The sequence below is a fragment of the Hymenobacter bucti genome, assembly GCF_042681145.1.
GTDB classification, from domain to species: Bacteria; Bacteroidota; Bacteroidia; order Cytophagales; family Hymenobacteraceae; genus Hymenobacter; species Hymenobacter bucti.
In genome coordinates this window covers 1413639-1460692 of the sequence record NZ_JBHUFD010000001.1, presented here as the reverse complement: position 1 = coordinate 1460692, position 47054 = coordinate 1413639, and the positions used below count along the sequence as shown (strand labels likewise).

At 59.5% G+C, this 47054-nt stretch carries 42 protein-coding genes and 1 tRNA gene; 14 read left to right on the top strand and 29 right to left on the bottom strand.

What is annotated here, in order from left to right:
• Positions 1 to 889 precede the first annotated feature (889 nt).
• From ACFSDX_RS06005 to rpmH, 9 genes are all read right to left on the bottom strand, one after another.
• Positions 890 to 2164 (bottom strand): serine hydrolase, encoded by a 1275-nt coding sequence (locus ACFSDX_RS06005; RefSeq protein ID WP_382312308.1) that lies wholly within the window; start codon positions 2162 to 2164, stop codon positions 890 to 892.
• 173 nt (positions 2165 to 2337) lie between these two features.
• Positions 2338 to 3582, bottom strand: a complete 1245-nt coding sequence (locus ACFSDX_RS06000) for a hypothetical protein (RefSeq protein ID WP_382312307.1) — start codon at positions 3580 to 3582, stop codon at positions 2338 to 2340.
• Positions 3583 to 3677: 95 nt separating this feature from the next.
• Positions 3678 to 5015, bottom strand: a complete 1338-nt coding sequence (locus ACFSDX_RS05995) for an APC family permease (RefSeq protein ID WP_382312306.1) — start codon at positions 5013 to 5015, stop codon at positions 3678 to 3680.
• Between the two features lie 135 nt (positions 5016 to 5150).
• The gene (locus ACFSDX_RS05990; protein WP_382312305.1) at positions 5151 to 5681 is read right to left on the bottom strand and encodes a DUF2480 family protein; all 531 of its coding nucleotides are present in this window, start codon (positions 5679 to 5681) and stop codon (positions 5151 to 5153) included.
• A gap of 264 nt (positions 5682 to 5945) precedes the next feature.
• Positions 5946 to 6647, bottom strand: coding sequence for a tRNA (adenosine(37)-N6)-threonylcarbamoyltransferase complex dimerization subunit type 1 TsaB (tsaB, locus tag ACFSDX_RS05985; protein WP_382312304.1), 702 nt, complete (start codon positions 6645 to 6647; stop codon positions 5946 to 5948).
• Positions 6648 to 6655: 8 nt separating this feature from the next.
• Complete coding sequence (locus tag ACFSDX_RS05980; protein ID WP_382312303.1) at positions 6656 to 6985, bottom strand: DUF6678 family protein; 330 nt, start codon at positions 6983 to 6985, stop codon at positions 6656 to 6658.
• 63 nt (positions 6986 to 7048) lie between these two features.
• Positions 7049 to 8743 (bottom strand): S41 family peptidase, encoded by a 1695-nt coding sequence (locus ACFSDX_RS05975; protein ID WP_382312302.1) that lies wholly within the window; start codon positions 8741 to 8743, stop codon positions 7049 to 7051.
• An 82-nt stretch (positions 8744 to 8825) separates the two neighbouring features.
• Entirely contained in the window at positions 8826 to 9242 is a 417-nt protein-coding gene (locus ACFSDX_RS05970) for a ribonuclease P protein component (RefSeq protein WP_382312301.1), read from the bottom strand.
• Positions 9243 to 9365: 123 nt separating this feature from the next.
• Positions 9366 to 9530, bottom strand: coding sequence for a 50S ribosomal protein L34 (gene rpmH / locus ACFSDX_RS05965; protein WP_382312300.1), 165 nt, complete (start codon positions 9528 to 9530; stop codon positions 9366 to 9368).
• A 255-nt stretch (positions 9531 to 9785) separates the two neighbouring features.
• Here rpmH and ACFSDX_RS05960 point away from each other — a divergent pair, with 255 nt between their 5' ends.
• The gene (locus tag ACFSDX_RS05960) at positions 9786 to 11543 is read left to right on the top strand and encodes a M61 family metallopeptidase (RefSeq protein WP_382312298.1); all 1758 of its coding nucleotides are present in this window, start codon (positions 9786 to 9788) and stop codon (positions 11541 to 11543) included.
• Between the two features lie 159 nt (positions 11544 to 11702).
• Here ACFSDX_RS05960 and ACFSDX_RS05955 read toward each other — a convergent pair whose 3' ends face one another.
• The 4 genes from ACFSDX_RS05955 to ACFSDX_RS05940 all read right to left on the bottom strand — a co-directional run bounded on the left by ACFSDX_RS05955 (position 11703) and on the right by ACFSDX_RS05940 (position 13920).
• Complete coding sequence (locus ACFSDX_RS05955) at positions 11703 to 11960, bottom strand: hypothetical protein (RefSeq protein WP_382312297.1); 258 nt, start codon at positions 11958 to 11960, stop codon at positions 11703 to 11705.
• Positions 11961 to 12060: 100 nt separating this feature from the next.
• The gene (locus tag ACFSDX_RS05950) at positions 12061 to 12663 is read right to left on the bottom strand and encodes a TlpA family protein disulfide reductase (protein ID WP_382312296.1); all 603 of its coding nucleotides are present in this window, start codon (positions 12661 to 12663) and stop codon (positions 12061 to 12063) included.
• A 147-nt stretch (positions 12664 to 12810) separates the two neighbouring features.
• Positions 12811 to 13749 (bottom strand): PfkB family carbohydrate kinase, encoded by a 939-nt coding sequence (locus ACFSDX_RS05945; protein WP_382312295.1) that lies wholly within the window; start codon positions 13747 to 13749, stop codon positions 12811 to 12813.
• A 97-nt stretch (positions 13750 to 13846) separates the two neighbouring features.
• Positions 13847 to 13920, bottom strand: a tRNA-His gene (locus tag ACFSDX_RS05940).
• 241 nt (positions 13921 to 14161) lie between these two features.
• Between ACFSDX_RS05940 and ACFSDX_RS05935 the strand changes: the two genes are divergently transcribed.
• A complete protein-coding gene (locus ACFSDX_RS05935; protein ID WP_382312293.1) occupies positions 14162 to 15583 on the top strand; it encodes a DEAD/DEAH box helicase in 1422 nt (473 codons plus the stop codon).
• Positions 15584 to 15665: 82 nt separating this feature from the next.
• On the opposite strand, the gene ACFSDX_RS05930 is transcribed toward ACFSDX_RS05935, so the two are convergent.
• A complete protein-coding gene (locus ACFSDX_RS05930; protein WP_382312292.1) occupies positions 15666 to 16544 on the bottom strand; it encodes a carbohydrate kinase family protein in 879 nt (292 codons plus the stop codon).
• Positions 16545 to 16634: 90 nt separating this feature from the next.
• On the bottom strand, positions 16635 to 17489 hold the full coding sequence (aqpZ, locus tag ACFSDX_RS05925; protein WP_382312290.1) for an aquaporin Z: 855 nt from the start codon (positions 17487 to 17489) through the stop codon (positions 16635 to 16637).
• 344 nt (positions 17490 to 17833) lie between these two features.
• Between aqpZ and ACFSDX_RS05920 the strand changes: the two genes are divergently transcribed.
• Entirely contained in the window at positions 17834 to 18364 is a 531-nt protein-coding gene (locus ACFSDX_RS05920; RefSeq protein WP_382312288.1) for a GNAT family N-acetyltransferase, read from the top strand.
• Between the two features lie 84 nt (positions 18365 to 18448).
• Here ACFSDX_RS05920 and ACFSDX_RS05915 read toward each other — a convergent pair whose 3' ends face one another.
• The 3 genes from ACFSDX_RS05915 to ACFSDX_RS05905 form a co-directional block, all read right to left on the bottom strand.
• Positions 18449 to 18895 carry a hypothetical protein gene (locus ACFSDX_RS05915; RefSeq protein ID WP_382312287.1) on the bottom strand — a complete coding sequence of 149 codons (447 nt, stop codon included), beginning with the start codon at positions 18893 to 18895 and terminating at the stop codon, positions 18449 to 18451.
• A 132-nt stretch (positions 18896 to 19027) separates the two neighbouring features.
• Positions 19028 to 19717, bottom strand: a complete 690-nt coding sequence (upp, locus tag ACFSDX_RS05910; RefSeq protein ID WP_382312286.1) for a uracil phosphoribosyltransferase — start codon at positions 19715 to 19717, stop codon at positions 19028 to 19030.
• Entirely contained in the window at positions 19702 to 20643 is a 942-nt protein-coding gene (locus ACFSDX_RS05905; RefSeq protein ID WP_382312284.1) for a GNAT family N-acetyltransferase, read from the bottom strand. The genes upp and ACFSDX_RS05905 overlap by 16 nt, the downstream gene beginning before the upstream one ends.
• A gap of 119 nt (positions 20644 to 20762) precedes the next feature.
• On the opposite strand from ACFSDX_RS05905, the gene ACFSDX_RS05900 reads away from it, so the two are divergent.
• The 7 genes from ACFSDX_RS05900 to ACFSDX_RS05870 all read left to right on the top strand — a co-directional run bounded on the left by ACFSDX_RS05900 (position 20763) and on the right by ACFSDX_RS05870 (position 28890).
• The gene (locus tag ACFSDX_RS05900; protein ID WP_382312283.1) at positions 20763 to 22682 is read left to right on the top strand and encodes a capsule assembly Wzi family protein; all 1920 of its coding nucleotides are present in this window, start codon (positions 20763 to 20765) and stop codon (positions 22680 to 22682) included.
• Positions 22683 to 22772: 90 nt separating this feature from the next.
• Entirely contained in the window at positions 22773 to 23120 is a 348-nt protein-coding gene (locus tag ACFSDX_RS05895; RefSeq protein ID WP_382312282.1) for a hypothetical protein, read from the top strand.
• A 100-nt stretch (positions 23121 to 23220) separates the two neighbouring features.
• The gene (locus tag ACFSDX_RS05890; RefSeq protein WP_382312281.1) at positions 23221 to 25065 is read left to right on the top strand and encodes an ABC transporter ATP-binding protein; all 1845 of its coding nucleotides are present in this window, start codon (positions 23221 to 23223) and stop codon (positions 25063 to 25065) included.
• A gap of 89 nt (positions 25066 to 25154) precedes the next feature.
• Positions 25155 to 25562 carry a hypothetical protein gene (locus ACFSDX_RS05885; RefSeq protein ID WP_382312280.1) on the top strand — a complete coding sequence of 136 codons (408 nt, stop codon included), beginning with the start codon at positions 25155 to 25157 and terminating at the stop codon, positions 25560 to 25562.
• Positions 25563 to 25571: 9 nt separating this feature from the next.
• A complete protein-coding gene (gene lpcA / locus ACFSDX_RS05880) occupies positions 25572 to 26174 on the top strand; it encodes a D-sedoheptulose 7-phosphate isomerase (protein ID WP_382312278.1) in 603 nt (200 codons plus the stop codon).
• Between the two features lie 131 nt (positions 26175 to 26305).
• Entirely contained in the window at positions 26306 to 27844 is a 1539-nt protein-coding gene (locus ACFSDX_RS05875; RefSeq protein WP_382312276.1) for a YifB family Mg chelatase-like AAA ATPase, read from the top strand.
• Positions 27845 to 27855: 11 nt separating this feature from the next.
• Positions 27856 to 28890 (top strand): quinone-dependent dihydroorotate dehydrogenase, encoded by a 1035-nt coding sequence (locus ACFSDX_RS05870; protein WP_382312275.1) that lies wholly within the window; start codon positions 27856 to 27858, stop codon positions 28888 to 28890.
• Here ACFSDX_RS05870 and ACFSDX_RS05865 read toward each other — a convergent pair.
• Together ACFSDX_RS05865 and ACFSDX_RS05860 are read right to left on the bottom strand one after the other, a co-directional pair.
• Entirely contained in the window at positions 28835 to 29506 is a 672-nt protein-coding gene (locus ACFSDX_RS05865) for a DUF2306 domain-containing protein (protein WP_382312274.1), read from the bottom strand. The two genes, ACFSDX_RS05870 and ACFSDX_RS05865, sit on opposite strands and share 56 nt — an antisense overlap.
• Before the next feature lie 162 nt (positions 29507 to 29668).
• Positions 29669 to 30775 (bottom strand): acyloxyacyl hydrolase, encoded by a 1107-nt coding sequence (locus tag ACFSDX_RS05860; RefSeq protein ID WP_382312273.1) that lies wholly within the window; start codon positions 30773 to 30775, stop codon positions 29669 to 29671.
• 275 nt (positions 30776 to 31050) lie between these two features.
• On the opposite strand from ACFSDX_RS05860, the gene ACFSDX_RS05855 reads away from it, so the two are divergent.
• The 3 genes from ACFSDX_RS05855 to ACFSDX_RS05845 all read left to right on the top strand — a co-directional run bounded on the left by ACFSDX_RS05855 (position 31051) and on the right by ACFSDX_RS05845 (position 33179).
• Positions 31051 to 31686, top strand: a complete 636-nt coding sequence (locus ACFSDX_RS05855) for a porin family protein (protein ID WP_382312272.1) — start codon at positions 31051 to 31053, stop codon at positions 31684 to 31686.
• Positions 31687 to 31822: 136 nt separating this feature from the next.
• Positions 31823 to 32434: a porin family protein gene (locus ACFSDX_RS05850; RefSeq protein ID WP_382312270.1), complete on the top strand. Its 612-nt coding sequence runs from the start codon at positions 31823 to 31825 to the stop codon at positions 32432 to 32434.
• A gap of 121 nt (positions 32435 to 32555) precedes the next feature.
• Entirely contained in the window at positions 32556 to 33179 is a 624-nt protein-coding gene (locus ACFSDX_RS05845) for a porin family protein (RefSeq protein ID WP_382312269.1), read from the top strand.
• 74 nt (positions 33180 to 33253) lie between these two features.
• Here the strand turns inward: ACFSDX_RS05845 and ACFSDX_RS05840 are convergent, their stop codons facing one another.
• The 9 genes from ACFSDX_RS05840 to ACFSDX_RS05800 all read right to left on the bottom strand — a co-directional run bounded on the left by ACFSDX_RS05840 (position 33254) and on the right by ACFSDX_RS05800 (position 46478).
• On the bottom strand, positions 33254 to 34627 hold the full coding sequence (locus ACFSDX_RS05840; RefSeq protein WP_382312268.1) for a dipeptidase: 1374 nt from the start codon (positions 34625 to 34627) through the stop codon (positions 33254 to 33256).
• A gap of 246 nt (positions 34628 to 34873) precedes the next feature.
• Positions 34874 to 35512 carry a glycerol-3-phosphate 1-O-acyltransferase PlsY gene (gene plsY, locus ACFSDX_RS05835; RefSeq protein WP_382312266.1) on the bottom strand — a complete coding sequence of 213 codons (639 nt, stop codon included), beginning with the start codon at positions 35510 to 35512 and terminating at the stop codon, positions 34874 to 34876.
• Between the two features lie 55 nt (positions 35513 to 35567).
• The gene (locus ACFSDX_RS05830) at positions 35568 to 41366 is read right to left on the bottom strand and encodes a hypothetical protein (RefSeq protein WP_382312265.1); all 5799 of its coding nucleotides are present in this window, start codon (positions 41364 to 41366) and stop codon (positions 35568 to 35570) included.
• A gap of 58 nt (positions 41367 to 41424) precedes the next feature.
• Complete coding sequence (prmA, locus tag ACFSDX_RS05825) at positions 41425 to 42255, bottom strand: 50S ribosomal protein L11 methyltransferase (protein WP_382312264.1); 831 nt, start codon at positions 42253 to 42255, stop codon at positions 41425 to 41427.
• Positions 42256 to 42344: 89 nt separating this feature from the next.
• The gene (locus ACFSDX_RS05820) at positions 42345 to 42698 is read right to left on the bottom strand and encodes a 7(1) septoil knot domain-containing protein (protein ID WP_382312263.1); all 354 of its coding nucleotides are present in this window, start codon (positions 42696 to 42698) and stop codon (positions 42345 to 42347) included.
• Positions 42699 to 42844: 146 nt separating this feature from the next.
• Complete coding sequence (gene tpiA, locus ACFSDX_RS05815) at positions 42845 to 43612, bottom strand: triose-phosphate isomerase (protein WP_382312262.1); 768 nt, start codon at positions 43610 to 43612, stop codon at positions 42845 to 42847.
• A gap of 63 nt (positions 43613 to 43675) precedes the next feature.
• Positions 43676 to 44467 carry a hypothetical protein gene (locus ACFSDX_RS05810; RefSeq protein WP_382312261.1) on the bottom strand — a complete coding sequence of 264 codons (792 nt, stop codon included), beginning with the start codon at positions 44465 to 44467 and terminating at the stop codon, positions 43676 to 43678.
• 135 nt (positions 44468 to 44602) lie between these two features.
• Positions 44603 to 45529 carry a cysteine synthase A gene (gene cysK, locus ACFSDX_RS05805; RefSeq protein ID WP_382312260.1) on the bottom strand — a complete coding sequence of 309 codons (927 nt, stop codon included), beginning with the start codon at positions 45527 to 45529 and terminating at the stop codon, positions 44603 to 44605.
• A gap of 106 nt (positions 45530 to 45635) precedes the next feature.
• Positions 45636 to 46478: a serine O-acetyltransferase gene (locus ACFSDX_RS05800; protein ID WP_382312259.1), complete on the bottom strand. Its 843-nt coding sequence runs from the start codon at positions 46476 to 46478 to the stop codon at positions 45636 to 45638.
• Between the two features lie 218 nt (positions 46479 to 46696).
• Between ACFSDX_RS05800 and ACFSDX_RS05795 the strand changes: the two genes are divergently transcribed.
• Entirely contained in the window at positions 46697 to 47008 is a 312-nt protein-coding gene (locus ACFSDX_RS05795) for a cupin domain-containing protein (RefSeq protein ID WP_382312258.1), read from the top strand.
• Positions 47009 to 47054 lie beyond the last annotated feature (46 nt).

Sequence of the window (47054 nt, the reverse complement as noted above, 5' to 3'; positions counted from 1 at the left end):
GGCCTGCCGCTAGCGTTCATCCTGAGCCAGGATCAAACTCTCCATTGTAAAATATTCCTACACCACGGCGAACCGTGGCTGATGTCGAGTGCTAATCCGACTCGTATTAACGAGTTTAATTTAATGTTACATTTCTGCCTGCTTACGTAGGCATACTTACCATTTGTCTTTTCCAGTCATTCAAAGAACGTTTGTTGCTTCCAATTGAAACAACATGGCGGGCTGCGTAAGCGGCCCGATTTCGCTATTTACAGCGCCCTGTTTTAATTGGGAGTGCAAAGATACGAAAGACTTTTTATTTTGCAAGTTTTAGGCGAAAAATTTTTAGTGTTCTCGTTTTGACTTGCTTTGCGATTGCTTCCTGTTGGAGCGCTTTGTAAAGGTAAGAAGTTTTTTTGACTTTCAAAACTAAAAGGAGAATTTTTTAAATTTTCTCAGTCTGTTTTGTTGGTCGCATCGACTTCGATTAAGTCGACCTTTGATTTGTAACAGCTTGTGAATCACGTTGCTGTTATTCGCTATTTGCTTCCCTCATTTTCTTTGGGAGTGCAAAGGTAGCTATTTTTTCTGATTCTCCAAATTTGAGGCGAAAAAAATTTCATTTTTAAACCTCTTCTTCGGCGATTCCGATGAACCGTTGCTGGAACGGGGTGCAAAGGTACGCTGAGTATTTTGGAATTCGCAAAGATTATGGAGGATTATTTTTTGCCTCAATTCTCTTTGCTGCCCTCGTCCGTTCGATTTGGGAGTGCAAAAGTACTAGAGAAAACGGGCTGCTGATAACGGGTGTGTGATTATTTTCGTAGACTTTTGGCTTTGCCAGCGGGGGCCGTGGAGTGCCAGTGGTAGCAGTCAGCCGGTTAGCAAACTGGGCGGGGGCGAGAAAAATTCAGGGTTGGGGGTCTTTTTCGAAGAAAATGGTCAGGTTAGGGTGGTATGGGCGGGGGCGACGGGCCTCGTACTGGTAGAAAAGCTGGCCTAGCTGGACTAGAAAGGGCTCGCCGATGGTGTCGTATTCATAGTTGGCGTCGTTGATGATGCCGTCTTGGTTGACGTAGAGGACGGCGCTGAGCAGGAATTCGGACTGGTGGAGGGAATCGGCGAAGTAGGCGACGTCGGCCAGGTAGCCGTGCGACATGCCCACGATGTTGAAAATGCGGAGGCCGGGCTGGAGTTGGGCCTCGATGCGGCGGCCGTAGTAGAGGTATTTTTTGTAGGCGTCGAAGTACTTGGGGGCAGCGTAGGGGGTGAAGTGGCTGGCGTGGGGCGTGAGGTGAAGGTATTGGCGGAGGAAGGCGTGGTCGGCGGGCGTGAGGTGGGGGCGCTGGGCGGCGGGGACGGACTCGGGGAAGAGGGCGGTTTGGAGCAGGGCAGTGATGTCGGGCAGGGGGAGGTTGTTGGCGGTGGTGAACTCGTAGGGGCGGTGGATGACGCGGCTGCCGACCTGATAGGCGCGGCCGGCGAAAACGGGCCCTAGGGGTGGCGCGGGCGTGCGGGGGTTGGTTTGGGCGGGCTGCTTATATAATGTATCGCCCGTTGGGGTGTGGAAGGCGATGGGGTTGGTGTGGCGATTGGCGGCGGTATCGCAGGGGGCGAAGCGGCGCACGATGCGGCTGCCGGGGTAGCCGAGCTGCTGGAGGCGGTCGTTGAGGGGTTTTTGGCCGAGGAACTCGTAGAGGCGGTTGTAGGCGAGGTTGTCGCTGACGAGCAGCATCCGCTTGATGTAGTTGCCGACGGTGGCTTGGCGGTCGGAATCGGCAGGGGCGGCGAAGGGGACGGGCGTTTGGCAGCGCCAGGCGGTGCCGGTGGATAGTATCGTGCTCCTATTAATAGGAGTGGGCAGGGTGTGGAGCTTTTCTAACGCTAGTAACGCGACGGGCAGTTTGACTAGGCTGGCGGGGTTGAAGTACTGGCTGGGGTTGAGGTGGTAGGTGTGCTGAATGAAGTGCGGGACGTTTTGGGCGTCGCGGTTTATCTGGGTGTAGATGATTTGGAGCTGGTAGGTGGCGGAATGGCTGAGGACTTTAGCCAGGGCGGGGTTAGTGCGGAGGAGGCTGTCGAGGAGGGGAGAATCGGGGTACTGTGGCGCCTGGGCTTGAGCGCGAGTAGTTACTAGTATCGTTAGGAGGACTAGGATAGACTTTAGAAAGGCGGATGTTTTCATACTGTATATAATAAGGAAGGCCGTGATAGTTTGTATCACGGCCTTCTTCGTTCTGGGGTGGGTTGGTGACTCTGGCCCCTACCCTACTCTTTATGCCTTGACTGGTGGGTGGCGGGCCAACGCCGAATGCGAGTTGCGCTCGCGCTTGGACTCGCAGAGTCCAAGCTGCTCCCTTACTTAATAGGAGTACGGCGCTTCGCCAGCAATAGGTTGCTATCAGTTTGGCGCCAGTTATAGCCGGTGCCGAAGGGGAGCGGGCGGGCGCGGCGCAGGCTGTCGTGGTAGGCGGTAGTGAGCTCGGGCTGGTACTGCTTGGCGAAGAGGTTGATGGGGCGGCGGTAAGTACCGTAGTAGGTGAATTGCCAGGCGCTTTTAGGGAAATACTTCATGGCGACGCCGCTATCATCTTGCAAAAGGTAATTACTGCGCTCTAAAACTAGGTTGCGGATTTTGGAGAAGTAGCTTTTGTGCATGAGGTAGGTGGCCGACTTCACGTAGGTGGTGAGGGGGCCTAGGCTGCGCACGTATTTCAGCGGGGCGTTTTTGGTACTGAGCTTCCAGTCGCTGAGGTCAGCGGAAAAGTAGTAGATGGTTTTTTCGGTGCCATCGGCGGCTTGCAGCTTTAGCTCGGCGCCGGGGATGGCTTTCGAGCCAACTGCGCGGGTGGTGTCGGTTACCTCGTGGAGTTGGCCCTGGGCATCGAGCTGCACGGGGCGCACGGACTGGAGGTGGTTGCCGGTGCGGGCAGCGAAGAGCATGATGAGCGGCACGGCCCCGTCGAGGTTTACCGACTTGAGGTCCACGGCCATGTCATTGGTGCGGAAGAAGCTGAAATTCAGTACCGACCAGAGCGACTTTTTGACGGCGGGCAGGATGGCGGGGTTGGCCAGGTTTTCGCGGCTGGGGACGCTGCCCACGGGCTCCAGGCCAAACATGACGTAGGTGCTGGCGGTGGGGAACAGGGTGAAGGCGTTCAGGAAATCGGGGCCGCTGAAGGGGTAGAACAGCGTAGTGGTAGCCTGGCGCACCGAGTCGAGCTCGGTGGCGGCCCATTTATTCATGGGGGCGGTGTGGGTGGCGCGGTACTTGGCCCAGCTTTTATCCTGGTCTTTGGCGAAAGCCTGCCAGGTGGGCTGGGCAGCTAGCTCGGCCAGCGGAGTTTCGACTTTGGGCGGCAGGCCGGAGAGGTAGGCGGCTACGTTCTGGACGTTGGCGGTATCGGGGGCGAGGGTAGCAGCTGTCGGCTTGGCTGCTGGGGCGGCGCTGTCGGGCGGGGCGGCGGGGTGCGGCGCGGTGGCAACAACCTTACTGGCCGTATCGGCCATTGTTTCAGTGGTGGCTTGCTGCTCGGTATTCGACTGAGAGCAGGCGGCCAGCAAAGCGAAAGCTGGCAGGAGGGAAAGCAGAGAAAGGCGCATTGATAGAAAGGGCGACGGCTAGCCGGGCAGATACTGCTGGACAATCGTTAATCAGCAGAAGATTAAAAGGTGAACTGAACAGACTAGCGCAGCCCCTAAGAACGGGGCGCGGGCTTGAGCTTTTGCGCGGCGAAATAAACTAGCAGGCCGCCTACTACGGTAGCCAGGCCGTAGAGCGACTCCGTTTGCTTGTCTTTGATGATAAAAACCAGCGTCCAGGCGCTCAGCGCTAAGAAGATGAGCGGCGTGAAGGGGTAGCCCCAGGCACGGTACGGGCGTGGCAGCTGCGGTTGCCGCCAGCGCAAGACAAATACCCCCAGCACCGTCAGGAACGTGAACAGATTGAGCACGAAGCCTGCATACACGAGTATTGATTGAAAATTGGGCTTCAGAATAAAAACTAAGCTAATCGCTACTTGCAGCAACAGCGCCCGCTGCGGAATGCCCGCCGGCGTGCGCTTGGCCAGCCACCCTAGGGCGGGCAGGTCCTCCCCCATCGCTTGGGTGATGCGGGGACCAGCAAAAATCATGGCGCTGATGGTGGACACGAGCAAAGCAGCAATAACGGCTCCGGCAAACCGTCCCCAGGCCGGGCCGAAGAGGTAATTCGTCGAAATAAAGCCAATTTCCAGCTGCCCTTTCAGCCAGCCCAGGGGCGTGGAGCGCAGGAACACAAAATTCAGCCCCACATATAAGAGGAGTACGATGGCCGTGCCGGTGAGCAGAATGCGCGATAAATTGCGCTGGGGCTGGTCAATTTCGCCGGTGAGGTAAGCGGCGGCATTCCAGCCCGAGTAGGCGTAGCTCACGTAAATCAGGCTCACGGCGAAGGTGGGGCTGAGCAGCGCTCGCCAGCCGGCCGCGTCGGGCGCAAAACTTAAGGCCTGCGGCTTGCCCGCCACCAGGCCCGCACCGATGAAGGCTACTAGCACGACTACTTTCAGAGTGGTAATGGCCACCTGTAGTCGGCTACCCGCTTGAATACTAAGGCCGTGCACCAGCGCCAGCAGGAGCACCACACCGATTGCCAGCCATTGCGCGCCCGAGGTGCCGGCCAGGAGCGGCGCGGCCAGGGCGGGCCACACGCTTTGGGCATAGCGGCCCAGTGCCAGCGCGGCCAGCGCCGTGGGCGCGGCAAAGCCCACCGTGGCCGATACCCAACCCGACAGAAACCCGAGGGCCGGGTGGTAAATCTGACTGAGGTAGTGGTACTCGCCGCCCGAGCGGGGCATGGCCGCCGCCAACTCGCCGTAGCTCACGGCGCCGCACAGCGCGATGAGGCCGCCCACCGCCCACAGCATCAGCAGCGCAAAGCCGCTTTGAATACCTAGGAGCTGAAAACCCAGGCTGGTGAAAACACCAGTGCCGACCATACTGGCGATGACAATAGCGACACCAGTGCGAAAATCTATCTTATAAGGTTGTGTTTGCACGCCGGCAAATGTCGGACAAATGGGCGTTTCTTTTTACTAAGACACGAAAAAGCCCTTGCCAGGGAGTAGCAAGGGCTTTCGATAGTGTTTTCCCGCAGGGTTTCGCAGGGTAAGCCGTGGAGTTCCGCAGGGTTTTTAAGCTTCTGCGACGGCGGCCGCTTTCGGCTTCTTGTAGAGCGGCACGGTGCTGCACGGCTCGCCGTACATGACGCTGGCGGCCACTGGCAGCAGCCGCTGCATGATGGCCACATAGGCGAACGTGGGCACCGGTTTATCGCCGCAGCCTTTTATCACCAGCTTCGCATCTTGGTAATCGGCGGGGTTGATGCCCGCAATTGCTTCCTCGAACAGCGACTGCTCCAGCGCTTCCACATCGCCGAATACGTAGCGGTGGGTGTGGCCTTGCAGCTTGCTAGCCAGCAGCATGTAGGCCCAGGTGGGCACGATGGCATCGGCCGAGCAGATGATGGCGACGTTCTTGCCGTCATACTGCGCCCAGTCATGGGTTTTCACGAACTCGCGGAAGTCTTTTTCGCGCAGCATTAGGCCGTGGAAGAGGTTGTCCTTGATGTCGTACACCACGCGGTCGCCGGGGTGAATGTATTCCTCCAGATTGAGGGTAACGAGGCCGGAAGCGGCCACACGGTTTACAAAAAGCGGCTCCATGTCCATAAAAATTAGTAGCAGAATGAATAAGAACAGTACTGCGCGGGCAACAGTTACAGCAGCAGTAAAACAGACCAGCAACCATGAAAACCAAGATTTGCGCCCACTGTCAGCAGGAGGCAACCACGCTCTACCGCATTCAAACAGCGACTATAGGCAAAAGCTGGGTTTTCGTCTGCGAGAGTTGCTGCATCAAAGCGAAACCCCAGCCGGGCTACCGCTACGGCGGCACTTGGCAGGGCTACCGGCACTAATCCGAATGGCTCACAACGGCTGTTTTTTGGGCGTAGTGGTGTAAACTTCTTTTAAGTAAAATGGCTCATAATACGCCACGTCCTGAAATTCCTGGCGCTGGTAAGCACCTAGGGCCAGCTCGCCGACGCTCACCGCCGAGGGCTGCACATCATCTAGAAAAACAGCGTTCGGGTCGTCGCTTACCAAGGACTGAAACTTAGCGGCGCCCGACCCAAAGAACAACACCGAGTGGTGGGCCAATTGTTCGGCTAGGGCCTCGGACGTGAGGATGAGCGGCGCGGGCGCAGCCAGCTCGTGGCCATCGGCGCGATAGAGGGCCGTGTATACCTCCTGCCGGCGGGCATCGAGCATGGGCGCATAGCGATAAGTATCGGCGCGGGGCGTGCGGGTAGCTATCTGGTGGGCCAGCGCGGGCAGCGTGCCCACCGCCACCAGCGGAATATCCAGCGCAAAGCACAAGCCCTTGGCCGCCGCCGCCCCAATGCGCAGGCCGGTATACGAGCCGGGGCCATCGCTCACGGCTACGGCCGCGAGGTCGCGCAACGTATGGCCGGTATTGGCCACGAGCTGCTCAATCAATACCGTGAGGTGCGTGGAGTGCGATTTTTCCAGTCGCAATTCGGCTTGGCCTAGCAGGCGGCCGTCCTCCACCTTGTGCAGTGCGATGGAACAAATTGGGGATGAGGTTTCGAGGGAGAGTAATAAATTCATTACAAATACTATCCGGTAAATTCAGAGAAAGGGATTCGTATTGTTCCCTCCTTTATAGAGTAAGCAATACTTTTAGAATGTAAGAACGCGCTTATTTCTTCTGAGTAATTATGCTGTTTAGGCTTAACAAGCCTGCCTATATGCTCTGTAACAGCCGGATTAATTTCGAGCCATTCTATCTGTCGGAATGGCCAAGGTCCGTTCAGTTCGATGTATCCACGTACTGGCAAGCCGATTCCTCCAGCCCATCCCTCCGGTGCTTCGTACGCTTCATGCTTCAGCCTTACTTGACAATGAAGCTGCCGCAGAAAATCGGCCAGCGCTTCTAGCTTATTCATTCAGCAAAAATAAAGCAGGCACCTTGCGGCACCTGCTTCTTTGCTTTTGAAAGCCATTGGCTGCTACTTCGTGCCCGCCGACTTCCGCGCGCTGGCGGCTTGGCCGCCCGGCTTCAGCAGCGCGGCGTAGCGGTTGGGGTCGTTGAGGACGGCCACGGCGGCCTGGATGTTGGGGTCGTCGTCGAAGCTGGCTTCGGTGCGGCCTTTCTCGTAGTAGTAGCGCGACACGATTTCCGACTCCAGAATTTCCTTGATTTCGGGCTTGAAGCGCTGTAAGTCGTTGGCTTTGTTGACGGTGACTTTCTTCTTGATAGCATCCAGCTCTACTTTCACGTCGTCGTAGTGCTTTTCTTCCTTCACCTTTTTGGTGAGGTCGGTGAGGGAGCGCTCGGCGTCGGTGCTGTAGGAGATGTTTTTGTTTTGGAGGTAGGCGACGAACTTCTGGTAGTCGGCATCGGCGAGCTTGAACTGCTTGGCGGGCGCGATAGTGGCGTGCTCGGAGCGGTAGCGGGTGGCGTAGTCGAAGAGGTAGCTCTTCTGGATAAGCACGCGGGTGATGTCGGCGATTTCGCGGTCCTGCACCTCAATGTCGGGGGCCACGCCGCCGCCGTCGTACACCACGCGGCCGGCCTGGGTTTTGAAGGCCGTGCGGAGCGAATCGGGGAATTTGGTGAGCGCGCCGTCCTCGCCGCGGTGCGAATAGTCGATTTCCTGGATGCAGCGGCCGCTGGGGATGTAGTACTTGGCGGTCGTCACCTTCAACTGCGAGTTATAGCTGAGGGGGCGCGTTGCCTGCACGAGGCCCTTGCCGAAGGTGCGCTCGCCCACGAGCACGGCGCGGTCGTAGTCTTGTAGCACGCCCGACACGATTTCGGAGGCCGAAGCTGAGCGGTTGCTCGTGATGATAGCCACCGGAATCTGGATATCCAGCGGCACGTCGAGGGCCTTGTAAGTTTTATTCCACTCCGTTACTTTACCTTTAGTGCTTACTACGTCTAACCCTTTGTCCACAAATAGGTTAGAGATATTCACGGCCTCATTGAGCAGGCCGCCGGGGTTGTCGCGGATGTCGAAAATTAGCTTTTTGGCACCCTGCTCCTTGAGCTTCACCACGGCGTTGCGCACCTCGCGGCCGGCATCGACGGTGAAGCCACCGAGCTGGAAATAGCCGATTTCGGGCGTCAGCATGCCGTAGTAGGGCACGTTGTTAACCTGGATTTTATCGCGGGTAATGTCGATTTGCACCGGCTTGTCCTGGCCGTAGCGCGTCACGATGAGCTTGGCCACCGAGTTGGCCTGGCCTTTCAGCAGTTTGCTGATGTCGGCATTGGTCTTCTTATCAACATTGATGTTGTTGATAGTCAAGATTTCATCGCCGGGCAGCAGGCCCGCTTTTTGGGCGGGGTAGCCTTCGTAGGCGCTCTGCACCACGGTCTTGCCGTTGCGCTTGATGATGAGAGCGCCGATGCCGCCGTACTGCCCGGTCGTCATGGTGCGGAAGTCCTCTATATCGTCCTCCGGGATATAGTTGGTGTACGGGTCCAGCGACTTGAGCATGCCGTCGATGCCCGTTTTCACCAGCTTGCCGGGCGTGATTTCGTCCACGTAATACGTGTTCACCTCCTTGAAGAGCGTGGCGAAAATATCCAGGTTTTTGGCAATCTCGAAGTACCGCTCGCTGTCGGAAGCGGTGCGGAAACTGACGAGGCCCAGCGTGCCGAGGCCGAGGGTGGCGAGAACTTTAGTACGGGTAGTCATCGGCGGAAAGATAACAAAGAATAGGCCAAGAAAAGCCGGTGTCCGGCGCCTTTTCCTACCACTTCCCTGAAGATAAGCAATACTACGGCGCGGGTTGCACCGAGGCTTCTGCCAGCAAACGATTCAGCCCGGAAATTAATTTTTTTTCTATCAGCGGCAGCTCGCTTTTTTCCTTGCCAGTATACAAAATACCCAACAGCGCCACCGGATGACCGTTTTCGACTTCCGTAAGGCGGTATTTATTAAGGCGATAGGCCTCGCGCAGGAGACGCTTGAGGCGATTGCGGTCCACGGCCCGCTTAAAAGTACGCTTGGGCACCGTGATGAGCACCTCTGGCGGGGTGGCGGTGCGCGCCGGCGCGGGCAGCCAGGTCAGGCGCAGTGGGTACACGCCCAGCGAGGGATTCTTCCGGTTAAAGAGCTCCTCAATGCGCTTTTTGCTGCACAAGTGCTCCCTTTTTGGGAAAGTATAGGTCCTGGTAACTGAGGGCTCGTTCACGTTATTTGAAAATAGCGAAGCCGCATTGTAGCGGCGGTTATTCCTGGCAGAACCAGGAAATAACCTACCCCAACAATGCGGCTATCTGCTAGCCGATACGCTACCAGCTTGGATACTAGTAGCTTAGCCTACGCGCTTGTGACGGCCTTCGTCCGATACGGTGAGGCGCTTGCGGCCTTTGGCACGACGACGGGCCAGCACGTTGCGGCCGTTAGCGGTTTCCATACGGTTGCGGAAACCGTGCTTGTTGCGGCGCTTGCGCTGCGAGGGTTGGTAGGTGCGTTTCATGTCAAGTCAAATTACCAGTTGGGCCGGCAAAGGTACGAATTTCGATTTACAATAGCAAGACGTTACTTCAAGAATGCCGGATGGCCGTTGTTGGGGGTAGGGACGCAATATTTTGCGTCTTGCGTTGTCGAGTAGCGTATGCTGACGTTAGACTTCAACTACTGAATAACGCATCCTAACGCAAAACGCAGAATATTGCGTCTCTACCCCTAGCGACGCCTGTACGTAACATTGCAAGCCGCCTACCTCCTACCCATGACCTACTACCACGTTTCGTTCGAGAATCCGCTTACCTTTTACTTGCAAATCCAGCTCATGGTGGAGGTGCCGGCCGAAGCCTCGGAGCCGTTAGCCCTCCAGCTACCCGCTTGGCGACCAGGGCGCTACGAGCTACAGAATTTCGCTCAAAAAATTCAGCGTGTAGAGGTCAGCGACGCCGAAACCGACGAGTCCCTCCCCTACCGCAAGGTCACGAAAGACCGCTGGGAGATACCCGGCGCGGCGGGCCGCAGCGTGCGCGTACGCTATAACTTCTACGCCCACCAGATGGATGCCGGCGGCTCGTGGCTCGATGAAACCCAGCTCTACCTGAACCCTGTGCAGGCCCTGATGTACGCCGAGGGCCACCAGTACGAGCCGTGCCAGCTCTCGCTGGTGCTGCCGCCTGACTGGCGCCTAGCCTGTGGCTTGTCGCAGTCGCAGCCCAATGTATTGGAAGCCAATAATTTTGACCAGCTGGCCGATGCGCCGCTCATCGCCAGCCCCACCATTCAGCACGAGCAGTACGAGGCGGGCGGACTGCCCTTCCACGTATGGGCGCAGGGTGAGGAGGCGCTCATCAACTGGCCGCGCTTGCTGGCTGATTTTAAGGCCTTTTCGGAAGAGCAGCTGACGCTGTTCGGTGGCTTCCCGGTGGCTGATTACCACTTCCTGAACCAGTTTTTGCCCTACAAGCACTACCACGGCGTGGAGCACCACAACTCGACCGTGATAACCTTAGGGCCGGCCGAACTGCTGATGCACGAGGCGCTGTACAAGGAACTGCTGGGCGTGAGCTGCCACGAGCTGTTTCATACCTGGAACATCAAGGCCATCCGCCCCGCCGAGATGCAGCCCTACGACTACGCCCGCGAAAATTATTTTCGCACTTGCTACATCGCGGAGGGCATTACGACCTATTACGGCGACTACCTGCTCACGCGTAGCCACGTGCGCACGCCGGCCCAGTATCTGGAGGAGCTAAACGGCGTGCTACGCAAGCACTACGACGACGCGGGCGGCCAAAACTTAAGCCTGACCGATGCCAGCATGGACCTCTGGCTCGACGGCTACAAGCCGGGCGTGCCTGACCGTAAAGTATCGGTCTACCACAAGGGCGCGCTGGCAGCGCTGCTACTCGACCTCACCATCCGGCAGCTGCACGGCCACGCTCGTAGCCTCGACGATGTGATGCGCCGCCTATACGACGACTTCGGCAAAACCGGCCTCGGCTACACCGACGAAGATTACGCCCGCATCGTGAGCGAGGTGGCGGGCCGCAAAATGCAAGTCTACTTCGATAAATTCATCAATGGCATCGCGCCCTTGCAAGAGCCACTAGACAAGGCGCTGCATACTGTAGGCTGCCAGCTGGTAGCTTACGAAAACGCTTCGGCCTCGGAAGGCACTTTTGGCTTCCGCACCGTGGTGAAAAACGAACGCACTGAAGTTACTTACATCTGGCCTAGCTCGCCGGCCGCGGCTGTGCTCACCGTCGATGATGAGATTGTGGCCATCAACGGCCGCCGCGTCGATATGAACCTGCACAGCCTGCTCAGCACGGGCGCATCGCGCTACGAGGTAGCCGTGTTCCGCCAAAATCGACTGGTGCTGGTGGAGCTACCAGCCCAGCCCAGCGCGGCTTTTGGCGTGCGCTATACGGTAGAAAAATTGGCTGATGCTGATGAGGCGCAGAAAGCTGGCTTCCAGAAGTGGCTTGGGTGGGAGTTTGAATCGCAGATTCAAACGAATTAAACAGATTTCACAGATACGCCCGCCTACTGCGGGCTGCCTTCTCTTCTTCTACAAACACTCGAGGCTCAAAACGCAGAAAGCCGCCCAAAAGGGCAGCTTTCTCGTTCTTATTTCGGTAATCACCCCGCTGTAGGCGGGCGTATCTGTGAAGTCTGCGGTCTAGTCGCCCTGCTTACCGGGGCCTTTCTTGGTGCTGTTGTTGTGGGTGTCTACCGACATAGGGCTGTTGCCTTGGGGATTATTGCGTGTGTTGTGCACGCCTTCACCGGCATCGTTACCGTCAGTAGTGTTGCCGTGGGTCGATACGGCGTTCGTGTTCGGGTCCTGCGTCTGCGTGCTTTTCTTCTTCGTGTTCTCGAAGGGATTGACGGACGGCTTGGCGTCTTCTTGGTCGGATTCCAGATGAGCGAGTGACATGGCGGGAAAAGGTTAGATTGTGTCTTTCCTTTTACCCTTTTAGGAGCGCGCGGGTTGTGTTTGTTGGCTCCGGCAGGACGCTTTTTTAGCTAAGGTTGGTTCAATCGGCCAGCTTTTCCAGGGCGGCTTTGAACTCGGGCGTATCGTAGTCGGCCATGCCGCTGTGGCGGTCAGCTACCCGGCCCTGCGGCGTGAGGATGACCGTGTAAGGAATGGACGGCGAGTCGAACGGCGCGGGCAAGTCGGCTGTCGGGAAAAATACCGGCATCGTGTAGTGCTTGCGCTTGAGCAAAGCGCGAGTTTTATTCTGGTTTTCATCAAGCGAAATCAGCACGAAGGCGACTTTGCTGGTATCCACTTTTTGGTAGAGGGCTTGCAGGCCCGGCATTTCGGCCAGGCATGGCGGGCACCAACTGGCCCACAGATTCACAAGCACCACTTTGCCGCGAAACTGCCCTAGGTTGGCCGGGCGGCCATCGAGGGTGACGAGCGGCAAGTTGAGCGGGTACGTGCGCTCGCTGGCAAACTGTGCACTAGGTGCCTCCACTGGGCGCGCGGGCGGAGTGGCGCGCCACAGGCCGGTGGCCAGCAGGCCGCGCTGCATGGTGCTTAGCACGGGCTGGCGCAGGCCGGTGGTCATTACCAAAGCGAAGGCGGTAAAGAACAAGAGTTCGCCCCAGTTTTTACGAAGCCAGGTGGTCATTATCAAAGCTGTATAAAAATGTCATGCTGAATGCAGTAAAGCACCTTGGCAGGCTCGTTAGATTACTTCTCTAACGACTCTGCCAAGGTGCTTTACTGCGTTCAGCATGACGGCTGTAATGGGTGACTTTTTACGGCAAGCTAAAGCTTACCGCACATTCTCGACCACGGCGGCGGGCTGCACTTTCACCAGTTCTTCGAACATGGCTTCGCGGGCTTCGATTTCCTCTTGCGTGAGGTTGAGCAGGCGCTCGGTACCGAACTTCTCCACGCAGAACGAGGCCATCGCGGAGCCGTGAATCACGGCGCGCTTCATGTTCTCGAACGAGTAGTCGTCGGTGGCCGCGATGTGGCCGATGAGGCCGCCCGCGAAGCTGTCGCCGGCGCCGGTCGGGTCGAATACCTCCTCCAGCGGCAGGGCTGGGGCGTAGAATACTTTATTTTTGTGGAAGAGCAGCGCACCGTGTTCGCCCTTCTTGATAATCAAGAACTTGGGGCCGAAAGCCAGGATTTTGCGGGCCGCTTTCACCAGCGAGTACTCACCGGAAAGCTGGCGGGCTTCCTCATCATTGATGCTGAGCACGTCCACCATTTCGATGGTGGCCAGCAACTCTTCGGCCGCGATGTCCATCCAGAAGTTCATGGTGTCGAGCACGATGAGCTTAGGGCGGTTGACGAGACGCTGAATAACTAAGCGCTGCACTTGAGGCGCTAGGTTGCCGAGCATCAGCCACTTGCAGTCTTGGTAGGCGTCGGGAATAACAGGGTCGAACGAGCCGAGCACGTTGAGCTCGGTAGTGATTGTTTCGCGCGAGTTGAGGTCTTTGTTGTACTTACCCGACCAGAAAAACGACTTTTCGTCGGGCTTGATTTGCAGGCCCTCCACGTCTACGCCGTGCTCTTCGAGGGTCAGGATGTCGGACTGCGGAAAGTCGCCGCCCACTACGGCCACCAGGTTCACCGGCTTGGTCGAATACGAGGCGGCCAGGCTGATGTAGGTAGCCGCGCCGCCAATGATTTTGTCGGTTTTGCCGAAAGGAGTTTCCAGGGCGTCGAAGGCCACGGAGCCGATTACGAGAAGGCTCATTTGTGAAGAATGAGTTAGTGGGAAGATAAGAATCAGGTGCGCAACGGCACAAATAACAAAAAAAGTCCCCGGATTCGCATCCGGGGACTTTCTAGCGGGTAAATAATGGGGCTCGAACCCACGACCTTCGGAATCACAATCCGACGCTCTAACCAGCTGAGCTATATCTACCGTGTGGTGGTTTGGGAGTGCAAAGATACGCAAAAGGTGGTTTTATGCAAGGTTTTTTGGAAGAAAAATGTATACACCTGTCATGCAGAGCGCAGCGAAGCCTCTCGCGTGCTGACGTTTGCTTACGCTAGAGATTACTGCGTCACGCGAGATGCTTCGCTGCGCGCTACATGACGACCGTAGGTAAGCTATTCTTACCAAGGTGGCCAACCGAACGACAAAATATCCCGACCTTTGCAAAATGGATACCCTTGCCACCTTCGCCGATTTTAAACTTAACAAGCAGCTGCTCACGGCCGTAGCCGAAGCGGGCTTCACCGAGCCCACACCGGTGCAGCTCCAAACCATCCCGCTGCTGCTGGCGGGGCACGACGTGCTGGGCATCGCCCAAACGGGCACCGGCAAGACCGCTGCCTTCGGCCTGCCGCTGCTCATGAAGGTGAAATATGCCCAAGGCGAGCACCCTAGGGCGCTTATTCTGGCGCCGACCCGCGAGCTGGCCATTCAACTTGAAAAGCACCTCAAGGCGCTGGCCGTGAATACCGACATTCGCATTTTTGCCATCTACGGCGGCCTGGGGCCAAAAACGCAGATTGAGACGATAAAGGCCGGGCTAGACATTCTGATTGCCACGCCAGGCCGCCTGATGGAGATTTACCTCAAGGGCGACCTCATCTTCAAAAACCTGACTACGCTGGTGCTCGATGAGGCCGACAAAATGATGGACATGGGCTTCATGCCCCAGATTCGGCGCATTCTGGAAATCATTCCGCGCAAGCGCCAAAACGTGCTTTTCTCGGCTACCATGCCCGAGCGCGTGGCAATTTTGAGCGAGGAGTTCCTGGAATTTCCGGTGCGGGTGGAAGTAACGCCGCCGGCCCAAACGGCCCAAACTATCACGCAGAGCCTGTATGAGGTGCCTAATCTGGCCACTAAAATAAACTTGCTGGAGCACTTGCTGCACCGCGATGCGGCCGAGATGACGCGGGTGCTGTTTTTCACCCGCACCAAGGAAAACGCCGACCAGGTGGCCGCCTTCCTCAAGCGCAAGGCGCCTGTGGGCGAGGTGCGCGTAATCCACGGCAACAAGGGCCAGAACGCCCGCATCAACAGCATGGACGCCTTTAAGGAGGGCAACGTGCGCTACCTGGTAGCCACCGACGTGGCGGCCCGCGGCATTGACGTGCCGCAGGTGAGCCACGTGGTGAACTTCGACGTGCCGCTGATATTCGACGACTACGTGCACCGCATCGGGCGCACGGGGCGAGCGCGGCACGCGGGGGCGGCCATCACGTTTGCCGACCCCACCGAGCGCCAGCACATGGAGCGCATCGCGGAGCTTATCAACCAGGAGATTCCGCTGCTGCCTATCCCGGAGGAGGTGTCGCTAACCAACACGCCCTTCATCGAAAAGCAGGTGCAGGACCGCACCCTCGACGAGCAGCGCCGCCGCCAGGACCCCGATTTTAAGGGCGCTTTCCACGAGAAAAAGGAGTGGATAAAACCCGGCGTGACCATTGATAAGCGCACCGGCAAGGCTTTTGAGGAAGGCAAGCACTTCAAAAAGAGCCAGAAGGGTAGCAAGAAGAATACGGGTAAGAAAGGCGGTTCAGCTCCCGCTATGAAAGCCATAGCCGCCCGGCCCCGCCGGCGCAGCAGCTAGCGCAAGCTGGCGGAGGAACCGTATTAAAAAGGGCCTATTGCTATTCGTAGCAGTAGGCCCTTTTTGCTGCGACAGCGCCGCGCTAGCTTAACATAGCGTCTACGTCGGCGGCGGTGAGCACGGGCGTGGCGCCTTGATGAGTAGCCACCAGAGCGCCGGCCGCACAGGCGCGGCGCAGGCACTCGGCGGGCGCTAGCTTGGCTTGCCAGCCGGCCAGCAGTGCCGCCAAAAAGGCGTCGCCGCTGCCGATGGTATCCTTGACCTCGATGGGGAAACTAGGGTGGGTGAAGAGTTGATTGGCTATCCACAAAGCCGCTCCGTCGGCGCCCTTCGTTACGCACACGGCTTGTAGGCCATAGTGTTCGGCCAGCCAGGGCAGGGCGGTATCGCCGTCGGCGGGCAGACCCAGCCAATCGGTGATTTCGGCTAGCTCGTGCTCGTTGAGCTTGGCCATGTCGGCTTGGCGCAGCAGGTTTTCGACCACGGCGCGGGTGTAGTGCGGGGGGCGCAGGTTCACGTCAAATACGCGGTAACGGGCGCTGGGCAGCAGTTGATACAAGGTTTCGCGGGTGTCGGGGCGGCGAGCAGCTAGCGAGCCATAGACCAGGATGGCCGCGTTGCTCACGGCTTCCTTCAGCTCGGGGGCGTACTGCACGTAGTCCCAGGCCACGGGCTCCACAATCTTGTACGTTACCTCGTGGCTGTTATCGACATTGGCCTTCACCACGCCGGTGAGGTGCGTTTGGCTGCGCTGCACCAGCGTTGTATCCACGCCTTTAGCTTGCAGAAACTCGACCAACTCGGCACCTAGGTCATCCTGCCCCACGCGGCTGATAAGCTGCGCGGGCTGTCCCAGCTGATGCAGGTGCACGGCCACGTTGCAAGGTGCGCCGCCGGGCTGGCGGCCGGTGGGCAGCACATCCCAGAGAGTTTCTCCAAAACAAACGATGGGGGCAGACATAGGGGTAAGGACCAAAGTGGAAACCGAAATAACGAACCAGAGATGAATTCAAGCCAATTGCGGCTTCGCTAAGACGCGGCAGCGCGGCGGCTACAGCTCGCCCGTGGAGCGGCTCGACGTGACGTCGCCGATGCTGGTAGTAGCTTGCGAAATCCGCTGGCCCTGCGAAGCTATCGGCTCGCGGCCTTCAGCCCCAGTGAGGAAGCGGTACGTAATGCCGGCAATGGCTGCACCCACCAGCGGGGCTACCCAAAATAGCCACAACTGGCTCAGTGCCAGACCACCTACGAAGAAGGCAGGCCCAGTGGAGCGCGCCGGGTTCACGGACGTGTTGGTGACCGGAATGCTGATGAGGTGAATGAGCGTGAGGCCCAGGCCGATGGCCAGCGGGCCAAACCCCTTGGCCGCCCGGCGGTCGGTGGCACCCAGAATGATAAAGAGAAAGAGCATCGTCATGACGACTTCCGTAACGAAAGAAGCCGCTAGGGTGAAATGGCCCGGCGAGCCAGCTTCGTAGCCGTTGGCCGCTAAGCCATTAGTAGCTAAGCTATAGGCAGGGTTGCCGCTGGCAATAAAGTAGAGCACCGCCGCGCCGGCCGTAGCCCCCACTACCTGCACCACAATGTAGGGCAGCACAAACCTGGGGCCCTGGCGCCCAGCCAGCCACAGGCCCACCGTCACGGCCGGGTTGAAGTGCCCACCCGAGATGTGGCCGAAAGCAAAGGCCATGGTGAGTACCGTGAGGCCAAAGGCCAGCGACACGCCCAGCAGCCCGATGCCGACGTTAGGAAACGCGGCGGCGAGCACCGCGCTGCCGCAGCCACCCAGCACCAGCCAGAAAGTACCCAGGAACTCGACGCCCAAACGCTGCCCCAGTGTGGGCGACGTAAAGCCTGCTTGCTCTTCGAGCTCAGAATCATTTATGATAGGAGTAGTAGTCGCCATTGACGCAAATAAAAAAGAGGGTGAGACTAAAATGAAGTTTGCCCTATACGCCAATGGCTTACCAACGGAGGTGTTCGAAACCGTTTTCTTGTAAAAAGTGCTGTCGGTATCTTACCGGCGGTACCCAATGCCAGCTAGTATGCTTTATTGCCTCCAAAAAAATCGCGGCAGCATACGGCGAAAAGCTTTGCGGCTCGTCTGCTCAGGCCCACAAATCCTTAGAGAAGCGCGCTACGCTACCAACTGATTTCATGACAACTCCACCTCCCAAGCTAACCGTATCAGGGCGAGGCAAGTTGCGCGCTGCTGGCCCCACCTACTCATTACGGCATTTTTGCCAGCCCATGATTACACTAGAACCATTTACTCCGGCCGATTTCGCGCAGCTTATCGCGTGGGTTGATAACGAGCGCCTGCAATACGAATGGAGCGGCTCGCTTTTCTCGTTTCCGCTCACGCCCAGCGCCCTGACCTGGTACCTCGAAGGGGCCAACGACTTCGCGCACCCCGAAGTCTTTATTTACAAAGCGGTGGACAGCGAAACCGGGCGGGCGGTAGGCCACATTTCGCTGGGCGGCATCAGCGAGCATAATCGCTCGGGGCGCATTTCGCGGGTGCTGGTGGCCGAGGGCAAGGGCCGGGGCTACTGCGCGGCCATGGTGCGCGCGTTGCTGCGCATTGGCTTCGAAGAGCTGCACCTGCATCGCATCGACCTAGGCGTGTACGACTTCAACCAGGCCGCCATTCGCTGCTACAAGAAATGCGGCCTGCGCATAGACGGGATAATGCGCGACGTGGTGCGCCACGACGACCATTATTGGAGCCTAGTCGAGATGAGTATACTGGAAGACGAGTGGCGAGCGCAGCAGCTATAGCTATAAGACCTTGGATATGAGCCGGTAGGTATGAGAAAGCTAAATAGAGCAGTTCTCACGTCTTATATCTCATGTCTAACATCCCTAATGATGCAGCAGGTGGCTGATGCGCGAGCTAGCCAGCGTGAGCACGCCACCCCACAGCACGGCGCTCCAGAACATGTGCAGCAAAATGCGCTGGCGCGGCACCCCCAGGAGCGTGGCAATGACGGTGCCCCCGATGGGCGACAGCAAAATTGGGGTCAGGAAGGCGATACCGCCCATCCCAAACTTTTTGAACACCTTGATGATGTTGCGCGAGCGCTTGGAAAATACGGGCGCCCGGCGCAGCCGGCGCTGCTGCTGGCGGTGGCGCACCCACACCCGCCCAATGCCCGAGAAGATGAAGACGCTGGTCATCATGCCGGCCACCGTGAGGCCCATGGTTTGCCAGAAGCCCAGGCCTAGGCTGCTGCCCGCCAAGGGGCCGCCCAGAAACTTAACCGTGCTGAGCAGGAAGACAGAAGCCCATTTGGCGGCGTAGGGAAGCACTAGCAGAAAACTAAGTAAGGCGGAGGGAACAGAGCGAAACGACGGGCGGGCAAAAATACCTTACCTAGGGCTGACCACCGCTGTTCGAGCTGGTAACGGTGACCGGGCCAACTCCGTGCGTGCCACCCCCAATTATAATTTGCTACCAAAGGCCAGGTCACCGGCATCGCCCAGGCCCGGAATGATGTAGGCCTGCTCGTTGAGCTTCTCATCCACGGCGGCCACCCACAGGGTAGCTTCCGGGATTTCGCGGGCCACGTAGGCCACGCCCTCGGGCGAGGCAATAACGGCCGCAATGTGCACCTGGCGCGGCGTGCCGAAGCGCAGCATGGCCCGGTAGGTTTGCACGAGGCTTTTGCCGCTGGCCAGCATGGGGTCAACCAGCACAAGCACACGCTCGTCGAGGCTCGGGGCCGAGAGGTAATCTACCTGCACCTGCACCTGGGCCGTGCCCTCGATGCGGTAGGCCGCCGCAAAGGCGCTGGGACTCTGGTCGAAGTAGTTCAGGAAGCCCTGATGGAATGGCAGGCCCGCCCGCAGCACGGTAGCCAGCACCGGAAAATCGCGCAGCAGCTGGCTGGGGGCTTCGCCCAACGGCGTTTTTACTACCTGCGGCGTGTAGCTGAGCTGCGTGCTGATGCGGAAGGCGATAATCTCGCCCAGGCGCTGCAGGTTGCGCCGAAAGCGCAGGCTGTCCTTCTGCACATCTACATCGCGCAGCTCGGCCAGGAAGTGGTTGGCAATGCTGGGCTCAGCACAGACAACGTGCAGGCGGTCAGCTTGCTGCAAGGCGGCGATAGATGAAGTCAGGAGCGCATCCATGAGAGAAACCAGGGGGATTGGGTTAGCGTAACGGCTGGATAAAGTACGGGCCGCGCCCCAAAATTGGTGAAAAAGCGGCCAATACCGGGCAAGCTGCCCCCTTCAAAATCAAATACCTGGCCCGGCTGCCCCGCCGAGCGGCGCAGGGCATCATCAATAAGCAGCACCGGAGCACTGGCCGCGCGGCCGGCCAGCGAGGTAGCCGCAAACAAATAAATGAGCCCGCCCGCGTGGCGCACAAACAGCGCCCCGGCTAGCAGCTCGCCGGTGGCCGGGTGGCGCACCTGGCGCAGCTCGGCCGCGCCCCGCGCCCGCAACGCGGCGTAGAGGCGGCGCAGCCCCGCGTAATGGCGCGGCCGCAGCCCGGTGTAGGCCGCCCCCCGGTAGCTGAGAAACAGCTCAATCAGCGCGCCTAGGTCGTCGCTTTCCGTTACCAGTAAGGGCTGCGTCAGGGCCTGGTTGTTGCGCAGGCGGCGGCGGCAGCCCGTGAGGTAGTTTTGGTAGATGGTGGCGTAGGGCGCGCATAGGTCGAGGTGGTAGGTCAGGCGCTCGGCTACCGTAAAACCAGTCGGCAGCAGCGACTGCTGCGCCGGTGGCCATTGCTGATAGAATGCCACGCAGCTTCGGCGAGCCACGGCCAAGTAGTCGGCCACCTGCGTCTGGCGGCTTTCCGCCGTCAGCACCAGCCCGAGCTGCTGCGTAAACAAAGGCTGGTACGCCACGCGGCCCCACGGCCGTCGCTTCAGCGGCAGGGGCAGCAGCGAGCGGTACTCGCCCCCCGGCCCTAGCTCGACCACGGCGGCCCAGCGGCCCGCCGTGGCGGCCAGCCACCACGCCTGCACGTAGGGCGGCGCGCCGGGGCTGGCCGCCACGCAGGCTTGCCAGCGACCTAGGTCGAGGTCAGGGAAATAAAGCAGGCGCAGCACAGTTAGAAAAGACGCTCGCGGAGCAGGATGGCAGCCAAAGGTCGGGGCCGGAAACCGGCGCGGCGGCGGCCGACGTAATTTTGTAGTTCCTGCCCCGTCTGGGTAGTATTCTTTATTTGATGAAACACTACCTATTTCCTGTTCTGTTGGTAATGGCGGGCCGGCTCGCGGCCCAAACGCCCACGCCTGCTCCGGCGCCAGCTTCTCCCGCGCCCGGCACGGCCAACTGGTATATTTTTAATAAGCCGCTGCCCGCCGACCAGGCGGCCCAGGTTACTGCCAAACCGGCCCGACCGGCGCCCAAGCCGGCCCCCCGCCTGCGCGCGGCGCCGGCCAGCAACGAGTACCAGGGCGCGCTCTACGTGCCGCTCGACCCCAATACGTACCGCCTGCTCGACCGCTACGCCATCAAGTACGGCTCCGACTCGCTGCGCGACCCGCACACCAGCGCGCGACCCTACACCCGCGCGGCGGCCGCCCACCTCGGCGAGCGCCTGCTGACCGGCGACAGCATCACCTACAGCCCAGGCTCGCTCTCGCGGGCCGACCGCTTTAATGCGCAGTACCTGCTGAAGGACAACTGGATGTACTCGCCGCTCGGCGACAGCCTCAACCAGAGCCAGCGGCCGGTGCTCACGTATTTCTACCGCGACCAAACCGACCTATACCACGTTCAGACCAAGGATTTCACGTTTCGCCTCAACCCCGTGCTGCTGCTGCAAGGCGGCAAGGACAATGGCACGGGCAGCATCGACGGCCTTCGCTACGTGAACACCCGCGGCATTGCCTTTGAGGGCACCATCGACCAGCGCCTGGGCTTCTACGGCTTCCTCACCGACAACCAGCAGGCTGTGCCGGGCTGGGTGCAGCAGCGCACCCGCCGCGACCGCATTGTGCCCCACGAGGGCTACTGGAAGGATTTTAAGACCGTGGGCGGCAGCGCCTACGACTTTTTTACGGCGCGCGGCGGCATCACCTACGCGGCTACCAAGCACATCAACGTGCAGTTTGCCCACGACCGCAACTTTATCGGCAACGGCTACCGCTCGCTGATTTTATCGGACTACAGCGCGCCCTATTTTTTCTTGAAGCTGAACACCCGCGTCTGGAAATTCAACTACCAGAACATCTTTGCCGAGCTCACGGCCGGCCGCACTTACAACAGTGCGGGTAGCCCCACCGACTCGCTGTTTCCCAAAAAGTACCTGGCGCTGCACCACCTGAGCCTCGACGTGACCGATAACTTCAATATCGGCGTGTTTGAGTCGGAAGTATCGGGCGGGCGGGGGCGCGGGCTGGAATTGCAGTACCTGAACCCGGTCATCTTCTACCGGGCCATCGAGCAGCAGGTGGGTTCCACTGATAACGCCCTCCTAGGGCTCGATTTTAAGTGGAACATCAAGCACCGCGCGCAGCTCTACGGCCAGCTGGTGCTCGATGAGTTTAAGCTCAGCGAAATCCGGGCCGGCAATGGTTGGTGGGCCAATAAGCAGGCTATTCAACTCGGTGGTAAGCTGCTCGACGTGGCCGGCGTGCGTAACCTAGACTTGCAGCTGGAGTTCAACTTTATCCGGCCATTTACCTACCAGCACGAGTCGCAGTACACTAATTACCAGCATTATCAGCAGCCTCTCGCCCACCCCATGGGCGCCAATGTGTCGGAGCTGCTCGGCATCCTGAGCTACCAGCCGGCGCCGCGCCTGAACCTAGTGGCCAAGGCTTTTTACTCGGTGCAGGGCCTTGATGCTCAGGCGCCTAGCACCACCAGCAACTACGGCAGCAACGTGCTGTTGTCCTACACTAACACGCGGCCGATGGACTACGGTTACCGCGTGGGCACCGGCGACAAAAACCGCCTGTTGCACGCCGATTTCACGGCCACCTACCAGCCGCGCCTGAACCTGTTTTTGGACGCCACGCTCATCGCCCGCCACCAAACCCTTGACCAGCCCACCTATTACGGCACCGTGAGCGGCAACGAGGTCTACGCCTCGCTGGCCGTGCGCTGGAACATCGCCCAGCGCCTGCACGAACTATAAATCGCAGATTTAACGGATTTAACGGATTGCGCTGATACGCCCGGCTGCGCCGGGCTGACTACTTGGGCTTCGTGTTAAATTTTTGATTTTATGAATGATACTACTTTTTTGTATCGGCCGGTTAATCAGGCGGAGCTTGACTTGATTGCGGCTCGTGGCTGGCGGGCGTTTCCGCCTCGGTTGCCGGAGCAGCCTATTTTTTATCCGGTATTGAATGAGGCGTACGCTAACCAAATCAGCCGCGACTGGAACGTGCCGTACTACGGCGTGGGCTACGTAGTGCGCTTTGCGGTTGATAGTAAGTACCTAGGGCAGTTTGCGGTGCAAAACGTGGGCGATGCGCACCACAACGAGCTCTGGGTGCCGGCCGAACAACTGCCAGAGTTCAACCAGCACATCCAAGGCTTAATTGAAGTAACCGCCACCTTCCAGCGTTAACAACAGGCGCCCGACCTGTCAGTTGCCATAGCCCTCCTGCATAGCCAGCCCCGCGCAGCGGGGCGTATCTGCGCAATCCGTTAAATCCGTTAAATCTGCGATGAAGGTTTATATCCGCCTACTACAATTTGCCCGGCCCTACGGCGATTTCTTGCCGCTGTACCTGGTCTATATGGTGCTGGGCATCTTCTTCGGCATCGCCAATTTTACGCTGGTTATTCCGCTGCTCAATGTCTTATTTGGCACCACCGATACGCACGTGGCTACCGCGCCAGCCGTGCTGCCGCATTTTGCGCTCACGCTCGACTACATAAAAGAGGTATTCAATTTTTACTTTAGCAAAGTGTTGCTGACGCAGGGTAAGCGCGGGGCGCTGGCCTATGTGTGCGGCATCATCATCGCCTCGGTGTTTTTCAGCAACTTATTTCGCTACCTAGGCGGCAAGCTGCTCACCAAAGTGCGCGCCCGTGTGGTCCAAAACCTGCGCGGCGCCCTCTACAACCGCATTCTGGACCTAGAGCTGGGCTACTTCTCCAACGAGCGCAAGGGCGACCTGATGTCGCGCCTCACCAACGATGTGCACGAGGTCGAGGTTTCGGTGGTGAACACCCTCACGGCCGTGTTCAAGGAGCCGCTCACCATCATCGGTTTTTTTGTGCTGCTGTTCACCATGTCGGCCAAGCTCACCGTGTTCACGCTGGTGCTGCTGCCCATTTCGGGTGGTATTATCGCCAGCGTATCGAAGCGCCTGCGCAAGCAAGCCGCGCTGAGCCAGAGCACCCTAGGCTCCATGCTTTCGGTGATTGACGAGACCCTAGGTAGCATTCGGGTTATCAAGGGCTTTAATGCGCGGGCCTACATTCTGGAGAAGTTTCGGGTGCAGAACGACCAGTACGCCCAAACCACGCAGAGCATCGACAACACCCGCGACCTGGCATCGCCGTTTTCTGAGTTTGCGGGCGTGGCGGTGGTGGCGGGGCTGCTCTACTACGGCGGCTCGCTAGTCCTGAGCGGGCAAACGGGCCTGTCGGCGTCGGCCTTTATCACCTACATCATCCTTTTTTCGCAGATTCTGACGCCGGCCAAGTCGCTGTCGGGCGCGTTCAGCAACATCCAACGGGGGCTGGTAGCCGGCGAGCGCGTGCTGCGCGTCATCGACACCGAGCCCACCATCCGCGACCGGCCCAATGCCGCGGTGCTACCCGACTTTACGGAGCAGATAGAGCTGCGCGACGTGAGCTTCACCTACGGCGACAAGCCGGTGCTCTACGACCTCAACCTGATTATCAAAAAGGGCCAGACCGTGGCGCTGGTGGGCCCTAGCGGCGGCGGCAAAAGCACACTGGCCGACCTGCTGCCCCGCTTCTATGACCCCTCGGCGGGCCAGCTGCTCATCGATGGGCACGACGTGCGCGACTGCACCCTGCACTCGGTGCGCGCCCAAATGGGCATCGTGACGCAGGAGAGTATTCTGTTTAATGACACGATTTACAACAACATCAAATTCAACACCGAAGCTACTGAGGAAGAAGTAATTGCGGCCGCAAAAACGGCCAATGCGCACGATTTCATCATGCAAAGCCAGAATGGCTACCAGACCATGATTGGCGACCGGGGCGGGCGCCTTTCGGGTGGGCAGCGGCAGCGCCTGAGCATCGCCCGCGCCATCCTGCGCAACCCGCCCATTCTCATCCTCGATGAAGCTACTTCGGCCCTCGACACGGAGAGCGAAAAGCTGGTGCAGGAAGCCCTGACGCGCCTCATGGCCGCGCGCACCTCGCTGGTCATTGCGCACCGCCTCAGCACCGTGCGCCACGCCGATGAGATTATCGTGCTTCAGCACGGCCGCATCGTGGAGCGCGGCACCCACGACGAGCTGCTGCGCCACGACGGTGGCCTCTACCAGCGCCTGAGCCAGCTGCAAACCAACGCCGCGCTGGTGTAGCCCGTTGTGCTTAAACGCGACCTACGCTAAAATGGCTTACTTTCGCGCCTGCTCCGTTTCATCTGTTTAATCCGTTAAATCTGCGATTTATGCTTGCTCTCAAACGTATCGTGACCGTTGCCGTGATGGTGTATCTCGTGCTGGCCCTGTTGTTTCTTATGTTTCCGGCGGTGCGTAGCAGCGTGGCGGGGCTGGGTGGCAGCGGCTCGCTGGTCGATGATGAGCGCAACTTTTTCTACATCCTCTCCATCATTGGGGCCGTGGTGCTAGCGCTGGAGTTGGTAGTCGAGAACCTTGACAGCAGCTTGTTGCGCCGCGAAGTAGGCAAGCAAGACGGCAAAATCAACGAGTTAAAAGCCAAGCTCTACGATACGAACCAGCCGCTTGGCGCCGCGGCTGCTACTGCTGCCCCAGCGGTGGCCTACCCCACGGCCGCTTCGGCTGCTGAGCGCAACCAGGCGCCCCCGCAAGGGCCAGCTACCCCGACTACCTATTAGTTTTTGTTCGTGTCCGAATCCGTTATCCCTACCCTGCTCACTGGCCTCATCCGGGCCGAACTCGCGGAAGCTCGCACCGTCCTCGACCAGTTTCTGGCCAACGAGGCCAACCTGGCCTGCATCGCGCAGGCCGCCGAGCTGATGGCCGTCAGCCTGCGCAACGGTGGTAAAATCCTGACCTGCGGCAACGGCGGCAGCCTCTGCGATGCCCAGCACTTTGCCGAGGAGCTCAGCGGCCGCTACCGCGCCGACCGCCCCGCCCTGGCCGCCATCGCCCTCACCGAAGCCTCGCACATGACTTGCGTGGCCAACGACTACGGCTTCGAGTTCGTGTTTAGTCGCTTTGTGCAGGCCCTAGGTCGGCGCGGCGATGTACTGCTGGCCATCAGCACCAGCGGTAACTCGCCCAACGTGCTCAACGCCGCCGCGGCGGCAAAAGCCGCTGGTATGCAGGTAGTAAGCCTCACCGGCAAAAACGGCGGCAAACTCGCCGACCTCAGCGATGTGGAAATCCGGGTGCCCCACTTCGGCTTCGCCGACCGCATTCAGGAAGTGCACATCAAGGCCATCCACATCCTGATTATGCTGATTGAGAAGCTGGTATTCAACTAGCCTACCAACAGTAACCAGCTACTCCCTCTACCAAATCATCAAGCAAAACGGCCCCTAGCAGACACCAACGATAGCCAGCTTGCGCAGCAAGCGTATCCGCGCAATCCGTTAAATCCGTTAAATCTGCGGTCATGCTAACTAAGGTTTTCGGCTCGGCCGTTCAGGGTGTTAATGCCTACACTATCACTATTGAAGTGCTAGTCTCAGCCGGGACGAATTTCTTCGTGGTGGGCCTGCCCGACAATGCCATTAAGGAAAGCCAGCAGCGCATCGAGGCGGCGCTGAAGCTACGCGGCTACCGCATGCCGCGCACTAAAGTGGTGGTGAATATGGCGCCCGCCGACATTCGTAAGGAAGGCGCGGCCTACGATTTGCCCATCGCCCTAGGTATTCTGCACGCCTCGCAGCAGCTCACGACCGAGCGGCTCGGCGACTACGTTATTATGGGTGAAATGGCGCTCGATGGCATGCTGCGGCCCATCAAAGGCGTGCTGCCCATCGCCATTCAGGCGCGCAAGGAAGGCTTCAAGGGTATCATCTTACCCAAGGAAAACGCCCAGGAAGCGGCCATCGTTAATAACCTCGACGTGATTCCGGTGGAAACGATGCAGCAGGCCATCGACTTCTTTGAGGGCCGCGAAGTCATTGAGCCCGTGCGCATTGATACGCGTGACATTTTTCAGCACACCGCCAACCAGTACGCCGCCGATTTTGCCGATGTGCAGGGCCAAGAGAACATTAAGCGGGCGCTAGAGATAGCCGCCGCCGGCGGCCACAACGTAATCATGATAGGGCCACCCGGCGCGGGCAAAACCATGCTGGCCAAGCGCTTGCCCACCATTTTGCCGCCTCTCAACATGCAGGAGGCGCTCGAAACCACCAAGATTCATTCGGTGGCCGGCAAGCTCGGCACCGGCCAGGGCTTGCTCAATCAGCGGCCCTTCAGGGCGCCCCACCACACTATTTCGGACGTAGCGCTGGTGGGCGGCGGCAGCAACCCGCAGCCCGGCGAGATTTCGCTTTCGCACAACGGCGTGCTGTTCCTCGACGAGCTGCCCGAGTTTAAGCGCACCGTGCTGGAGGTGATGCGCCAGCCGCTGGAAGAGCGCCGCGTCACGATTTCGCGGGCCAAAGTCAGCATTGATTTTCCGGCCAATTTCATGCTCATTGCCAGCATGAACCCTTGTCCCTGTGGCTATTACAACCACCCCGACAAGGAGTGCGTGTGCGGCCCCGGCGTGGTGCAAAAGTACCTGAACAAGGTGTCGGGCCCGCTGCTCGACCGCATCGACCTGCACGTGGAGGTAACGCCCGTGACGTTCGACCAGATGACCGAAACGCGCAAGTCGGAAACCAGCCACGACATTCAGCAGCGCGTAGAAAGGGCGCGGGAAGTGCAAACCCAGCGCTTCGCGGACTACGCCGACGTGCACTCCAACGCCATGATGCCTTCGCAGATGGTGAAGGACATTTGCCAGATAAGTGCCGACGGCCGCGGGCTGCTCAAAACGGCAATGGAGCGCCTCGGCCTGAGCGCCCGCGCCTACGACCGCATCCTGAAAGTGGCCCGCACCATCGCCGACTTAGCGGGCACTGACGAAATCCAGATTCAGCATTTGGCCGAGGCTATTCAATACCGCTCGCTCGACCGCGAAGGTTGGGCGGGGTAACCTACATTCTTGTGTATAAGCAATTTGCCAAGCCGCTGCTCTTCAAGCTCGACGCCGAGCGCGCCCACCACTTCATCTTCGACAATGTGAAGCGCCTAGGTCGCGTGCCGGGCACGGCGGCCGTGTTGCGCGCGCTCTACAACTACCAGCACCCGAGCCTAGAGCGCGAGGTGTTTGGCCTGAAATTTCCGAACCCGGTGGGTTTAGCGGCGGGCTTCGACAAGAACGCGCTGCTCACGGATGAGCTGGCCACGATGGGCTTTGGCTTCGTGGAAATCGGAACCGTGACGCCCCGGTCGCAGCCCGGCAACCCCACGCCGCGCCTGTTTCGGCTGCCGCAGGATGAGGCGTTGGTCAACCGCATGGGATTTAATAACGACGGGGCCGCCGCCGCCGCCGCGCGCCTAGGTCGCCGCCGCAATCGCCAGCTCATTATTGGCGGCAACATCGGCAAAAACAAGGATACGCCCAATGAGCAAGCCGGCGACGACTACGTAGCTGCCTTCGAGGCGCTGGCCGAAGAAGTCGATTATTTTGTGGTCAACGTAAGCTCGCCCAATACGCCGGGCCTGCGCGAGCTGCAGGATAAAGAGCCGCTTATTAAGCTTTTGCAACAAGTGCAGGCGCGCAACCTGGCCCGCGCCACGCCGCGCCCGCTGCTGCTCAAAATAGCGCCCGACCTCACCGATGCGCAGCTCGATGACATCCTCGACATTGCCCGCGAAACGCAATTGAGCGGGCTAGTAGCCACCAACACTACCATCGCCCGGCCGGCTACGCTGCGCACGGCTGCCGCCACCGTGGCCGGCTACGGCGCGGGGGGCCTCAGCGGGCGGCCGCTGCGCGAGCGCGCCACCGAGGTCATTCGCTACCTGCATCGGCACAGCCAGGGCGAGCTGCCCATCATCGGGGCGGGCGGCATCCACTCGGCGCAGGATGCTCTGGAGAAGCTCGCGGCTGGTGCCACGCTGGTGCAGCTCTACACGGGTTTTATTTATGAAGGGCCGGGGCTGGTGAAGCAAATAAACCAGGCGCTGGTGCGGTAGCCACCCGCTGCCGCCGCACGCGCCACTGCCACCACGCGATGACGGGCACCCCTAGGGCAGTCGGCCACAGAAAGTTGTAGGGAAACGGGATAAAGCGCAGGCTGGTGACCGAGAAAGCCGACACCGCCGCGATATAAGAAGCCATAAAACCCGAAATGTGGTTGAGCAGCCACTGGTTTTTAGTCCAGTGGCCCGCCCTGGCGTAGCCGCGCAGCTGCCGCAACGCCGTGAAAGCGCCAATGCTGCCAAACACCACAACGGGCACATGGCCCACCCGCAGGCCGTAGGCCACCGTGCCGGCAAATACGGCCAGCCCCGTGGCCGCCACCAGCCAATCGGCCCGCGCCACGCGGGCATCCCAGGCCAGGTGCTTTAAAAAGACGGAGCGGTAGCCAAAGGCCGCCATATAGAGGCTAAACACTGCCGTTAGCAGCAAAAACAGGCTCTGAATGTGCTGCGCACCCGCCAGGGCCGTGCTACCCGCCACCACCATAGCCCCAAAAAACACCTTGCCCCACCGCCGATGCGCCGGGCCACCCTTGCGCACGGCCAGCGCCACCGGCGCCACAAAAAAACCCACGAACCCGGCGGCAATGTGCACCCAGCGGTTAACCATAAAAAACGTTTCCATCGCGGCGGTGTGGCAACTAGTTGCGCCACCGCCGAAAGATGCGCACGGTGGGAGCTGGCGCTCAGAATTAAGGTCTTGAATCCTGCTTATGAGCAGCCCAAGCGTCGTTTATAGCGGCTAAAGCGCCTAAGAGCCTAGCTGGCTACCCTAGGGCCGCCGCGCCAGCTTTGCCCCCACCTTAAACTCAATAACGTCGGCAGTTCCGCCGTGTACTTTCAAGTCAACCGCGCCGAACAGCACGTCCGTAAACTGGTATTTCAGCCCCAGTCGCTCGTAAAAAAAACTGTTGGATTTGTACGGGTTATACACGTAAAAGCCTAGGTACGCGCCGAAGGCGAGCCGGCCAAACAGCAGCTCGTGCCCCAGGAAAATTCCTGCTTTTTTCACATCCACCAGCGCTTCCTGGTTGCGGGCCGTATCCTTTTGCGCCGCCAGCAGCGAGCGGTCGTAGAAGCCCTCCACGCCCACCAGCAAGTTGCTTTTGCGACTGACGCGCCGCCCCGCCGCCACCGTGGCGGAGCTAACCGCATACTTTGTATAAGTACCCAATTCCAGCTGTTTGTAGCCCAAACTCGTGCTCAGTAGCAAGAAGTTGCGGCCCACGTCGGCGGGGGTCGGTGCCAGGTAGGGCACGGTCGGCGCCGGGCGCTGCTGGTGGTAATTCAGGCCCAGCACCACCGAGGGCAGGTTGATGCCAAAATTGGGCTTAGTGGTTGCCCCGTTGGAGTAGTGGTTGAGGGCTACGCCCACCAGTACGCCTAGGTGCGGCGAGAGGGCGTAGTCGTACTCCAGCCGCAGCTGCATGGTCGCGTTCAGGGCCGAGCTCACGATGGTGTTCTTGCGGTTGGCTTGCAGGTCAAACGGGTTGGTAAACCACGCCAGCCCGGTACCCAGCCGAAAGCTCAGGTCATGCCGCCGCGTGCGCACAAAAGGCTTGCTGATATACAGCGTAGCGGCGTAGCTCTGGCCCAGAGTGGGGTTGTGGTAGTCGTAGTACACCAGCGCCAACCCTACCTTGGGGTACTTGTACCAGCCGTGCCAGGCCGCAGCGCCCGTGGTTTGGCGCTGCGCATTCAGCTCAAAGCCAGTGGGGTGCGAAGCTACCAGGTGGCTGATAGCACGCGTGTGGTTGAGAATAAAGCTGCCCTGGGCATAAGCCCCCAGCACCAGCGGCTGCCGGGCGGCCGGCGCCGCCACCGAGTCGTAGGCCACTCGCGAAGCAGTACTGGGCGCTTGCGCCACCGCGGACTGCATGGCAGCCCAACTAGCCACGAGGCCGCCCGCAAAACCCAGGAAGTATTTTGCGGAAGCTATTCTCAACTCAATAGGCGGCATAAAGCTGGCAGCAAACCAGTTCCAAAAATACGCCTTTGCCACTGTTTAGCTGGCTTGCTCAGAATAAAACTAAATTTATTTCAAACTGTAACCCTAGGCCAGGCCGGCTTAGTATAAGGCGCACTTCCGGTCTAGTTCATACACTTCTATTTTACCTATAAAGCGGCCGGGCTTATCTCACCATTTTTTCAGCCATGAAAAAAATCATTCTATCTCTTGCTGTTCTCGCTGGCGCTGCCGGTGCTGCCAACGCTCAAACTGGTGTTAAATACGGCTTAAAAGGCGGTTTTAATGGCTCTTCCTACACGGGTTCCAACACTAAAGGTCTTGACTACAAAGCTGGTTTCGCGGCGGGTGTCTTTCTGAATTTTGGTCTTTCAGATAACTTCTCTGTTCAGCCCGAATTCTTGTACTCGCAGAAAGGTGCATCGCAGGATGACGTGTCTTATGGCACTCCTGCCATAAACGTCACCCGTAAAGATGCGCTCGGGTATCTTGATGTACCTCTTATGTTCCGCTACAATGTCGGCGAAGATGGCAAAGGTTTCTTCGTAGAACTTGGTCCTCAGGGCAGCTTTATATTGCATCGCCGTCAGTTTGTTGAGGATGGTAGTGGCAAAGAGATATCAGGCTCGCGTGTTACTACTACAGACCCATTAAACAAGGCAATACTCGGTTATGTTGGTGGTGTAGGCTATCAAATCACTAGCGGCGTACAATTAGGTGTGCGCTACACTGGTGACTTTATGAGAATTAACAAGGACAGCAACAACGATTTCCGTAACTCGGTATTTCAATTTCAAGTTGGCTACGCTTTCGGCGGTAAGTAAGCTACACACCAGCTAAGCTGGGCTACAAAAAACCCGGCTCCTACCTAGGAGCCGGGTTTTTTGTGCTCGCCTTACTAGCCTTTGTTATTCTACCTTTGGCGGGTACTTTATTCACTTTTATCTTTTTCCTACAATCATGCAGAAAAGCCTACTTCTACTAAGTGTGCTGGCTGGCTCGGCGACACTGACGCACGCCCAAACTGCCAGCTTTGGCATTAAAGCCGGCGCTTCACTCACCAATTTGACAGGCGATGGTACTGGCAATACCAAAAACATATTCGGCTTTCACGGTGGGCTGGTGGCAAATCTTGCCCTTAATGATGCCTTCTCCATTCAGCCTGAGGTGCTGTACTCTATGAAAGGCACTAAAACGGAGGGGTCCTTCACTGGCTATTCTACTAAGCTCACGTCGCGCTTGCACTATATCGATGTGCCCGTACTTGCGCGCGTTAACGCCGGGGGTCTGTTCTTTGAGCTAGGTCCCCAAATCGGATTTTTGGTAGCCGCTAAGCAGAAGCGCGAAGTCACAGGCACCGGTGCAGGCACTTCTGAACAAGACATTAAAAGCGGAGTTCGCACAGTTGACTTTGGGTATGCGGCCGGCCTGGGCTACCAACTCAGCAACGGCCCCGGTATTGGCCTGCGCTACAACGGTGGCTTTATCGATACTAAAAATCCTTCCAGCTCGTCAGCGGTCCGCAACAGTGCCTTTCAGCTATATGTAAGCTATATGTTTGGCGGCAAATAAGTCACTCAAGATGCTCTCTTTAAAGCCGGCCTTCTGCAAAGCGCCGGCTTTTTTTGCAGGCCGCTAACTGGCCGGTGCCCGTAGCTTTGCTATACCTATTGGTTCATCTATTCTCTTTTCAATGAAAAAATCCATCCTTGTACTGCTTGCTTTTATGCTGGTTTTCAGCACGGTAGCGCAGGCGCAGCGGCGCGGGCGTAGTAGCAACGACGTATCGCTGGGCCTGAAAGCGGGCGCTTCGATGACCAACCTGGTGGGAGACTATGTCAAAAATCAAAACTTCGACAATCTTTTCGGGTTTCACGCCGGTGTTTTTGCCAATATTACGCTGACTCAACTATTTGCCTTTCAGCCCGAGCTGCTATACTCACAGAAGGGTTACAAATCGTCCGCTGCCAGCAACTATAACCTGCGCCTGCACTACATAGATGTGCCCCTGGCTTTTCACGTGAACACCGGCGGACTGTTTTTTGAAGCCGGCCCGCAAGTCGGGTTTTTGGTAGCTGCGAAGGGCAATAGCAGCAACGTTTCGGTCGACGTGAAGGAGGGCTACAATACGGTAGACTTTGGCTACCTCTTTGGCCTGGGCTACCAGCTCAAGCATGGCCTAGGGGTGGGCCTGCGCTACAACGGCGCCTTCACCAATATTGACAAGGCGACTACCATCGGCAGCGTTACGTACCAAGACAAGGCCCGCAACAGTGCTTTTCAGCTCTACCTGACCTACTCGGTCAACGGCCACTAAGCGGCTTTAGCCCTAAAAAAAGGCCCTGGCTCCTACCTAGGAGCCGGGGCCTTTTTACGAATAGCGTGCCCAGTCTATTTGCTGGCCGCCGCGTACTCGCGGTAAAACTCGGGGATGGTTTCGATGCCTTTCAGGAAATTGAAGACGCCGAAATGCTCGTTGGGCGAGTGGATGGCGTCGGAATCGAGGCCAAAGCCGAGCAGCACCGAGTCGAGGCCCAGCTCGCTTTTAAACATGGCCACGATGGGGATGGAACCGCCGCCCCGCGTGGGCACCGGCTTCTTGCCAAACGTGGTTTCCAGGGCCCGGGCCGCGGCGCGGTAGGCCACTGAGTCGGTCGGCGTCACGATGGGTTCGCCACCATGGTGGGGCGTCACCTTCACCGTGATGCCGGCCGGGGCAATGCTTTCGAAGTGCTTCTGGAACAAGGCCGTAATCTCGTCGCTCGTTTGGTGGGGCACCAGGCGCATCGATATTTTGGCGTAAGCCTTGCTGGCAATCACGGTCTTGGCGCCCTCGCCAGTGTAGCCGCCCCAGATGCCGTTGACATCGAGCGTGGGCCGGATGCTGGTGCGCTCGGGCGTGGTGTAGCCAGCCTCGCCCGTGGCAGCGGGCAAACCAATGCTCTGCTCAAACTCCGCTTCGGAGAAAGGCGCCTGGGCCAGCTCGGCGCGTTCGGCAGTGCTCAGCTCGGCCACGTTGTCGTAGAAGCCGGGGATGGTGACGTGCCGGTTTTCGTCGTGCAGACTGCTTATCATGTCGCAGAGCGCGTTGATGGGGTTCATCACGGCGCCGCCGTAGAGGCCCGAGTGCAGGTCGCGGTTGGGGCCGGTTACTTCTACCTCGTGGTAGCTGAGGCCGCGCAAACCCACCTCGATACTGGGCACGTCGTTGGCCAGAATACCGGTATCGGAGATGAGAATAACGTCGGCTTGGAGCTTCTCTTTGTTGGCCTTCACGAACAGACCTAGGTTATCGGAGCCGATTTCTTCCTCGCCCTCAAACATGAATTTGATGTTGCAGGGGGCACCTAGGCCGCCGTCGCGCAGCATCATTTCGAGGGCCTTTACGTGCATGTACACCTGGCCTTTATCGTCGCAGGCGCCGCGGGCGTAGATTTTTTCGTCCTTAATAACCGGCTCAAACGGCGGCGAAGTCCACAGTTCGTAGGGGTCAGCGGGCTGCACATCGTAGTGGCCGTACACCAGCACGGTGGGCCGGTCGGGGCCGGCCATGTACTCGCCGTACACGATGGGGTTACCGGCCGTTGGGCATATCTCGACCAGCGTAGCGCCGGCCGCCTGTAGTTTATCCTTGATAAAGTCGGCGGCACGCAGCACGTCGCCGTGAAACTTTGGGTCGGCCGATACCGATGGAATACGCAGCCAGTCTATTAGCTCTTCGAGAAAACGGTTTTGGTGTTGCGTTAAGTAAGCTGGTATAGCCATTCTAGATGTAAGAAATAATTGCTAGAACAAAAGTAAGTACCTAGCCGCTAGCCCTGCCTTAGCAGCCTACTTTGGAACTGAGTTAAGTACTACTTACTCCATGAATCAGCCAGAATACTCGTCGAATAGCTCAAAATTTAGTATGAAATCATTTCAAGCGATGACTATTCCCATCATTTTTGAGCGGTGCACGGTTAGGACTGGCAAGCCAGGGCACTGGGGAAGCCTCGCTTTGCCTGCGGGTTTTCAGCGTTTGCCCCAAAGCGGCACGCGGCTTTCGGTACCCGCCCGCAGCCGGCCGATGTTGGCGCGGTGCGTGTAGATGAGCATGGCCGCCAGCAGAAAACCAAACCAGATTTGCAATGAGCTAGCGGGCCGGAAGGCCGGCAGCAATTGCAAAAATGCAAAGGCCACCCCCGCCGACATCGACGATAGCGACACGTAGCGCGTGGTGCCCAGCACCGCCAAAAACACCAGCAGCGCCACGCCCACCGTGGGTGGCGCGATGGCCAGCATCATCCCCAGGATGGTGGCCACGCCCTTGCCGCCCCGGAACTGCGCCAGCACCGGGTAGATGTGGCCCACCACGGCCAAAATACCGCAGGCCAGCCGAAAGTAAAACAAATTACCAGGCGCAATGGCCTGCTGCGCCAGCAGCCAGTTGGGCAGAAAGTAGGCGGCCGCAAAGCCTTTAAACGCATCGAAGAGCAGCACGAAAGTGCCCGCTTTCTTGCCCAGCACCCGAAAAGTATTGGTGGCGCCCGCATTGCCCGAGCCGTGCTCCCGGATGTCGGCCAGCTGGAAAAACCAGCGCCCCACCCACAGGGCCGTCGGGATGGAACCTAGGAGGTAGGCGGCCAGCAGCGCGCTCAGTATGTACAGCATCGGAAGAATAGTATGAAAACAAAAGTACCCCGAAGTGACCTTCGGGGTACTTGCCTTACGAATCGCCGAAGGGGTCGTCGTCCGCCTTTTTCTTTTTCTTCGACTTTTTGCCGGGGTCCACGGTTGGGTCAGCGGCGGGGTCGGTGGGGGCAGCTTCCTGGTCCTTCTTCCGGTCCTTCTTCTTCTTGACCGGCTCTTCGGTCAGGGCGGCGGCGGGGTCGGGGGCAGGAGTTGCTTCTTGTTCCTTCTTAGCCTCCTTCGCTGGCTCGGCGGCTGGCGCAGCCGGGTCAGGGGCTGGCTCGGCGGCTTTCTCTTCCTCCTTCTTTTTAACTGGCTCAGGGGCCGGGGCGGCGGGGTCGGGGGCTGGTTCGGGGGCTTTCTCCTCCTCCTTTTTAGCCGGCTCGGCAGCTGGCGCAGCCGGGTCAGGGGCTGGTTCGGCGGCTTTCTCCTTCTTCTTTTTAACCGGCTCAGCGGCGGGCGGCGGAGCTATTTCGCTTTCGCCAAAGGGGTCGTTGTCCTTGGCCTTCCTTTTCTTTTTGGTGGGCTCGGGGGCTGGCTCAGGCGTAGCCGCATCGCTGGGTGCGGCTTCGGAAGCGTCGGCCTTTTTCTTCTTCGACTTCTTGACGGGCTCGGCGGCCGGGTCGGCGGCGGGCGTGATTTCGCCGTCGCCGAAGGGGTCGTTGGCCTTCTTCTTTTTCTTCTTGCCCGTGTCCACACCAATGTTTTCGGTGCTGCTGGCCGGGGCGGCGGGGCGCGCCGCTAGCTTGCCCGACTTACCTAGGTAGTCGCGCTCGAAGTGCGCGCGAAACTGGTCTACGTCGCTGTAGTCGCCCAGGAAAACGCCGTATTCCGTAGCCGTGTTGGGGTCGCCCTTGGCCTTGCCGCCAATATCACCATCGAAGCTTTCGCTCGATGATTTGGCCAGCACGATGTTGTTGGCGTAGCGCAGGTAATACCACGTCTGGGGCTCGGCCTCGATATAAATCTCTACCTGGTCGGTCGAGTTGTCGCGCTTAATCTCCACGTAGCCATCGACCAGCGCGTTCAACGACTGCTTGCCCACGCCCGCTAGGCCGATTTTGCCCACCGAGTGCCACGCTTTTTGCTTGGGGTTCCAGCGCAGGTTCACCTTGCTTAGCACCAGCGTGTGCACCAGCTTGGGCGAGATGGCTGCCAGCTGCGGCGCCGCCACGCCCGGCCGGCGGTTGGCGTACAGCTCGGCGCCCTTGTTGCCCGCAAACTGCGCCACTTTATACAGCTCGTTGCTGGAGCCATCGAGGGCCTCGGGCGAGTTTTTGGTTACCTGGCCGAGGTTGGCACCCATTGTCTCGATAGCCTTACTGGACATATTCACGTCGATGCCCAGCAACGCATCTACCTGGTAGCGGGCGCTGTCGGGGTTAGCCTGCCCTACCCCACTGGCCGAGATGCTGTAGTTCTTGGTGTTGGTAATGAAGCTCATCGGGCCGCGGAAACTCACCTGGTTGTTCGTTTCCTTGTAGACTAGCACGGCGCCTTCATACTGGTTGGCGTCGGCGAGGTCATGCTTTGTGATGGTGTACTCGCCGGCCTTGGCATCGTAGTGCAGCTTGCCGTCTACTTCGAGCAGCGGCACGTCGGCGGGCGTCACTTTGGGCGCGGCGTAGAGCGGATAAATGCGGTTGTCGGCGTCGGACAGGAACAGGCCGGTTACCAGCTCGGTACCGTCCTCGGCCTTGGGCTTGGTCAGCGTCAGCACCACGTTCTTGGGGTCGATGCTGTCCTGCACCGCAAACCACTCGGCCGCATTTTTGAGCTTGCTGAATTGCAGCTGCACCTGGCCATCGAAGATGAGGCCGCGCTTCTGCGAGTTCAGGTTGATGCTGCCGCGGTAGCCGATGCTGGGCGCCAGCTGAAATTTCTGGTTGGCTTCTACGCTGGCCGTAGCCGTAGTAGCCAAGCTGGGCGGCACGGTATTTTCGTCGGTAGCGGCGCGCTTACGCAGGCTAAAGCGCTTCTTGCTCGGCCCTGCCACTAGGGCCGACGAGTCGGACTGAAAGTTGGTGAATTTCAGCGCCAGCGAGTCGCCGGTCACGGTGCGGAAGTTGTACTTGGCATCGCCACTAAACGCATCGCGCGAGGCCACCGTGATGTTGCCGCCCGTCAGCTTGTGAAACTTACCTAGGGAGTCGAGCAGCACCGTGGCCCGGCGCAGGGTCTGGAGCTTGCCGCTGCCCGCCACGGCCACCCGGCCCGAATCAGGGATAATCCAGGCATCGGCGGCGGCGATGTAAGGCACGCCCTTTGCTTCGAGCTGGTACTTGGTCAGGTCGTAGGAGGCCGAAGTGGCTTTGAATTTCAGGTTGTGCTGCTCGGGCTTGGTCGAGACGAAGTACGCGCGGCCAGCTTCGGCCGGGGTTGCCTTCAGCGACACGCGCTTTTTCTTGAAGTCCCAGCGCCCACTACTGAGGCTGGTGCGGAAGCTCGAGTACGGCAGGTCGATGCTAGCCGTGCTGTTTTCCTGGCGGGTAAACTCCGCATAGCTATTCTTGAGGTCGTAGGTAAAGTCTACGTCGTTGGCCGTGAGCGCGGGCTTGCCGGCCTGGGCCGATTTCACGCTCAGCACCGCCTTCTTGCCCGAATACGAGTCGTTCTTAAAAGTCAGGTCGCCCGAGCGCACGTAGCTCTGCGGCCCATCGAGGCGGCCGGCGCCACCTAGGCCCTTGGGCGTCAGTAGCATGGCACCCTTAAAGGTGTGGTCGGCGTACATTTTCACCGGCGCGCCCTCCTTGGGCGTTAGCAGGTGCAAGGAGTCCGACTTGGCATTCCAACTAATAAAGTAGCCGGGCGGCATGGTCACCTTCGGAAAGTTGGGGCCGGCCGCAATGGCGCCCGCCTTGCCCTCACCGGTGAGCGAATCGCCGTAGAGCACAAACCGGTCGCTCTGCATCGTGGCCCCTAGGTAGGTCACGGTGCCGTTCGACTGCAAGCCCTGGGCATTGAGGTGCACCTTGGCCCCGCCCGACAGGCGCCCCTTGCCCCCATACATGGCGTAGCCCCCAGGGGGCACCACGTGCACAAAACCCAGTGAACCATCCTCTTGTGTGGTTAGCGCGGTCTTGATTGTCGGTAGTGCCTTGCTGTGGAACATGCCCACGAAACCCGCCCGCGACTTGCTGGTGCCCATCGAGTCGAACTTGAAGGGCGGCACGTCAAAGTAGGTGGTCGAGTCGTAAGCGCCACCCAACACGTCGGGCTTATTGAAGTACACGTAGGCGCCCGAGGTCGAGTTGAACGACGGGAAATTAGCCAGCCTCTTGCGGCCCGAACGGTTCTTGGGGTCATTCAGGAAGAGGCGGCCGCTCTGGGAGTTGCCCTTGTTGGTGAGCGTAAAATCGCTGGGCCGGCGCTCGTTACCGGTCGCTTTTTTCGTTGATTTGCTGCGGATGGTCAGCGAGTCGATGTGGGGCATATCGATGTAATACCCATCGTAGTCAAACTGAAAATCGCGGCCCTTAAAACGGTAAGCCGACGCGATAACGCGGCCGTTGAACTTGATGGTCCGGTTGCGCCCCAGACGTACTAGGCCGCTGTCAGGCCGAACGACCACCGCGGCCGAGTCTTCAGAAAAGCTGAACTGTTCAACCCCGCGCACCAGCAGCTGGTCCGAGGCCAGATTGAGCGTAGCCGAGCGGCCCGAACCGGTCAAGGATTTAATCGCAATGTGGTCGAAATCCTTCTTGTCGCGCGCCGCCCCCACGTAGTGGCGGCCCTTGGGCAAGATGGTCACCACGCCATTTTGGGGCTGCACGTCTACGTAGCCATCGCGGGCCAGCGCCGTCACGGCCGAGCGCAGGTTTTCTTCCGGAATCTTCACCTCGTCGGCCACCTCGCGCACCGACATGGTCATGGTTTTGCCGTGGTTCTGGCTGTAGCCCAGCAGCATCTGCAACGGGTGCAGATGGTTGATGCTCTTGAGCTGCTGGTAGCGCGTGTTGGAGAAGAAATTCTTACTTTCAAAATCAGCCGACACCTGCTTGGGCGAGGTGAAAATGCTGAAGTCGATTTTGGGCTCGCGCAGATTCCAGACCAGCATTTCGGCCCGCACGTCTACCTCGTGGTACGAGTCGGAATACGGCGTTTTGCGGTACGTGCCCTGTTCCTGCAACAATTGCAGTTTCTGCTTGGCTTTCAAATACTTCAGCTCCACACCGGGGTGCGTAATCGAGTCGTGGTCGCTCTCGTAGAGCGCCACCGCCGCCCGGCTGGCCGTAATAATAGAATCGCCGAGCACGTAGCTGCGCGAGGCCGCCTGGAAGCGCTGCTTCCCATCCTGGCTCACCCGGATGGTAGCCATCGAGCCATCGAGCGCCGCCGACAGCAGCCGCGCCCCCGAGATAGAAATGCCGCCCTGGTACTTGATGCCCTCGCCCATATTCTTGAGGCGGGCATCGTTGGTGAGCGAAATAAACCTAGGGTAACCCGTGTCGCCCGTGGCGGGCTTGCGGCGGAAGCTTTTGTAGCTCAGCGCCCCTTTCACGGGTCCTTCGAGTAGATAAGGGTAGGTCAGCGTCACGGGCTGGGCCGTGAACTCAGCTTTGCCCAGGTCAAAATCAAACGGCCCTAGGTCGGCCGTCACGGGGTTATTCTTGATAGTCCAGGCCACCTGACCACCCGTGGCCACAAAGCGCGAGCTAAGCGGAGCGGCCGTGCCGCTCACTTTACGCAGCACAATGGAGTCGCCCGCCGTGCCCATCACGATATCGGCATCCTTGATTTCGATAACCGGGCCGCTCACTGCGGGCGGATAATACGTCTCGCTGGCCGCGCTGGCTGAGGGCGTAAAAGGCAGGGTCGGCTGGTCAAAATCAGAGTTTTTGGCCACTGGCGCCGCAGGCGTGGGCTTGGCCGCCGGCGCTTTGGCGGGGGTAGCTTTAGCTACCGCTTTGGCCGGTGCTTTCTTCTTCACGGGCGTGCCCCAGCCATCATCAGCCGCGCCCCAGCCGTCGTTGGCGGCCGCTTTTTTCTTCGTGGGCGTGCCCCAACCGTCATTGGCCGAGCCCCAACCATCGTTCTTCTTGCTACTTGAAGACGACGACCACATATCGGCCGTGTCCCAGCCATCGCTAGCGCGCTTTTTCGGCGCCGGCTTAGGCTTGGCTTTAGCCACGGGCTTGACTGCGGCGGCTTTAGGGGCCGCGGGCTTGGCCACCGGCGCGGCGGGCGCCGCCGGGTCGAAGCTAGCCGTGGGGCTGGGCTCCGTAGCGGCATTTTTATGGGCAAAAGAAATCTGCCCGCCCACCACGCGCAGCGAGTTGAAGCCCGTGCGGTACAGGTACCCGCCGTTGAGCACCCGCGCCGTGGAAGTCAGAAATTTCTCCGTGTCAGGGTTGGTATCCCGCTCCAGCGACTGGCCCAGCACGTCCAGCAGCTGGTCTACTTGCCCGTCGCTGAGCTTCACCAAATTCTTGCCGCCTACCAGCGCACTGTAGAAAGTAACCAAGTGCGGCAGCGGCCGAAACTTCTTGTCCAGCATTTTCTGCGACAGCTCCGCAATGCGGCTCTGCTGGCTGCTGGTGAGCTGGTTGCTGCCCCACAGCAGGCGCAGCTTCTCGCCAATGGCCTGGGCCGCCGCGTTGTTGGTGGCCAGCAGCATGGTGCGCACATCCACGATAAACTGCGCCGGGTCGGGCGAGAGGTGACCGTTGTAGCGCGCGGCCACCACTACCTGGCTGGGCCGCACCGCGCCGGGCGCGCGCCCATCGGTGGGGGCGGGTGGCTTGGCGGCCGGTGCGGCCGGCTTGGTAGTTTGCGCCGGGGCCGGCAGCAAGTGCAAAAAACTGGTAAGAAATGCGGCGGCGAAAAGTCGCTTCATAAGGTCGGATAAAGGCACTAGCAATAAATAGAATGCCAGGCCTATACCGCCCGACGCCCTACAATTTTGTAAAAATAGCAGAAATCCAATTACGCAGCTCCCGATGGCGCTCGTAGCGCAGCCCTTGGCGGGTAGCCTCAGCCGTAATCTTGGCTAAATCTTCCTCATAAAACCCGCTGAATAAAATTGGTTTCCCGCTGGGCAGTAGCGCCGCGTAAGCGTGCATATCTTCCAGCAAAACGTTGCGGTTAATGTTAGCCAAAATGAGGTCAAACGGCGCTTCGCCGGCCAGCACTTCCACCCCGCCCAGGCGGCACTCGATGGTGCGGCAATTATTTTCGGCGGCGTTGTCGCGGGCGTTTTCTACCGTCCAGGGCTCCACATCCACGGCTAGCACCTGGCGGGCACCCAGCATCTCGGCCATGATGGCCAGGATGCCCGTGCCGCAACCCATATCCAGCACGCGCTTGCCGTGGTGGTCAATATCTAGCTGATTTTCAATCATGAGCGCCGTCGTCTCGTGGTGACCGGTGCCAAACGACATGCGGGGCATAATCTCCAAATCATACTCCACGCCCTCGGGCTTGGGATGGAAGGGCGCCCGCACCGACACCCGGTCAGCGATGATGAGCGGCTGGAAATTCTTCTCCCACTCGGCATTCCAGTTCTGCCGCGTGATAACCCGATGCGAGTAGCTCAGCTCGCCGATACCCTCGTAGCGGCTCATGATTTCGGCCACGTCGTCGGCATTAAATTGGCCTTCCTCGATGTAGCCGCAAAAACCCTCGTCGTTGTCTTCAAACGTGTCAAACCCGACTTCGCCCAGCTCGGCCACTAATATGTCAGCCAGCTCACGCGGGGCCAATACCCGCAACTCTATATAATCCATCTTCAGTTAACCTATGGGAAATGTACAAATTTTTAGCGCCTGGCTCCAGTTAGGTCTAGCCGGGCCACCTAGGCTGGCTATCGCCCGCGTTAGTTGGTTTTACACCCCGCAAACGACCGCACCTTGATGTAATGCACCGAAAACTCGGCTAGGTTGCGGTCGGTGGTCACAAACAGGTTGTAATCGGCAAACTGCCGGTTATCGGCCGGGTACCACAGGCCAGCCTTGTCGGCGAAGAGCTTATTATTCTCCTGATATACCAGCACATCGGCAAAGGCTTCTTCGGGCTCGACATACACCGTGGCAAAGCAGTTGTTGCGCAGGCGCGGGTCGGTTTCGAGGTAAATCGACCCGTAGATTTTGCAAAACTCGATGCTCCGGGCCGGCGCGGGCTGGGCGGGGTGCAGGGCGAGGAGGGCCGTGAGTAGGAAGGAGAAAAACATAGATACCAGGACCAGGCTGGGTGCTTAGTCACCCAAAAACAGGGACCTAGCAAAATACATGCTAGCACCACCGGCGCCCGGCACTCGGCGCTGCCCCCCGAACCGGGAACAACGCCGAGCACCGGGCGCCGGCCTGCTTATTTAGGTTAGAACGACTGCACAATCGTCGCGAAATCACGCGATTTCAGCGAGGCGCCGCCGATGAGGCCGCCGTCCACGTCGGGCTGGCTGAAGAGCTCGCGGGCATTCTGGGCATTGCACGAGCCGCCGTAGAGGATGGCGGTGTTGTTGGCCGCTTCGGCGTCGTAGGCGCTGGCCACTTGCTCGCGGATGAAGGCGTGCACGTCCTGCGCCTGCTGAGTGGTGGCCGTTTTGCCGGTACCGATGGCCCAGATGGGCTCGTAGGCAATCACGACTTTATCGAATTCTTCGTTGCTGAGGTGGAATAGGCCGTCCTTGAGCTGCTTAGCGATGTAGTCGAAAGTTTCTTCGGCCTCGCGGGTTTCCAGGCTTTCGCCCACGCAGAAAATGGGCCGCAAGCCGGCCCCTAGGGTGGCTTTAAGCTTCTGGCTCAGCAGCTCGTCGTCCTCGTGGAAATACTGGCGGCGCTCCGAGTGGCCCAGGATAACGTACTCGCAACCGATGGATTGCAGCAGCTTGGCCGATACTTCGCCGGTGTAGGCGCCGCTCTCCTTTTGGTGGCAGTTTTGGGCACCTAGGGCGATGTTACCCCCTTCGCCCAGCAGGCGGCCCACGGCGGGCAGCAGCGGAAAGGAGGGGCAAATAACCACCTGCGGAGCGTTGGCGCCGAGCTGCTCGTCATGCAGCATCTGCACAATTTCGGAAGTCAGGGCCTGCGCTTCGGGCAGGGTGAGATTCATTTTCCAGTTGCCGGCAACAAATTTTTGACGCATTGCGTGGAGCGAATTAAGTAAAACCAAGAGCGGCAAAAGTACGGGCAGCAGCCCGCACCGCCCCTACCCCGCCGCCAAACGCTCGGCGGGCCGCCGCCGCAGTAGGCCAGCCAGCACTGCCCCCACCACCAGCGCCACCGCCGCCCCTAGGGCCGTGGTAGCCAGCCCCGGCACGGCGGCGCGCTGCGCCACCCACGTGCCCACCAGGCCCCAAGCAATGGGCAGCGGCAGCCCGGCATCGCGCTTATTCCAGGCTAAGGCTACCCCTAGGCCGGCCGCTATTATGGTCAGCGCATAAGAGCCCGCCAGGCTCGCTTCGGCCGACCACTGCACGCCTACCGCATCGCGCAGCCCGAAAATAAAGTTGAGCACCGTCGCCAGCATTATCCAGCCCAGGTACCAGCTCAAAAACCAGGTCGGCCAGCCCGGCGCCTCGCCGGCCAATACTACCCGGCGGGCCCGGCCGTAAGCCACGGCCAGCAGCCCCAGAATGGCCAGCATCACGACCAAGCTCAGGCCAATGAGTTCGTAGCTGAAGACCAGCGTCCAGCTCATCGTGGCCAACACGGCCAGCGTTAGCACCGGCGTCACGCGCGCGGGCAGCGGCGTTTGCCAGGCCTGGGGGCGCAGCTGCCAGCCCGTGTACAGCACCAGGCCGCTGAAGATGACGCCCCAAATACTGAAGGCGTAGCCCGCGGGCGTCAGCAGCGTGGGGTGGCGCGCTGACATGGCCCCGTTGCTGAGGGCGCCGGCCGGCGGGTGGGCGTTGTAGAGATAGTTGACGTAGAGGCAGCCGGCCACGGCCACCGGCAGCAGCCAGCGCCAGAAGCGGCCGGGCGAAGCAGAAGTTTCCATGCCGGGGCATACGCAAAAAAGCGCGGGACCGTGGCCGGCCCCGCGCTTTCTGTACCGCGGACCCTGCGGGGTCCACGAGTGATTTGATATCCAATAGTTGCTTTTTACTCGCGGACCCGCAGGGTCCACGATACACTACACGTACAGGCCTTCTACCGAGAGGTAGCGCTCGCCCGTGTCGTAGCAGAAGGTGAGGACTTTACCGCCCTGGGGAACCTCGGCCAGCTTTTTGGCCACGGCCGCCAGCGAGGCGCCCGACGAGATACCGCACAAAATACCTTCTTCGGTAGCCATGCGGCGGGCCATTTCAAAAGATTCGTCGCGGCTCACCTGAATGACGCCATCCAGCAGGTCGCGGTGCAGGTTTTCGGGCACAAAGCCCGCGCCGATGCCCTGAATGGGGTGCGGCCCCGGCGCGCCGCCGCTGATAACGGGCGACAGTTCGGGCTCCACAGCGAAGGTTTTCATATTGGGAAACAGCGGCTTGAGCACTTCCGTTACGCCCGTGAGGTGACCACCCGTGCCCACGCCCGTGATGTGAAAGTCAAAGCCGCCCTCCGGCATATCGCGCAGCAGCTCCTGGGCCGTCGTTTCGATGTGCACCTTGATGTTGGCCGCGTTGGAGAACTGCATCGGCATCCAGGCGCCGGGCGTGTTGTCCACTATCTCCTGGGCTTTGGCAATGGCGCCCTTCATGCCTTGCTCGCGGGGCGTCAACTCTAGGTTAGCGCCGTAGGCCGTCATCAGGCGGCGGCGCTCGATGCTCATGCTCTCGGGCATTACCAGCGTGATTTTGTAGCCCTTCACGGCGGCCACCAGCGCCAGGCCCACGCCCGTGTTACCCGAAGTTGGCTCCACAATCGTACTGTCTTTGGTTAGAATCCCGTCTTTTTCGGCCTGCTCAATCATGCTCAGCGCAATACGGTCCTTGATGGAGCCGCCGGGGTTTTGGCGCTCCAGCTTCACCCACACTTCTACGTCGGGCCGCTCGGCGGCAAATAGCTTGTTGAGTTTGACCAACGGCGTGTTGCCGATAACGTCGAGAATGGAATTAGCTTTCATGTTGACAATGAATGGGTGAATTGGTGAAGGAGTGAGTTAGTGAATTAAGCGAATAGTTTGACCAAACCCTTCACTCATTCACCAACTCACTCCTTCACTCATCGAATTAAATAACAAACATCAGCTCGCCGGCCGGGTCGTCTTGGCGGGCCATGTGCAGCTGCGCCCGGTGGTACACCCGCGAGTGCGACGGCACGCTCTCCGTAAGCCACACGTTGCCGCCGATGATGCTGCGCGTGCCGATAACGGTGCTGCCCCCCAGGATGGTTGCGTTGGCATAAATGACCACGTGGTCCTCAATGGTGGGGTGGCGTTTGAGGCCCTGCAAGGTTTTGGTCACGCTGAGGGCCCCTAGGGTCACGCCCTGGTATATCTGCACGTGCGCCCCAATCTGGGCCGTTTCGCCAATAACGATGCCCGTGCCGTGGTCAATGCAAAACGCCGGGCCGATGCGGGCGCCGGGGTGAATGTCAACGCCGGTTTGGCGGTGCGCGTACTCGCTCAGCATTCGGGGCAGGCGCGGCACGCCCCGCAAATGCAGTGCGTGCGCCAGCCGGTGCATGGCCGTGGCGTAAAACCCGGGGTAAGAACTAATTACTTCGGCCAGGCCCTGCGCGGCGGGGTCGGCTGCTAGGGTGGCCGTGGCATCGCGCAGCAGGGCTTCGCGCAGCAGCGGCAGTTGGGCAAACAGCGTACCGGCCAGTTCGGCCGGGGTAGCGGTCAGGCCGGGTACCAAAGCCAGCAGCTCGGCTAATTCAGCTTGCAGCTGGTGCAGAGTGGCGGCAATAGCATCAGTATTGGCCAGCGGCCGGGTGGCCCGCTCCGGAAACAGCAGGGCCAGCACTTGCTCGGCTAGGGCACAAAAGGCCGGGCCGGGCAGGGCGGTGGGCACAGCCGCGTGGGCCTGCGCCAGGTGGGCAGCAAAACGTTCGGCGGCGGCAGTAGACACGGTAAAATCATGGGTGAGAAGACGCAGCAACCGGGCGGCAAGTATACATACCGGCCGCCACTTGGTTGGCATTTCAACCAGCGGTTCGCCCGAAGGTTTGCCCCCGCCGGCCACAACCGTAGCACCGGGCCCTGCGTTAGCGCAGCCGTTGCCGGGCCAAGTGGTCTGCCGCTATCCCGTCTTCTACACCCGAGGCATCCCCTCATCTTACGCTCTCTATGTCAACTACCAACATCAATGCCGCCAACGCTCCCGAAGGAGCCCACGGCGAAAAGAAACTGGCCGCCGGCCACCACGTAGCCCTGCGCCTCTGGGAAGACGAGCAGCCCGGCGAGCCCAAGCCCCTCAGCAACCGCCCCTACGAAACGGTAGGTTACGTGCTAAAAGGCCGCGCCGAACTGCACCTCGAAGGCCAGGTAATCGCGCTGGAGCCCGGCCTGTCGTACCTGGTGCCCCAGGGTGCCTCGCACACCTATAAAATTCTGGAAACCTTCTCGGCCATCGAAGCCACTTCGCCCCCGGCGGAGTAGACAAGGAGTGAATGAGAGAGGGGGGGGGGAGTGAATGACCACAGCG

Coding starts and splice junctions, on each gene's coding strand:
- ACFSDX_RS06005 (WP_382312308.1), bottom strand. CDS start 2,164: ATGAAAACATCCGCCTTTCTAAAGTCTATCCTAGTCCTCCTAACGATA.
- ACFSDX_RS06000 (WP_382312307.1), bottom strand. CDS start 3,582: ATGCGCCTTTCTCTGCTTTCCCTCCTGCCAGCTTTCGCTTTGCTGGCC.
- ACFSDX_RS05990 (WP_382312305.1), bottom strand. CDS start 5,681: ATGGAGCCGCTTTTTGTAAACCGTGTGGCCGCTTCCGGCCTCGTTACC.
- tsaB (WP_382312304.1), bottom strand. CDS start 6,647: ATGAATTTATTACTCTCCCTCGAAACCTCATCCCCAATTTGTTCCATC.
- ACFSDX_RS05980 (WP_382312303.1), bottom strand. CDS start 6,985: ATGAATAAGCTAGAAGCGCTGGCCGATTTTCTGCGGCAGCTTCATTGT.
- ACFSDX_RS05975 (WP_382312302.1), bottom strand. CDS start 8,743: ATGACTACCCGTACTAAAGTTCTCGCCACCCTCGGCCTCGGCACGCTG.
- rpmH (WP_382312300.1), bottom strand. CDS start 9,530: ATGAAACGCACCTACCAACCCTCGCAGCGCAAGCGCCGCAACAAGCAC.
- ACFSDX_RS05960 (WP_382312298.1), top strand. CDS start 9,786: ATGACCTACTACCACGTTTCGTTCGAGAATCCGCTTACCTTTTACTTG.
- ACFSDX_RS05955 (WP_382312297.1), bottom strand. CDS start 11,960: ATGTCACTCGCTCATCTGGAATCCGACCAAGAAGACGCCAAGCCGTCC.
- ACFSDX_RS05950 (WP_382312296.1), bottom strand. CDS start 12,663: ATGACCACCTGGCTTCGTAAAAACTGGGGCGAACTCTTGTTCTTTACC.
- ACFSDX_RS05945 (WP_382312295.1), bottom strand. CDS start 13,749: ATGAGCCTTCTCGTAATCGGCTCCGTGGCCTTCGACGCCCTGGAAACT.
- ACFSDX_RS05935 (WP_382312293.1), top strand. CDS start 14,162: ATGGATACCCTTGCCACCTTCGCCGATTTTAAACTTAACAAGCAGCTG.
- ACFSDX_RS05930 (WP_382312292.1), bottom strand. CDS start 16,544: ATGTCTGCCCCCATCGTTTGTTTTGGAGAAACTCTCTGGGATGTGCTG.
- aqpZ (WP_382312290.1), bottom strand. CDS start 17,489: ATGGCGACTACTACTCCTATCATAAATGATTCTGAGCTCGAAGAGCAA.
- ACFSDX_RS05920 (WP_382312288.1), top strand. CDS start 17,834: ATGATTACACTAGAACCATTTACTCCGGCCGATTTCGCGCAGCTTATC.
- upp (WP_382312286.1), bottom strand. CDS start 19,717: ATGGATGCGCTCCTGACTTCATCTATCGCCGCCTTGCAGCAAGCTGAC.
- ACFSDX_RS05900 (WP_382312283.1), top strand. CDS start 20,763: ATGAAACACTACCTATTTCCTGTTCTGTTGGTAATGGCGGGCCGGCTC.
- ACFSDX_RS05895 (WP_382312282.1), top strand. CDS start 22,773: ATGAATGATACTACTTTTTTGTATCGGCCGGTTAATCAGGCGGAGCTT.
- ACFSDX_RS05890 (WP_382312281.1), top strand. CDS start 23,221: ATGAAGGTTTATATCCGCCTACTACAATTTGCCCGGCCCTACGGCGAT.
- ACFSDX_RS05885 (WP_382312280.1), top strand. CDS start 25,155: ATGCTTGCTCTCAAACGTATCGTGACCGTTGCCGTGATGGTGTATCTC.
- ACFSDX_RS05875 (WP_382312276.1), top strand. CDS start 26,306: ATGCTAACTAAGGTTTTCGGCTCGGCCGTTCAGGGTGTTAATGCCTAC.
- ACFSDX_RS05865 (WP_382312274.1), bottom strand. CDS start 29,506: ATGGTTAACCGCTGGGTGCACATTGCCGCCGGGTTCGTGGGTTTTTTT.
- ACFSDX_RS05860 (WP_382312273.1), bottom strand. CDS start 30,775: ATGCAGTCCGCGGTGGCGCAAGCGCCCAGTACTGCTTCGCGAGTGGCC.
- ACFSDX_RS05855 (WP_382312272.1), top strand. CDS start 31,051: ATGAAAAAAATCATTCTATCTCTTGCTGTTCTCGCTGGCGCTGCCGGT.
- ACFSDX_RS05850 (WP_382312270.1), top strand. CDS start 31,823: ATGCAGAAAAGCCTACTTCTACTAAGTGTGCTGGCTGGCTCGGCGACA.
- ACFSDX_RS05845 (WP_382312269.1), top strand. CDS start 32,556: ATGAAAAAATCCATCCTTGTACTGCTTGCTTTTATGCTGGTTTTCAGC.
- ACFSDX_RS05840 (WP_382312268.1), bottom strand. CDS start 34,627: ATGGCTATACCAGCTTACTTAACGCAACACCAAAACCGTTTTCTCGAA.
- plsY (WP_382312266.1), bottom strand. CDS start 35,512: ATGCTGTACATACTGAGCGCGCTGCTGGCCGCCTACCTCCTAGGTTCC.
- ACFSDX_RS05830 (WP_382312265.1), bottom strand. CDS start 41,366: ATGAAGCGACTTTTCGCCGCCGCATTTCTTACCAGTTTTTTGCACTTG.
- prmA (WP_382312264.1), bottom strand. CDS start 42,255: ATGGATTATATAGAGTTGCGGGTATTGGCCCCGCGTGAGCTGGCTGAC.
- ACFSDX_RS05820 (WP_382312263.1), bottom strand. CDS start 42,698: ATGTTTTTCTCCTTCCTACTCACGGCCCTCCTCGCCCTGCACCCCGCC.
- tpiA (WP_382312262.1), bottom strand. CDS start 43,612: ATGCGTCAAAAATTTGTTGCCGGCAACTGGAAAATGAATCTCACCCTG.
- ACFSDX_RS05810 (WP_382312261.1), bottom strand. CDS start 44,467: ATGGAAACTTCTGCTTCGCCCGGCCGCTTCTGGCGCTGGCTGCTGCCG.
- cysK (WP_382312260.1), bottom strand. CDS start 45,529: ATGAAAGCTAATTCCATTCTCGACGTTATCGGCAACACGCCGTTGGTC.
- ACFSDX_RS05795 (WP_382312258.1), top strand. CDS start 46,697: ATGTCAACTACCAACATCAATGCCGCCAACGCTCCCGAAGGAGCCCAC.